Origin of the sequence: Leifsonia sp. 563 (assembly GCF_040545055.1) — a bacterium.
Classification (GTDB): Bacteria; Actinomycetota; Actinomycetes; order Actinomycetales; family Microbacteriaceae; genus Leifsonia.
This window is the reverse complement of record NZ_JBEPLE010000007.1, coordinates 115,343-170,970: the sequence shown is the minus strand read 5'-3', so window position 1 is coordinate 170,970 and position 55,628 is coordinate 115,343. Positions and strand designations below refer to the sequence as shown.

General features: G+C 66.7%; 57 protein-coding genes (2 of these 57 running past the window's edge). 20 read left to right on the top strand and 37 right to left on the bottom strand.

What is annotated here, in order from left to right:
- The 4 genes from cls to ABIC47_RS17470 all read right to left on the bottom strand — a co-directional run.
- Positions 1-346: the start of a cardiolipin synthase gene (gene cls, locus ABIC47_RS17485; protein WP_354482436.1), read on the bottom strand. The gene continues 1,127 nt to the left of window position 1, outside the view; 346 of the gene's 1,473 nt are visible here — the first part of the coding sequence; its start codon is at positions 344-346; the stop codon falls past the left edge of the window.
- Positions 347-430: 84 nt separating this feature from the next.
- Complete coding sequence (locus ABIC47_RS17480; protein WP_354482434.1) at positions 431-2,773, bottom strand: HelD family protein; 2,343 nt, start codon at positions 2,771-2,773, stop codon at positions 431-433.
- 45 nt (positions 2,774-2,818) lie between these two features.
- Positions 2,819-3,391, bottom strand: coding sequence for a dihydrofolate reductase family protein (locus ABIC47_RS17475; protein ID WP_354482431.1), 573 nt, complete (start codon positions 3,389-3,391; stop codon positions 2,819-2,821).
- Entirely contained in the window at positions 3,391-4,020 is a 630-nt protein-coding gene (locus ABIC47_RS17470; RefSeq protein ID WP_354482428.1) for a dihydrofolate reductase family protein, read from the bottom strand. Before ABIC47_RS17470 ends, ABIC47_RS17475 begins: the two co-directional genes overlap by 1 nt.
- Before the next feature lie 148 nt (positions 4,021-4,168).
- On the opposite strand from ABIC47_RS17470, the gene ABIC47_RS17465 reads away from it, so the two are divergent.
- Entirely contained in the window at positions 4,169-4,783 is a 615-nt protein-coding gene (locus ABIC47_RS17465; RefSeq protein ID WP_354482425.1) for an N-acyl homoserine lactonase family protein, read from the top strand.
- Positions 4,784-4,840: 57 nt separating this feature from the next.
- The gene (locus tag ABIC47_RS17460) at positions 4,841-5,494 is read left to right on the top strand and encodes a hypothetical protein (protein WP_354482422.1); all 654 of its coding nucleotides are present in this window, start codon (positions 4,841-4,843) and stop codon (positions 5,492-5,494) included.
- 23 nt (positions 5,495-5,517) lie between these two features.
- Here the strand turns inward: ABIC47_RS17460 and ABIC47_RS17455 are convergent, their stop codons facing one another.
- The 5 genes from ABIC47_RS17455 to ABIC47_RS17435 are packed head-to-tail and all read right to left on the bottom strand — an operon-like array spanning position 5,518 to position 8,999.
- Positions 5,518-6,009 carry a DUF2199 domain-containing protein gene (locus ABIC47_RS17455; protein WP_354482419.1) on the bottom strand — a complete coding sequence of 164 codons (492 nt, stop codon included), beginning with the start codon at positions 6,007-6,009 and terminating at the stop codon, positions 5,518-5,520.
- 29 nt (positions 6,010-6,038) lie between these two features.
- The gene (locus tag ABIC47_RS17450; protein ID WP_354482416.1) at positions 6,039-6,974 is read right to left on the bottom strand and encodes a S1C family serine protease; all 936 of its coding nucleotides are present in this window, start codon (positions 6,972-6,974) and stop codon (positions 6,039-6,041) included.
- Between the two features lie 53 nt (positions 6,975-7,027).
- Positions 7,028-7,948 carry an arginase family protein gene (locus tag ABIC47_RS17445; protein WP_354482413.1) on the bottom strand — a complete coding sequence of 307 codons (921 nt, stop codon included), beginning with the start codon at positions 7,946-7,948 and terminating at the stop codon, positions 7,028-7,030.
- Positions 7,949-7,983: 35 nt separating this feature from the next.
- A complete protein-coding gene (locus tag ABIC47_RS17440) occupies positions 7,984-8,571 on the bottom strand; it encodes a TetR/AcrR family transcriptional regulator (RefSeq protein WP_354482410.1) in 588 nt (195 codons plus the stop codon).
- Between the two features lie 17 nt (positions 8,572-8,588).
- A complete protein-coding gene (locus tag ABIC47_RS17435) occupies positions 8,589-8,999 on the bottom strand; it encodes a VOC family protein (RefSeq protein WP_354482407.1) in 411 nt (136 codons plus the stop codon).
- A gap of 209 nt (positions 9,000-9,208) precedes the next feature.
- Between ABIC47_RS17435 and ABIC47_RS17430 the strand changes: the two genes are divergently transcribed.
- Positions 9,209-9,550 (top strand): EthD family reductase, encoded by a 342-nt coding sequence (locus ABIC47_RS17430; protein WP_354482404.1) that lies wholly within the window; start codon positions 9,209-9,211, stop codon positions 9,548-9,550.
- A gap of 63 nt (positions 9,551-9,613) precedes the next feature.
- Here the strand turns inward: ABIC47_RS17430 and ABIC47_RS17425 are convergent, their stop codons facing one another.
- Positions 9,614-10,390: an SDR family NAD(P)-dependent oxidoreductase gene (locus ABIC47_RS17425; RefSeq protein WP_354482401.1), complete on the bottom strand. Its 777-nt coding sequence runs from the start codon at positions 10,388-10,390 to the stop codon at positions 9,614-9,616.
- A 76-nt stretch (positions 10,391-10,466) separates the two neighbouring features.
- Between ABIC47_RS17425 and ABIC47_RS17420 the strand changes: the two genes are divergently transcribed.
- Positions 10,467-11,045, top strand: coding sequence for a TetR/AcrR family transcriptional regulator (locus ABIC47_RS17420; protein WP_354482398.1), 579 nt, complete (start codon positions 10,467-10,469; stop codon positions 11,043-11,045).
- Between the two features lie 29 nt (positions 11,046-11,074).
- Here ABIC47_RS17420 and ABIC47_RS17415 read toward each other — a convergent pair whose 3' ends face one another.
- On the bottom strand, positions 11,075-11,563 hold the full coding sequence (locus ABIC47_RS17415; protein ID WP_089875937.1) for a nuclear transport factor 2 family protein: 489 nt from the start codon (positions 11,561-11,563) through the stop codon (positions 11,075-11,077).
- A gap of 13 nt (positions 11,564-11,576) precedes the next feature.
- A complete protein-coding gene (locus ABIC47_RS17410) occupies positions 11,577-12,785 on the bottom strand; it encodes an MFS transporter (RefSeq protein ID WP_354482395.1) in 1,209 nt (402 codons plus the stop codon).
- Between the two features lie 57 nt (positions 12,786-12,842).
- On the opposite strand from ABIC47_RS17410, the gene ABIC47_RS17405 reads away from it, so the two are divergent.
- On the top strand, positions 12,843-13,733 hold the full coding sequence (locus tag ABIC47_RS17405; RefSeq protein WP_354482392.1) for a helix-turn-helix transcriptional regulator: 891 nt from the start codon (positions 12,843-12,845) through the stop codon (positions 13,731-13,733).
- 28 nt (positions 13,734-13,761) lie between these two features.
- Here the strand turns inward: ABIC47_RS17405 and ABIC47_RS17400 are convergent, their stop codons facing one another.
- Entirely contained in the window at positions 13,762-14,118 is a 357-nt protein-coding gene (locus ABIC47_RS17400; protein WP_354482390.1) for a glyoxalase/bleomycin resistance/dioxygenase family protein, read from the bottom strand.
- A gap of 216 nt (positions 14,119-14,334) precedes the next feature.
- Here ABIC47_RS17400 and ABIC47_RS17395 point away from each other — a divergent pair, with 216 nt between their 5' ends.
- From ABIC47_RS17395 to ABIC47_RS17375, 5 genes are all read left to right on the top strand, one after another.
- Positions 14,335-14,646, top strand: coding sequence for a putative quinol monooxygenase (locus tag ABIC47_RS17395; protein ID WP_354482388.1), 312 nt, complete (start codon positions 14,335-14,337; stop codon positions 14,644-14,646).
- 259 nt (positions 14,647-14,905) lie between these two features.
- Positions 14,906-15,346, top strand: coding sequence for a hypothetical protein (locus tag ABIC47_RS17390; protein ID WP_354482385.1), 441 nt, complete (start codon positions 14,906-14,908; stop codon positions 15,344-15,346).
- 148 nt (positions 15,347-15,494) lie between these two features.
- Positions 15,495-16,220, top strand: coding sequence for an alpha/beta fold hydrolase (locus ABIC47_RS17385; RefSeq protein WP_354482383.1), 726 nt, complete (start codon positions 15,495-15,497; stop codon positions 16,218-16,220).
- A 227-nt stretch (positions 16,221-16,447) separates the two neighbouring features.
- Entirely contained in the window at positions 16,448-16,903 is a 456-nt protein-coding gene (locus ABIC47_RS17380) for a hypothetical protein (RefSeq protein WP_354482380.1), read from the top strand.
- Positions 16,896-17,495 (top strand): HK97 family phage prohead protease, encoded by a 600-nt coding sequence (locus ABIC47_RS17375; RefSeq protein ID WP_354482377.1) that lies wholly within the window; start codon positions 16,896-16,898, stop codon positions 17,493-17,495. Before ABIC47_RS17380 ends, ABIC47_RS17375 begins: the two co-directional genes overlap by 8 nt.
- A gap of 87 nt (positions 17,496-17,582) precedes the next feature.
- Here ABIC47_RS17375 and ABIC47_RS17370 read toward each other — a convergent pair whose 3' ends face one another.
- A complete protein-coding gene (locus ABIC47_RS17370) occupies positions 17,583-18,620 on the bottom strand; it encodes a DUF4062 domain-containing protein (protein WP_354482374.1) in 1,038 nt (345 codons plus the stop codon).
- A 213-nt stretch (positions 18,621-18,833) separates the two neighbouring features.
- Here ABIC47_RS17370 and ABIC47_RS17365 point away from each other — a divergent pair, with 213 nt between their 5' ends.
- Complete coding sequence (locus tag ABIC47_RS17365) at positions 18,834-23,981, top strand: NACHT domain-containing protein (protein ID WP_354482371.1); 5,148 nt, start codon at positions 18,834-18,836, stop codon at positions 23,979-23,981.
- A gap of 484 nt (positions 23,982-24,465) precedes the next feature.
- On the opposite strand, the gene ABIC47_RS17360 is transcribed toward ABIC47_RS17365, so the two are convergent.
- Together ABIC47_RS17360 and ABIC47_RS17355 are read right to left on the bottom strand one after the other, a co-directional pair.
- Positions 24,466-25,143, bottom strand: a complete 678-nt coding sequence (locus ABIC47_RS17360) for a hypothetical protein (protein ID WP_354482369.1) — start codon at positions 25,141-25,143, stop codon at positions 24,466-24,468.
- Positions 25,140-26,027 (bottom strand): hypothetical protein, encoded by an 888-nt coding sequence (locus ABIC47_RS17355; protein ID WP_354482366.1) that lies wholly within the window; start codon positions 26,025-26,027, stop codon positions 25,140-25,142. Before ABIC47_RS17355 ends, ABIC47_RS17360 begins: the two co-directional genes overlap by 4 nt.
- Positions 26,028-26,214: 187 nt before the next feature.
- Between ABIC47_RS17355 and ABIC47_RS17350 the strand changes: the two genes are divergently transcribed.
- Together ABIC47_RS17350 and ABIC47_RS17345 are read left to right on the top strand one after the other, a co-directional pair.
- Entirely contained in the window at positions 26,215-26,499 is a 285-nt protein-coding gene (locus ABIC47_RS17350) for a helix-turn-helix transcriptional regulator (RefSeq protein ID WP_354482363.1), read from the top strand.
- A 201-nt stretch (positions 26,500-26,700) separates the two neighbouring features.
- Entirely contained in the window at positions 26,701-27,318 is a 618-nt protein-coding gene (locus ABIC47_RS17345; RefSeq protein WP_354482360.1) for a hypothetical protein, read from the top strand.
- On the opposite strand, the gene ABIC47_RS17340 is transcribed toward ABIC47_RS17345, so the two are convergent.
- The 7 genes from ABIC47_RS17340 to ABIC47_RS17310 form a co-directional block, all read right to left on the bottom strand.
- Positions 27,315-27,716 (bottom strand): HNH endonuclease signature motif containing protein, encoded by a 402-nt coding sequence (locus ABIC47_RS17340; protein ID WP_354482357.1) that lies wholly within the window; start codon positions 27,714-27,716, stop codon positions 27,315-27,317. The genes ABIC47_RS17345 and ABIC47_RS17340 overlap by 4 nt on opposite strands.
- Before the next feature lie 9 nt (positions 27,717-27,725).
- Positions 27,726-28,889, bottom strand: coding sequence for a competence protein CoiA (locus ABIC47_RS17335; protein WP_354482355.1), 1,164 nt, complete (start codon positions 28,887-28,889; stop codon positions 27,726-27,728).
- A gap of 648 nt (positions 28,890-29,537) precedes the next feature.
- The gene (locus tag ABIC47_RS17330; RefSeq protein WP_354482352.1) at positions 29,538-29,840 is read right to left on the bottom strand and encodes a Rossmann-fold NAD(P)-binding domain-containing protein; all 303 of its coding nucleotides are present in this window, start codon (positions 29,838-29,840) and stop codon (positions 29,538-29,540) included.
- 64 nt (positions 29,841-29,904) lie between these two features.
- Positions 29,905-30,111: a hypothetical protein gene (locus ABIC47_RS17325; protein WP_354482349.1), complete on the bottom strand. Its 207-nt coding sequence runs from the start codon at positions 30,109-30,111 to the stop codon at positions 29,905-29,907.
- Between the two features lie 171 nt (positions 30,112-30,282).
- A complete protein-coding gene (locus tag ABIC47_RS17320; protein WP_354482346.1) occupies positions 30,283-30,681 on the bottom strand; it encodes a hypothetical protein in 399 nt (132 codons plus the stop codon).
- A gap of 1,080 nt (positions 30,682-31,761) precedes the next feature.
- Positions 31,762-32,043, bottom strand: a complete 282-nt coding sequence (locus ABIC47_RS17315) for a helix-turn-helix domain-containing protein (protein WP_354482659.1) — start codon at positions 32,041-32,043, stop codon at positions 31,762-31,764.
- A 58-nt stretch (positions 32,044-32,101) separates the two neighbouring features.
- Positions 32,102-33,202, bottom strand: coding sequence for a tyrosine-type recombinase/integrase (locus tag ABIC47_RS17310; RefSeq protein WP_354482343.1), 1,101 nt, complete (start codon positions 33,200-33,202; stop codon positions 32,102-32,104).
- A gap of 381 nt (positions 33,203-33,583) precedes the next feature.
- On the opposite strand from ABIC47_RS17310, the gene ABIC47_RS17305 reads away from it, so the two are divergent.
- Both ABIC47_RS17305 and ABIC47_RS17300 read left to right on the top strand, forming a co-directional pair.
- Complete coding sequence (locus ABIC47_RS17305) at positions 33,584-34,225, top strand: HdeD family acid-resistance protein (protein WP_020074706.1); 642 nt, start codon at positions 33,584-33,586, stop codon at positions 34,223-34,225.
- Between the two features lie 410 nt (positions 34,226-34,635).
- Complete coding sequence (locus ABIC47_RS17300) at positions 34,636-36,915, top strand: ricin-type beta-trefoil lectin domain protein (RefSeq protein WP_354482656.1); 2,280 nt, start codon at positions 34,636-34,638, stop codon at positions 36,913-36,915.
- Positions 36,916-36,953: 38 nt separating this feature from the next.
- On the opposite strand, the gene ABIC47_RS17295 is transcribed toward ABIC47_RS17300, so the two are convergent.
- Positions 36,954-38,960 carry a S9 family peptidase gene (locus ABIC47_RS17295; protein ID WP_354482340.1) on the bottom strand — a complete coding sequence of 669 codons (2,007 nt, stop codon included), beginning with the start codon at positions 38,958-38,960 and terminating at the stop codon, positions 36,954-36,956.
- Positions 38,957-39,727 (bottom strand): SDR family oxidoreductase, encoded by a 771-nt coding sequence (locus ABIC47_RS17290; protein WP_354482338.1) that lies wholly within the window; start codon positions 39,725-39,727, stop codon positions 38,957-38,959. Before ABIC47_RS17290 ends, ABIC47_RS17295 begins: the two co-directional genes overlap by 4 nt.
- 106 nt (positions 39,728-39,833) lie before the next feature.
- On the opposite strand from ABIC47_RS17290, the gene ABIC47_RS17285 reads away from it, so the two are divergent.
- From ABIC47_RS17285 to ABIC47_RS17270, 4 genes are all read left to right on the top strand, one after another.
- Positions 39,834-40,343 (top strand): NfeD family protein, encoded by a 510-nt coding sequence (locus ABIC47_RS17285; RefSeq protein WP_354482335.1) that lies wholly within the window; start codon positions 39,834-39,836, stop codon positions 40,341-40,343.
- Positions 40,340-41,335 (top strand): SPFH domain-containing protein, encoded by a 996-nt coding sequence (locus ABIC47_RS17280; protein ID WP_354482332.1) that lies wholly within the window; start codon positions 40,340-40,342, stop codon positions 41,333-41,335. Before ABIC47_RS17285 ends, ABIC47_RS17280 begins: the two co-directional genes overlap by 4 nt.
- Complete coding sequence (locus ABIC47_RS17275; protein WP_354482329.1) at positions 41,332-42,081, top strand: glycerophosphodiester phosphodiesterase family protein; 750 nt, start codon at positions 41,332-41,334, stop codon at positions 42,079-42,081. The genes ABIC47_RS17280 and ABIC47_RS17275 overlap by 4 nt, the downstream gene beginning before the upstream one ends.
- Positions 42,082-42,205: 124 nt before the next feature.
- On the top strand, positions 42,206-42,577 hold the full coding sequence (locus tag ABIC47_RS17270) for an RNA polymerase-binding protein RbpA (RefSeq protein WP_026307176.1): 372 nt from the start codon (positions 42,206-42,208) through the stop codon (positions 42,575-42,577).
- 24 nt (positions 42,578-42,601) lie between these two features.
- Here ABIC47_RS17270 and lnt read toward each other — a convergent pair whose 3' ends face one another.
- The 10 genes from lnt to ABIC47_RS17220 form a co-directional block, all read right to left on the bottom strand.
- Positions 42,602-44,170: an apolipoprotein N-acyltransferase gene (lnt, locus tag ABIC47_RS17265; protein WP_354482325.1), complete on the bottom strand. Its 1,569-nt coding sequence runs from the start codon at positions 44,168-44,170 to the stop codon at positions 42,602-42,604.
- An 80-nt stretch (positions 44,171-44,250) separates the two neighbouring features.
- Positions 44,251-46,683, bottom strand: a complete 2,433-nt coding sequence (locus tag ABIC47_RS17260) for a DEAD/DEAH box helicase (protein ID WP_354482323.1) — start codon at positions 46,681-46,683, stop codon at positions 44,251-44,253.
- Positions 46,684-46,706: 23 nt separating this feature from the next.
- Positions 46,707-47,459 carry a twin-arginine translocase subunit TatC gene (tatC, locus tag ABIC47_RS17255; RefSeq protein WP_018191077.1) on the bottom strand — a complete coding sequence of 251 codons (753 nt, stop codon included), beginning with the start codon at positions 47,457-47,459 and terminating at the stop codon, positions 46,707-46,709.
- A 43-nt stretch (positions 47,460-47,502) separates the two neighbouring features.
- Positions 47,503-47,787, bottom strand: a complete 285-nt coding sequence (gene tatA, locus ABIC47_RS17250; RefSeq protein WP_018191078.1) for a Sec-independent protein translocase subunit TatA — start codon at positions 47,785-47,787, stop codon at positions 47,503-47,505.
- A gap of 4 nt (positions 47,788-47,791) precedes the next feature.
- Positions 47,792-48,151, bottom strand: a complete 360-nt coding sequence (locus ABIC47_RS17245; RefSeq protein WP_018191079.1) for a hypothetical protein — start codon at positions 48,149-48,151, stop codon at positions 47,792-47,794.
- 29 nt (positions 48,152-48,180) lie between these two features.
- The gene (locus ABIC47_RS17240) at positions 48,181-49,155 is read right to left on the bottom strand and encodes a helix-turn-helix transcriptional regulator (protein WP_018191080.1); all 975 of its coding nucleotides are present in this window, start codon (positions 49,153-49,155) and stop codon (positions 48,181-48,183) included.
- Positions 49,148-50,224 (bottom strand): helix-turn-helix transcriptional regulator, encoded by a 1,077-nt coding sequence (locus ABIC47_RS17235; RefSeq protein ID WP_354482318.1) that lies wholly within the window; start codon positions 50,222-50,224, stop codon positions 49,148-49,150. Before ABIC47_RS17235 ends, ABIC47_RS17240 begins: the two co-directional genes overlap by 8 nt.
- A 21-nt stretch (positions 50,225-50,245) precedes the next feature.
- Positions 50,246-51,193, bottom strand: coding sequence for an FKBP-type peptidyl-prolyl cis-trans isomerase (locus tag ABIC47_RS17230; RefSeq protein ID WP_354482315.1), 948 nt, complete (start codon positions 51,191-51,193; stop codon positions 50,246-50,248).
- A gap of 70 nt (positions 51,194-51,263) precedes the next feature.
- The gene (locus ABIC47_RS17225; protein ID WP_020074696.1) at positions 51,264-52,274 is read right to left on the bottom strand and encodes a tRNA (adenine-N1)-methyltransferase; all 1,011 of its coding nucleotides are present in this window, start codon (positions 52,272-52,274) and stop codon (positions 51,264-51,266) included.
- On the bottom strand, positions 52,271-52,996 hold the full coding sequence (locus tag ABIC47_RS17220; RefSeq protein WP_020074695.1) for an HAD family hydrolase: 726 nt from the start codon (positions 52,994-52,996) through the stop codon (positions 52,271-52,273). Before ABIC47_RS17220 ends, ABIC47_RS17225 begins: the two co-directional genes overlap by 4 nt.
- A gap of 88 nt (positions 52,997-53,084) precedes the next feature.
- On the opposite strand from ABIC47_RS17220, the gene ABIC47_RS17215 reads away from it, so the two are divergent.
- Positions 53,085-54,020, top strand: a complete 936-nt coding sequence (locus ABIC47_RS17215; RefSeq protein ID WP_018191085.1) for a proteasome assembly chaperone family protein — start codon at positions 53,085-53,087, stop codon at positions 54,018-54,020.
- Between the two features lie 10 nt (positions 54,021-54,030).
- On the opposite strand, the gene mshC is transcribed toward ABIC47_RS17215, so the two are convergent.
- Both mshC and ABIC47_RS17205 read right to left on the bottom strand, forming a co-directional pair.
- Entirely contained in the window at positions 54,031-55,296 is a 1,266-nt protein-coding gene (gene mshC, locus ABIC47_RS17210) for a cysteine--1-D-myo-inosityl 2-amino-2-deoxy-alpha-D-glucopyranoside ligase (protein WP_354482311.1), read from the bottom strand.
- Positions 55,297-55,327: 31 nt separating this feature from the next.
- A protein-coding gene (locus ABIC47_RS17205; protein ID WP_018191087.1) for an undecaprenyl-diphosphate phosphatase crosses the window boundary here: on the bottom strand, positions 55,328-55,628 show its 3' portion. Its footprint extends 563 nt past the window's final position; 301 of the gene's 864 nt are visible here — the last part of the coding sequence; the start codon falls outside the window, past its right edge; the stop codon is at positions 55,328-55,330.

Here is a 55,628-nt window from a genome sequence, read left to right as displayed (position 1 = left end):
CGCCCACCGCGGGGAGGGCGCCGAGCTCGTGGTTCTGCCGCACGAGCGAGGCGAACCAGTCCGGCCAGGACCCGCGCCCGTCGACGAGTTCGATGCCCTGCGCGCGGTCCGTGATGATGCGGTTCAACTCATCCTGCTTCTCCCGTCGCTTCTTCGGCAGACGCGGATTGCCGATGAGCAGGAACAGCAGGATGCCCACGAACGGGATGAGGAAGATCGCCAGAAGCCACGCCATGGCAGCGGTCGGCTTGCGGTCGCGCGGCACGATGATGAGGGCCGCGATACGGATGGCGAGGTCGGCGAGGATCAGGATGCCGCCGAGCAACGAGAGCTGATCACCGTTCATGCGGCCGCCTTCCTGATCCGTGCCGGCGCAGCGGCCGGGCGGATGGTCGTCCGAAGTATCGCAGCGGGCGAGCGAGGCGGGAAGTCAGTAGTCGGACGGGTCGAGAATCACGAGTTCGCCGGTCGTCCGGGTCATGGCCACGTAGCGGTCGACCGCCGACTCGATGCCGCCCGCGCGATCGGGCGCGTCGCCGCCCTGACGTGTGCCGGGCGCCGCGAGGAGCACGAGGTCGAACTCGAGTCCCTTGGCCTCGACGGCGCTGAGCGAGCGGACGCGCGGCATCCCCGCGAAGGCGTCGTCGCCGATGACGCAGGCGGTGCCCTCCGGATGGGCATCCAGCCAGTCACGGAGGATGCGGTCGCGGTCGGCAGCCTGCGCATGCCGCACCGGGATGCCGTTGTCGCGGATCGACGTCGGCACGTTGGCGTCGGGCAGGACGGCGCGGATCACCGGCGCGGCCTGCTCCATGACGGCGACCGGTGTCCGGTAGTTGACGGACAGCGTCGCCACCGTCGCGCCCGGCAGCCCGACATCGGCGAGCCGCTCGATCCAGATCTCCCGGAAGCCGTGCCGGGCCTGCGCGCGATCGCCGACGACCGTCAGGCTGTGCGACGGAACGCGCCGGATGACCATCGCCCACTCGGCCGGTGTCAGCTCCTGCGCCTCGTCCACGATGATGTGGGCGAACGGCCCGGCGAGCAGCTCGGTGGAGGAGGCGGGCTGGCCGGTGTACGTGTCAAGCGCTGCACGGAGGTCCTGCCCTCGCAGCATCGACATCGTCTTGAGGTCGGAGTCGTCTGTCGCGATGAGGTCGTGGATGACATCGTCCATCACGGCATTATCGGCGGCCGCTCGCGCTGCTTCCGCGCGGCGGCGGCGATCCCGCTCGGGGTCGCCCGCGCGCTGCAGAGCCGCATCGAGCAACGGGAGGTCGGACAGCGTCCACGGGTCGGACGGCGCCTGCTGGAGCAGCGCGGCCTGATCGGTGGTCAGCCACGGCGCACAGCGAAGCAGCAAGGCCGGGGAGCTCCACAGCCTGCGGACGATCGCGGCCGGGTCGAGGAGCGGCCAGACCGTGTCGAACACCGCAGGCAGGTCAGTATCGTCGGTCAGCGTGCGCCGGATCGCGTCGGCGTCCGTCCTTCCACCGGCCAGCCCGTAGGCGTCGAACTCCAGCTCGTCGTCGAACCCCCAGCGCGGGGCGTCGTCGTCACGAGAGGACGCTCCGTCATCCCATCCCGCGTCGCCCCACCCCGCGTCACCCCACCCTGCGCCGCTCCACCGGCCATGATGCACTGCGTCACTCTCGCCGTTCCGCGTCGAGACGATATCGACCAGGATGTCGAGCAGCGCCTCCCGGATCTCCGCCCGAGCGTCGTTGTGCGGCGCGGCCGGGTCTGCCGCGGCGAGCGCCTCGGCCCACTCCCTCTGGCCGACGCGGAGCTCGCCCCAGGGGGTGTCGAGCACGGTCGGACGCGACGGCGGGCGCTCAGAGAGCCGGATCGCGGCTTCGACGACCCCGGGCATCCGGCCGTCGCCCTTGAGCAGCGCGACGCGGCGGTCCGGCTCGGGCACGGCTTCTCCACCCTCCGGCACGAGGTCGGTGAGGGTGCAGGTGCGCACGCCCTCCTCGCCGAGGCCCGGCAGGATGTCGGCGACGTAGTCGGTGTAGGCGTGGGACGGTCCGACGAACAGTACGCCGCCATGCCCGCTCTGCAGCCGCGGGTCGGAGTACAGGAGGTAGGCGGCGCGGTGCAGGGCGACCACCGTCTTCCCCGTGCCCGGTCCGCCGTCGACCACCAGGGTGCCCTGGCCGTCGGCGCGGATGATCGCATCCTGGTCCGCTTGGATGGTGCCCAGCACATCCCGCATCCGCGGAGTCCGGCTCGCGCCGAGGCTGGCGATGAACGCCGACTGGTCGTCGAGCGCGGCGGGGGAGGAGGTGGCCGCCTCGGTGAAGGCCTCGTCCCAGTAGTCCGTCACGCGGCGGTCGGTCCAGCGATAGCGGCGCCGGGATGTCAGCCCCATCGGATGCGCGAGCGTGGCGCCGAAGAACGGCTCGGCCGCGGGGGTGCGCCAGTCGACCAGCAGCCGGTCGCCGTCGGCATCCGCCAATCCGGCGCGACCGATGTAGATCGTTCCCGCGTCGGCCACCGCCCGCCCGATGCAGAGGTCGGCCCCGAACCGGCCCAGCAACCGTGCCCGCCGGTTCAGCCGGACGATCTCCACCTCCCGCTCGTACGCCTCCTGCCCGTTCCCGCCGGGTGTCGCCAGCAGCACCGCGAGGCGACCATCGACCTCCTCGCGCTCGGCTGCCAGGCGCGCCTCGATCCGGGCGAAGTGGCGAACGTCGTCGTCGATCAGCTCGGGTGCGGCCTTGGCGGGATGGGCGTCGAGAGCGAACGGGGTCGGGAGGGCAAGGGTCATCGCGGTCCAATCAGTGGAGAAACGGGGGAGGGAGGCGTCAGGGGATCAGCGCAGCACCCGGTAGCGGATGTGGGTGGCGTGCGGCGTGTCGATGACCTTCACGATTTCGAGCTCGATCTCGGCGGGGAGCACGTCGAACAGGCGATGCCCGCCGCCCAGCAGCACCGGGATCAGATGGATCTGGATCTCATCCAGCACCCCTTCTTCGAGCGCCTTCTGCGCCGTGTAGCCGCCCTGGACGTAGACGTTGCGTTCACCGGCCGCGGCGACCGCCTGTTTCATCGCGCTCGCGATCCCGTCAAGCACGTACGTGACGTTCGGGTAGCCCCAGCGGGCTGCAGGGCCGGGCGGCCGATGGCTCGGGACGAAGATGGGCACGCCGTTGTGCACGTCGCCGCCCCAGTGGTCCATCAGCTCGGCGGTGCGCCGGCCGGTGACCACCGCACCGATCTGGTCGAGCTCTCCCGCGAGCGATTTCGCCTCGCCGGTCAGCGCGTCCGGGTCTCCACCGGGTTCGTACCAGTCGTGCAGGCGGTTGCCGTCGGTGCCGCCGAGGAAGTCGTCGGGCGTCGACACGTATCCGTCGAGCGAAACCGACATGTAGAGGACTGTCGCCATCACTTGCTCCTTCTCGTTGCATCCCGCCGTACCCGGTAGGTGACGTGGATGACCGTGCTCGCCGCTCGGGCGGAGACCTGTTCCAGGTTCAGCGGAGGCACACCGTCGAACAGTCGGGCACCGGCGCCGAGCGTGAACGGGACGATGTGCAGCCGCAGCTCGTCGACCAGCCCAGCCGCGAGGTACTGGTTGATCGTGTCCGCGCCGCCCTGGATGGAGATCTCGCCGTCGGCCGCCGCCGCCCGCGCCTGCGCCAATGCCGACTCGATGCCGTCGGTGACGAAGTGATACGTGGTGCCACCCTCCATCCGCTGCGGTTCGCGCGCGTGGTGGGTGAGCACGAAGACGGGACCGTGGAAGGGCGGATCGTCGCCCCACCACCCGTTCCAGTCGCGGTCCCACTCGCCGCGAACCGGGCCGAACATATTGCGCCCCATGATGTGTGCGCGGGCGCCGGTCATCTGCTCGACCTCGGCCCGGTTCTCGTCGCCCTGGTCGAACATCCACGCGTGGAGCCGGTCACCCCATCCGTCGCCGCCGTCCTCGCCGAAGGGGCGCTCCTCGGTCTGGTTGATGCCGGCGGCGTACCCGTCGGCGGTGATGGTCTGATTGGCGACGACGATGCTCACGGTGCTGTGCCTTTCTGCTGGAATCGGCCGAGAGTGCAGTCTGCCGGGGGAGGGGACTCTTGTGGCAAGCCCCCTGGCCTGATATATTCTGGAAATGCGAGGTGATATTCCTCGCATTTTTTGTGCCCACTGCCGGTACTGTGACCGCATGACAACGTCCGTCACCGTCACTCCGGTCCGCGTCGCGAGCCTTCTCGTGGGGGAGGACGAGCGGCTTCCGGTGTTCGTCCACCTCATCGATCACCCCGACGGCCGCATCCTGGTCGACACCGGGCTCACCGCGCTGCATCCTGCCGTCGCCGACATGGACCCGCAGCTGGAGCCTCTGAGCGAGCACGCGGACGTCGACCTCGACAGCATCACCGCGGTCGTCAACACGCACTTGCACTTCGACCACTGCGGCGGCAACCACCTCTTCCCGGGCCGCCCGATCTATGTGCAGCGGGCCGAACTCGACGACGCGCGCACCCAGGACGATTACACGATCCGGGAGTGGGTGGATGCGCCCGGCGTCGAGTACACGCCGGTCGACGGAGAACTCGAGCTGCTGCCCGGCATCCGGTTGGTTCCGGCGCCCGGGCACACCCGCGGCTCGCAGATCGTCGTGGTGGAGACGGGGGAGCGGCCCATCGTCATCGCCGGCGACACCGCCGTGTGGTTCGGCGAACTCGACGCGCCGGAGACTGAGGGCCAGCGCCTCATCCGCTCGCTCGACCCGCAGCAGGTGTGGCTCGCGCACGCCGCGGAGCCGTGGTCCGCCTAGCGGTGTGGCCAGGGCAGGCACGGCGGGAGGTATCGCGTCGACTGCTAGTTTCAGATCATGCGTGAGTTGCGTCGTGGGCAAGCGCGCCGCGAGCTGAAGTGGTTTGCTGCTCTGCCGAAATGGCAGGTCACCACAGGTTTCGATCAGGTCGGCTGGCCGGCGTCTCGCTGGGTACTGCACAGGATGTATCGGACAGCCGGGCTCGGCTCCCTCACGGCGCCTGACGACGCGAATCGCCTGCGATGGGTCCCGCTCCTGGCCGACCTCGGGGTGAATCCGAGCGCACAGGACCTACCGCCGAGCCTGGCGTGGTTTCCCTGGCAACCGTGGCCCACGAATATCTTGCCGCCCGAAGAAGGATCTCTCGAAGCCGAAGACCTCGACGCACTGCTGGATGTGCTCGCCACCCACTCGGCGGACGGCCCCGAGCAGGAGTGCATCGCCTATTTCGGCGGGTTGTCCACGATGGATTTCGACACGGTGAACATGTACCAGCTCCCGCTGCGCCGGGTCCCGGAGCTGTTGTCCGACAACGGCGGGAAATTCCGGGCGACACCCAGCAACCTCTGGCCGACGGATCACAGCTGGTTCGTCTGGACGGATTGGGATCTGCTGGGCACGAAGGTGAGCGGATCAGAGGGGTTGATGCTCAGTCTGGAGGCTCAGCCCGACCTGGAGGTCATCGAGTGGCGGAAGCCTGACGGGCTCTGACCACGACGCGTCGGCGCCTGCGATCAGTTGAGCGCGGAGAGGACGAGGTTGTGATCCCACTCGTCCGTGAGGACTGAGCGCATCCGGCCGTCGACGCTGTCGACACAGTACGGCGTGTGGTCCGGATCGATCACCCTCAGTTTCACCGGCGCGCCCAGAAGCCCCCACGGCTCGATGGTGTTGGCCAGGAGACCATCGACGACGAGGTCCGGGTATTCCGCCGACCACCACGTATCGAACACTCGCCCGAGGTCGTCGGGGTTGATGGCGACCCAGACGCCGTAGGTGATCGTGTGGCCGGCGGTCAGGCGGATGGGCAGCAGGGCGCGCACGAACGCCCCGATGGTGTTCACCTGCATCATGACGGAGGCGTTGGCGTCCGCGTCGGTCATCCAGACATCGGACGCGGGGATGTCTCCCGCGTCCACGACCGGATCGGGCTTCACGAAGCGCACATGACGGTCGTGGAGGTCCACGGGCTTGCCGCAGAGGTCGCACGAGTCCGCGTTCGTCATGCCAGAAGACTAAACGAGCGCCGGTCCGATCACGCGTCAGCGAGCTCGGTGGGCTCGACGACCGCGTCGACGAGGGCGCCGTTGCGCCAGACGGTCAGCTCGAGGCGACGTCCGATGGTGCTCGCGATCATCAGGCGCTGCAGGTCTGCCACGGAGTGGATCGGCGTCCGGTCGAGGGAGATCAGCACGTCGCCGGGTCGGATACCCGCGAGGTCGGCCGGGCTGCTCGGCACGACGGTCATGACCTGGATGCCGGTCCGTGCGCCGGCCTTCCGCGCGACCGCATCCTGCAACGCGATCTCTGCACCGGCGATGCCCAGCCAGCCGCGGCGCACGCGTCCCTCGCGCATGAGGGTCTCCATGATGTGTCTGCTCGTGGCGTTCACGGGCACGGCGAGCCCCAGGCCGGTGCCCGCGACGGCGGTGTTCACACCGATCATGCGGGCCGAACTGTCTGCGAGCGCTCCGCCGCTGTTGCCGGGGTTGAGGGCGGCATCGGTCTGGATGACCTCGTCGACCACCCGGCCGGCCCGGGTCGGCAGTGAGCGACCGAGCGCCGACACGATCCCGGCTGTCACGCTTCCCGCCAGACCGAACGGATTGCCGACAGCGACGACGAGCTGGCCCACCTGAAGCGCGGCGGCGTCGCCCAATTCCACAGGTGGCGGCGTGGGTTCGTCGGCTTTCAGAATGGCGAGGTCCGAGAGCGGGTCCCTGCCGACGACCCGCGCCCGCACGCGGGTTCCGTCCCCGAACGCCAGATCGACGCTCGTCGCGCTCTCCACGACGTGCGCGCTGGTCAGGAGGTGCCCATCGGCAGAGACGACCGTGGCACTGCCGAGGCCCACCCCTCGAGCGGTGCGCGCGGTCACGGCGGCGACCGACGGGCTCACGGCGGCGGCGACGCGCACGACCACAGTGGAGTATGCGTCCAGTGCATCGGCATCGGCATCGGCATTCGACATGCAACGAGTGTGCGCGCCCAGAACCTGCGCCCGGGGGAGCGTTCGCCAGCGGCTTACCGATCCCCGTTCCCGGCGCGCCTGCTGCGAGCACCGAGCGATGAGAGGCCGGACACCAGGATGTCGACGAGGAGGCGGGCATAGTCTCCGTGCGGGTCGAGATCCGGGTCGAACACGGTCACAGAGGCGCCGACGGCATCCGGCGCGAGAGCTCGCAGAAGGTCGGTGAGCTGGGATGCGGTGATCCCGCCCTCGTCCGGGCTGTCGACCGCCGGCATGATCGACGGATCGAGCACATCCACGTCGACCTGCAGCCAGTAGTCCAGGCCCGCCGCGCGCCGCAACCGCTCACTCACCGCCTCGACCCCTGAATCGGTGAGTGCTGCCGCTGGCACGACCTCGCCCAGCCGCTCGCGCGCTTCCGCAGCGTGCTCATCGTTCGCACGGTGTCCGAAGTGAGCGGCGCGGCGTGGTTCGACGTAGGGGGAGAGGGCCCCGGGGTCGGCGAGTTCGCTGTAGTGCAGGCCGACGACGGCTGCGAGGTCTTCTCCCGCCAAGCTGGCGCACGCGTCGCTGTTGCCCGGATGGCGGAAGTCGGTGTGACCATCGATGTGGATCAGTCCCGCGCGTCCGCGCCGAGCGGTCGCCACCCCGGCGGCCAGGAGCACACTGCAGTCGCCGCCGAGCACGAGGGGAGTGCGCCCGGCATCCCAGACGTCCTCGATCCGCTCCGCGAGACGCCCGGTGTGATCGACGAGCTGATCGTGATTCCGGATGCGGCCCGGTGCGCGCGTCGCGTCGTCGTCCACGTAGCGGCCGGGCAGCACCACACCGCCGTCCCGCGCACCCGTCCAGGAGAGCCGGTCGTACATCCCGGCCTCACCCAAGGCTTCCGGCGCCTTCGCCGCTCCGGGAACGCTCCCAGGCTGCGGGGGACGGAGTCCCAGGTTGGTGGGAGCAGAGACGATCGTGATCACCGCCACCACTTTACGAGTGCCCGACGGCAGCGGCGTCAGGACACATCGCTCGCTAAGTGCCGGGCAGCTACCTCCGCTGCATCGAGGGCGGAGGAAAGGTCCGGGATCACGCCCTCGAGGTGGAACACGGCGAACCCGTGGGAGCTGGCCGCGACATTCCGGACGAGGTCCAGTGAGCGTTCGGCCTCAAGGCCGAGCGCCCGGGGCTTCTCCGTGAGTGTGTGGAGCAGTCTGTCGCCTGCCTCTTGGACGTCCGGGTGGTCCTGTTTTCGGATCGATCCGCCGAAGGTGAGCTGAAACAGTGCGCTCTCGTCCGCAGCGAATCGGACGTACGCCCTGGCAAAGGCTGCGAGGGCGTCTGCGGGATCGGAGGCGGACTCCATCGCGGCGCCGAACCGTTGTTCCTGCATTCGGTAGCAGCGCAGAACGAGCGATGCCAGCAGATCCTCTCGATCGGCGTAATGACGGTAGGGCGCGGCCTTCGTGACACCGGCGCGACGACTGGCCTCGCTGAGGCTGAAACCGTTCGCTCCGCGCTCAGCAACCAGTTCGAGGGCGGCTTCCTCGAGCGCATTGCGGAGGTCTCCGTGGTGGTGCCCGACGGGGCGAGGCGTGGCGGTCATGTGAGTGACCGTATCGCTTAGGGCCGAGCGGGTTGAATGAGTTCGAGCAGGTTGCCCTCGGGGTCGCGCACGTATGCGAAGCGCTGGCCCGGCCGGACACCGTCGGCCGGAGGGCTGACGATGTCAGCGCCGGCAGAGAGCATCGCGTCGAATGCGGTCTGGAGATCGTCCACAGCGATGGCCCAGTGGAAGTATCCCTGAATTCCGGCTCCGTCGTACGGGTCGGCGAATCGCTGGGGGATTGAGTCGACTCGCTCGGTGAGCTCGAGCTTGAGCCCTTGCGGGGAGCGGATGATCGTCGACCGGACTCCGGCCTCGGGCATCGAGAATTCTTCCTCGACCTCACTGAGGCCGAGGGCCGCCGCATAGAAGGCGCTCTGCGCATCGAGGTCCGCTACGGAAAGACCGACGTGGTCGTGCTGGGTCATGAGACTCCTTGGTAAACGCGGTTGATCAGGTAAACGTCGTTAACCTAACTCGTGGACCCCACCCGGTCAACGTGCGATACGCCGTCAGCGTGGTGCAACCGGCACCAGGATGACGTGTCGGAACGCTGCGAACATCAGTCAGGTGACCACAGCACCCCATGACAACTCATCCATCGCCGACGACCTCACCTCCCGGAAGGCGGACGCTCATGTCTGAACAGCTGCGCTTGATCACCCTGATCCGAAAGCTGCCTACAGTCAGCACCGAGGAGTTCCGTCACTTCATGGAGCTCGAGTACGGGCCCACGTACACACGGATGCCGCAGGTGCAGTCATATCGGCAGCATTACGTCGTCGATCAGTACAACGACGGATCCGAGGACCCGATCGATGCGGTCGTCGAGATCACCTTCGATTCCGCCGAGGCGATGGCACAGGCCCTCGACACCGAGGCATATCGACGCGCGCATCGGGCGCGGGAGAACTTCATGCGCCCGACCACGGTAGGGATCCACTCGGTCCGGGTGGAACGCACGGTGACGCCATCATGACACCGACCCATCGGTGACAGCGCGGCCTGCCCGGCGACGCTGCCGGGCAGGTCACCCGACCCATCAGGCCGCGGGGGCGGCTCCGCGGACGGCGACACCGGTCCGTCCACCGTCGATGTCCAGGACCGAGCCGTGGACGAAATCCGACTCGTCGCTTGCCAGGTACACGGCAGCAGCCGCGATCACGTCCGGACGGCCGCTCGCACCGACAGGCGTGCCCCACATGAGCGTCTCACCGCGCTCTCCCGGCTCGGGTTCCGTCTCGCGGATCACCCCGGGGGAGATGGCGTTCACGTTGACACCCGCCGGCCCGAACTCCGCGGCCCACGCGCGGGTCAGCGACTCGATCGCCCCCTTGGAGGAGGTGTAGAGCGCCGAGCCGGCGATACCCAGCCGCGCGCCCCAGGAACCCATGTTGATGATCTTCCCCGTTCCGCGTTCGACCATTGCCGGAGCCAAGGCGGCAACGAGGAAGAACGGTGCTTTGACGTTGACGGCGTAGACCAGGTCGGCCGCCTCCTCGGTGATGGCGGGAGTGGGACCGCCGGGGAAGACGCCCGCGTTGTTCACGAGGATGTCGACGCGGCCGCCGAGCGCTTCCCGCGCCTGGTCGGCGAGGAGCTCCGATGCATGCTTGGTCCCGTCGAGGTCGGCGGCGACGAAGCTGCCGCGCCCGCCCGCTGCGATGATGCGGTCGACCACCGCTTGGCCACGCTCGGCGGAACGCCCCGAAACGACGACCGTGGCTCCCTCCGCGGCGAATCGTTCGGCGATCGCGGCGCCGATGTTGCTCGTCGCACCCGTGACGAGGGCGGTCTTTCCCGTGAGGCGGTCTGCCATGTTCTCTCCTATGCGTAAAATGGACGCTACGTCCGATTAACGATATGGACGGCGCGTCCGTTTTGCAAGGAGGGTCATGACGACGACGGAGAGACCGCGACGAGCCGACGCCGAACGGAACGTCAAACGCCTTCTGGAGGCTGGTGCTCAGGTGTTCGCGTCGACCGGCACGGCGCTGCCTCTCGAAGAGGTGGCCCGCGTCGCCGGGGTCGGGAAGGGCACGTTGTACCGGCACTTTCCCACGCGGGAGCATCTGCTCGCTGCACTGCTCGCCTCGACATTCGCAGACCTGGCCGACCGAGCTGCGCAGCTCCGTGCTGAGCTGGAACCGATGCAGGCCTACGAAGCATGGTTGGCCGAGTTCGATCGCATGCCCGCGGGCTACCGCGGCCTGAGGAGCGTGCTCGTCGAGGCCCTCGGCGACGACGCGTCGGTGATCGCCACCGCATGCGGTCCCATGAAGGAGGAGACGGAAAGGATCCTCGAGGATGCCCAAGTGGCCGGCATGGTTCGCGAGGACATCACGGCGAACGATCTCCTGGCCGTCGTTGCCGGCCTTCCCGAAGGGCTGCGCCGCGGGGCGCAGGCGCATCCGTGGCTGGGTGTGCTGATCGACGGGACCCGCACGCCCGTCTCGGCGCGATCAACGCTCTGAGGACGGGCGTGCGAGCCGGCGTCGGTCGGCTAGAGAGCGGGAAAGGTCTGCATCCACAGGATCTCGAGGGTCCGGTGGACGATCCGCCACCCTTCGGGGCGGCGCTCGAGGCGGTCGACGAAGAATCCCGTCTGCATGAGGTTCCATCCCGCGCCGTCCGTCATTCCGGAGTGGGTGTGCAGGTGCTGGGTGCGAGCGGTGGCGGTGTCGCCGTCGATGTCGACGGCGGCGAAGCCCTGGAAGTGCTGCCAGTTCTCGAGCCCCGACATCGTGCCTCCCGGCCCGCGCATCGTGGCGATCAGTGTGCGGTAGTCGATGTCTGCGGCTGCGCCGCCCGCGCGGTAGTCGAGGACAGCGTCGGGGGAGAAGACGACATCCCACTGCTGCTGGACCTCGTTATCCCCGTTTTCGTGAAGGTCCTGGCCGAAGGCGTATTGGACGATCAGATCCTGAATCGCGAGACGGTCGAGGACGTATTGAAGGGCGGCGGGGTCTGCCGCGTCCGTGATGCGTGCCATATCGTCCACCCCCTCAGCCGCGTACCCGGGTAGCGCGCCACGCTGCAAGCGCGAGGATGGCGGCGACGACCAGTCCGGCGACCGCGATGAGCACGGTGGGCGTGGCGCCGAGGCCGCTCACGAGCAGAACGCCGCCCACCGCAGCACCAGCAGCTTGACCGACGTACGTGCCCGTCGAGTTGAAGGAGATCACGACGCTCGCCATGGTCGGGTGCAGGCCGGTGAGCATGTGGTTGTTCGGGGCCACGAACGCCCAGCTGCCCACTCCACCGAAGAACATCGCGATCAGCACCACGACAGGTGAGCCGGCGAACGCGATGACGGCCAGCGCCGCCGCGAGCACGGCGATGCCGAGGGCGGAGGTCGGCCCCGCGCCGATCCGGTCGGTGAACCATCCGCATCCGAAGGCGCCGACGGCGCCTCCGACGCCCCAGATCAGCAAGGCGATCGCGAGTGTTCCACCGGAGATCCCGGCGATGGTGTGCACGATCGGAGCGATATAGGTGTACACGAGGATGCCGGATCCGGTGGCGACCGCCGTCACCAGGACGACCAGGACGACTCGCGGGTCTCCCATCACGCCGAAGCGCCGGCGGAGGGGAACGACCGCCTCGCCGGCGAGGTGGGGGAGGACGACGGACAGGGCGATGAGCGCTACCAGGCCGACTGCGGCGACGAACAGCAGGCTGGCCTGCCAGCCGAGCTGCTGTCCGATGGCTGTTCCCACAGGCACACCGAACACCGTGCCCAGGGCGATACCGCCGAGAGTGATCGAGAGGGCGCGACCGCGGGCCGCCGATCCGGCGAGAACCGTCGAGACCGCGTTCGCAGTGGGCGTGAAGCTGGCCGCCCCCAGTGCGCACAGGACGCGCGTGACGAGAAGGACCGCGAAGGTGGGCGCGAACGCGCCGGCGGCGTTCATCACGACGAACACGGCGAGGCCGATCGCTATCAAGGCTTTCCGTGGTACCCGGTGAGTGAGCACCGAAAGGAACGGCGCGGCGATGGCGTAGGTGATCGCGAAAGCGGTGACGACCTGGCCGGCCGCGCCTTCGGAGATGTGAAGCCCGCTGGCCAGCTGGGGCAGGATCCCGGCCAAGACGAAGGAGTCGGTTCCGATCGCGAAGGTGCCGACGGCCAACAGGACGACGGGAAAGACCCAGTGATCCGGCCGCAGGCTCTGCTCGGGGGAGCGGATCTGAGAGGTGGTGTGAATGGTCATGCCATCATGGTGCTGCCGCTATTTATCCTGGTACAGATTGTGATTATGCTGGTATGAATGCCACCAGGCTTCCCGCCGTCAGGAGTGATGACATTGTCCGATGTGATCCAACGCCATGAACTCGCATCCTTTCTCCGCGCCCACAGGGAAGCCACCGACCCCGTCTCGGTGGGCCTTCCTCGAGGCCCTCGACGGCGGACGCCCGGATTGCGGCGCGAGGAGCTCGCGCAGCTCTCCGGTGTGAGCGTGACCTGGTACACCTGGTTGGAGCAGGCGCGGGAGATCGGGGTGAGTCGGCAGGTCATCGAAGCGCTCGCCCGCGCGCTCCGCCTCGGCCGAGACGACCGGGACATGCTGTTCACTCTCGCCGGCCTGGCATTGCCGACGGCGGCGCCGGAGCCTCCCCAGGTGAATGACGCACTGCGACGGCTCGTGCAGACCATGCAACCGAATCCGGCCTACGTCACGAACGTGTGGTGGGACGTCCTGGCCTGCAACGACATGTACGCGGAGCTCCTCGGCGGGTACGACGAACGTCCCGTCGCTGAGCGCAACATCCTCTGGCTCACCTTCACCCAGAAGCGGTCGTGGAACCTGTTCGTGGATTGGGAGGCCGAGGCGCGCCAACTGGTGGGTCAGTTCCGGATCAACCTCGCCCAGCACCCCCAAGACCCACGCGGGGGAGAACTGCGTGATGTCCTGATCGGGGCGAGCCCCCGGTTCGCGGAACTCTGGCGCGAACAGCAGGCGCGGCGGTTCGAACCCGCCCGCAAACAGCTGCGCCACGATCGTCTCGGAGTCCTGCACCTCGACTACGTCAAGCTCGACGTCGCCGAGCAGAACGATCTCGCCATGCTGGTGTTCCTCCCGGCCGACGAGGAGACGGCGGAGAAGCTCGGGAGCCGCTTCATTCCGTATGGTGGCGTCCACGAGCTCGACGCCGGCTGAACCTGATGCCGTTGCGACTGGCGCGTGCTCAGGACGACGCGGGCGTGAACACCTCGAACGGGTTCCCATCCCGGTCTGCGACGATGGTGCGCATTCCGCCGGCCGACGGTGTCGGACCATCCAGAACGCGACCGCCTGCGCCCGTGAATGCGGCGACGGCCGCCTCGTGGTCGGCGGCCATGATCGTCGCAGCTCGGCGGTAGGGAGCGAGCTGCTCCGGCGTCCCCTCGATGAGCATGAAGGGGCCGACGATCGCCATGCGGAACTGAGGAAACTCCAGTCGGCGAACGTCGCCGGGGCCGGCGAGCGTCTCGTAGGCGGGCAGCGCCGCATCGAGGTCGGTGACCTCGATGCGGGACATCACGGTGTCGATGATTGCGGTCATGGCAACGAGGCTAAGAGGGGCATCACCCGCAGGGAAGATCAGAGTCCAGTACCGCTGATACCAGTGTGAGCAGCACCACCACCAGGAAATAGCGGGGGAGTGGCGCGTTGCGTCGCGACGAGCGAGCAATGGCCGCCGCACCCGCCGAGGGGTACCGTCCGGCTTGACGCCTCCGATTTCGGATGTCGGGACGTCCCGACCCGATAGGAGAATCTCATGGAACTCACGCTCGGTGTACTGGCGCTGCTCGAAGCGAAGCCCGACAAGGCGGCGGAAATGAGGGAATTCTTGATCGGGGGCAAAGCCGTGGTGGACCAGGAGCCGGGAACCCGCACCTGGTACGCCTTCCAGATCGACGACACCCATTTCGGCATCTTCGACACCTTCGCCGATGAGGATGCGCGGCAAGCGCACCTGAACGGCGCGATCCCACAGGCACTCGGCGAAGTGGGTCCGAATCTGCTGGCGAAGGACCCTGAGCTGAACACCGTCGACCTCCTCGCCGTCAAGCATGAGGGAGGCGACTGAGTCGTATCGAGCAGTGAGGGTGCGTGACCCCGAGCGCGCATTCCGCCCTGTTCGACGTGAGCCAGAGTCGGCAGGGGAGTTTGTGGTGGGTGATAGCTTCTGAGCGGACGGATGCGGCACATCCCTCCGCCGAGGACGTGCCCGGTCGACCCGGGCTCTCAGTGCACGCAGCAAAAGGGGGAGATGGTCTGCCATGGCGACATTCGGTGACGAGCTTCAGGTCAGGTCCAGAAGCGAGCTCCCGGTTCCGTCTGTAGACATGGCTGACGCATCGAGCCTCGAGGAGTTCCTTCTGTTCGATGTTCGCCTCGTCGTGCACCGCGGTCGACTGGGCGTCATTCTGGGCCAGGGGAGCATTCCTTCGTACGATGCTGCACTCATTGTGGCATCGGACGTATCGAGCGTTGATCTGGGTGCGACCACTCCGAAGGGGGCCTGGTACAACTGGACGCTCGGGGGAGCCACGGCGTCCACCTTCGGTGACAAGACCACCGTCACGCTTCATCCGCTGTTCAGGCAGCAGGGTGCGCTCCGCTTCACGGCGTCCGACGTGGAGCTCCGGCTTGGTACCAGCCCCGCCACACGGGGAGCCCCGGCCGATTACATCGCGGACACGGAGGAGACCATCTGGTCACAGAACCCCGGCTGGGGCTCGGAGTTCGTCGCGCTCGCAGCCACGCGGCTTCACACCATCAACTGAGGAGCCGCTCTCCAAGGTCCACTGCACGGCCATGCTCAACGACGTGGTTCAGCAAGAATTCGCTTGCCGCCCAGGATTGGCCGAGGCTACCCTGCCGACCAATCGCAGGCCAACCTGCTGACCAATTACAGAGCGATAGGAGAATGTCATGCCGTCACCAACGATCGTCCTCGTCCACGGAGCGTTCGCCGACGCCGCCAGCTGGGCGCCCGTCACCCGCCTTCTGCTCGATCGAGGCCACACCGTGATCGCACCACCTTTGTACATGCGGAGCCTCGCTGCCGACGCCGCATCCCTCCGGGCTCTCGTCGAGCACATCGACGGACCCGTCCTGCTCGCGGGGCATTCGTACGGGGGAGCGGTCATCACGATCGCGGGTGAGGCGGCCAACGTCGTCGGGCTCGTCTACGTCTCCGGCTACGCCCTCGATACCGGGGAGACGATCTCGAAGCTGCAGGGAGGATTCCCCGATTCAGAGCTCATCGCAAACCTCGTCTTCACGCCGTTCCCCATTCCGGGCCAAGAGGACGGCTCCGACGTCTCCGTGAAGATCGACGCGTTCCCGCACATCTTCGCCGCGGGCCTCGACGCGCGGGTCAGCGAGGTCCTCGCTGTCTCCCAGCGACCGCTGGCAGCATCCGTGTTCGCCGAAGAGGCGTCCGCGGCCGCATGGAAGACCAAGCCGGCGTGGGGGATCGTCTCGGCTGATGACCACACCATCAACCCCGACGTCGAACGGTTCGGCTACACCCGGGCCGGCATCGCCGACGTCACCGAGCTGAAGGCGCCGCACCTGGTCATGCAGACCAACCCGCAGGACGTCGTGGACGTCATCGAACGCGCCGTGGCCGGCAGTGGCGGCGCGCAGGGCTGACCCGGCGCTGCGCCGTCCTCTACTGGTGACGAGCATTATCACGTTGAGTAGAAATCCCCTCGCACGGAACGATGTCCGCCCCTATTAGCATGACTCGTTACCGGAACGCCCTTCTATCTGGCCCAGAACGCGTAGCTGGGTGGCTCTCCGTGCCGGCCGTGCGCTAGTGATGCCAATGGGGACGGGTCGCGAGGGCGATCGTCAGTGCCAACGTGCAGACTGTGTCCATGACGGATAGATCAACGGACTGGGACCCAACTTGTATCGTCGTCGTTTCCGGGCTGCCGGGCGAACTCTCCACTCCAGATAGCGATGGCCCGGTCTATCCTGCGACAACTCTGCCGTTCGTGAAGATCCTTCGCAGTGCGGGATACCCGGTCCGTTTGGAGACACCGGATCGCGTGCGCGAAGTTAGTCATCATGCTGCCGATCTCTGGCTCCCCATCGTGGACTTCGGGCTTCAGGTTCTCGCTGGTGGCGCGGGGAACGTGCTAGCCGACGTCCTGATGCGTGTGTTCGGCGCGAGCACGCGCGGTAGGACGACGGCCCATATTCGTTGGAATGTGCAAGGCCCGGACGGTTCAGTACACGAATTCGCATTCGACGGCGACGGCGAGACCGCAATCGACGCGGCCCGGAGCTTTGAGCGCAGCCTCGGGTATGGGGATGGTGCCCGTGGATGACGGCGCCAGTCGGCTTGCCGGCGTGCAACGACTGCTCGCTGAATATCGAATCGACCCGAATTCCGCGTCCGACGACGATTTGGTGGCGCTTCGGCGTAGCGCCCGCGCTGCCATCGATCGCCTGGATGATGAACCGGAGTTCGATGTCGCGCATCGGACTCTAGATGAGGTTGGTCAGCACATTCGGCACACTCGGCCCGAACTCTGCTTCTTTACTGAGAACGGCGACGACTACACCCAGGACTGCCCAGTTGCTCTGGGCCACATCCGGCTCGGCCTTAGCGTCGCCGTAGAGATCGAGGAAAGTCACTGTTCGATCTGCGAGGGGGACCTTTGGGAGTGCCCGCATATCCCAGGGGAACTGTACGACGGGAAGCCGGCGGTTCGAGTGATCACCAAGGCGAAATTCTTTGAGGTCAGCGTGGTGGAGCGTCCTGACTTCCCGGATGCGCGTATCACCAGCCGACCGGTAGCTCGGGCGGACGTAGAAGCCGCGTTCGGCGGTCCGCTACCGGCAGACGCCCGCCCGATTTGCGATCGCTGCCTGACAGCATGCCCAGGAATCCGCGAATCGCCTCTCCGGACCACTTAGCGAACCGATATTTGGTGGGAGAACTAGCGCTCGCGACAAAGTCACAGCGCGTGGGCTGCTGCCTGAGCGAGGAACGACCTGCGAGCCCTAGTGAACGTTGATGACTGCGCTCGGAATGGCCCGCAGCGACACCAAATATTGATCGCCGGCCGGAGTGAGCTTCCAGTAGACGGATTTGTCAGCTGCTGTCCGCTTCTTGGTTCCGATCGTCATCATTCCGAGGGCTCTGAGCTGGACGATGATTGCTCCCCATGACTTGTCGGAAATTTCCACGGATTGATCGTTCCATTCCCTGCTCCAGTCGCCGTCAGTGCCATTTTGAATCTCCAGAAGCATGTGGTTGTTGAACGTGTTTCGCAGCAACGGCTCAGGCGCTTCATCGATCATGAACGGGCCGAGCACTTCGAGAATGTCATCCCAGGTATAGGTGAGCGACCCGTCCTCAGAAGCCGACTTGAAGAAGAAGCCCTTGTGGACGACATGCAGTTCAATCTGGTCATCGCCGTAGGCGAAGCGTTCGTCAATCGGAATTAGCTGCGACGTGGAGTTCTCTGCTTCCTTTTTCTCAAACTGGGCGACTCTGGCTTTTAGCTCTGCGATTTCGGCTCGGGTTTCCGGAGTGAGGGCTTGGTCACCGCGTACCCATCCAGGTCGCGGGTTGGTCTTGATTAGGTGCATCAGGCCACGGGTGACCTTGGAACCGAGATCTTCAGCGTTGTCCCATTCCTTCGTCATTTTGCGCTGAACCTTTTTACGGAATTCGCCAAGCTTTTTGGCAGCGGCGTCGTTCTTGTCGGTTTTGCCCCAAGCGATCGCGTCGGGTTCCGAAACCACAAAGCCCATCACGGGGATGCCGAGCTGAACGGCGTAGTCGTACTCCATCTCCGTGTAGCTAATGCCTTCCTCGGTGGTAGATCCGTACCGACCGCCAAGGATCACTAGGTAATAGTCGCTCTGTTCAATGACGCCCTTGATGAGAGTCCACTGGTCGGTGTCGGCAGCGGGAAAAAGCTCCATGCCAGCCGGGAGACAGTCCATCTCAAGAAGAGCCTGCATCACTTCGCGGCGCTCGTCGACGAGGTCTGTGAAGGTTGAACTGATGAAGACTTGGTAGCGCCGATCCATGCGATCGATGCTATCGACGTTGATACCAGTGCGTCCTTCACCCGGACCTAGTCGGACCCGCGCGGAATCGTCACGCGACGAGGGCTGTCTTTTGGAATACTGAGGGTCGCGCACGCACCTAGCCAGGCGAGAAGCGCCTCGCCGGGTGCGCCAGGCAATAATGTGCGCTGAGGTGGATCGGCGCTCCGCCTGTCACGTGTGGGAAGGGATGCCATGGGGGCTGCGAAGGACGGGGGCGCGCCAAGTAGTGGGAAATCTGCTGCGGTCAGCAGCCCCTACTCGACAGGGGGCGGGGGAGTTACCTTCGAACGACGGGTTGCGGCTTCCTACCTAGCCGCGCTACTGAATGACGAAACGGGTCCAGGCCTCGGTGGGCGCCGGGTCGTTCAGGTCGCCTTTCAACAAGCCCCGACCGAGGCTGTCGATGACCTCGTCATCCGCGCACAGGATGCGGATGACGCCTCGCCGTCGTTCACTGTTGCGGTCGGCATTCGTCGACACCCGCGAATCACCACTAGCGATGAAGACACGCGGAAGCTTCTCGCCGATTACATTCGCTCGCTCGTCCAAGCGGAGAAGATTGGCTCCGACCAAGAGTATTTTTTGGTCGTTGCTGGACCGCAGACTGCGGCGGGTCAGCTTGCAGCGCTCTGCTCCTTAGCGCGAACGTCCTCTGAGGACGCTTACTTTCAGTTGGTCGCCGAGAGGGGAAGGTTCGAGCGAGCCGTTCGCATAAGGCTCGATCACGTTGTCAACTTGGTCACGGCGGCGCTCACCTCCCTCGGCCTTCCGAACGATCCAGGCGAATCCAGGTCGATGGTCTGGCGGCTGTTGCGCCGGCTGACAATTTTCCAGCCCCGGTACGAGGCGCCCGACCTCACCGATTGGGAGCAGCTAGTCAACGCGCTGCAGGATCGATCACGCGGTGGCAACCTCGAGGGGGCTCGCGCTCTGCGAGACCGGTTGGAGGCCCTGTCTGCAAGCTATGGGCCGCAGGCGGGAACGGTGGACCGGATGACCCTTCTTCGCGATGTCCGCGATTTGGTGAGCACTGATCTCACTCGATTCCACCGAGGGTGGACAACTCTCGTTGCGCAAGAGCAATTCGCGCGCGACTCCATTCGGTCAACGATCGGACAGACTTCCGAGTCGCCCGGCGTGCACCTCGAGCGCCAAGTGGCTCGAGATGCAATCCGAGCACTTCTTCGGACTGAAGAGACCGTTCTCGTCCACGGCGAGTCGGGAGCCGGCAAGAGCTCCCTCATCCTGAGCGCAATCGATGCCGAAAGGACGGTGAACCCCGACGCGTTCGACGCTATTTACTTGAATCTGCGGCAACTGCCGGATCTCGGTAGCCTCCTTGACATCTCACTTGGTGCCCCTCTGGCCGATCTCCTCTCGGTAATGAACGCGTCGACTCGCGTCATCATCATCGATGGGGCCGACTACGTTGCAGAAGCCTCTTCCACCTCGTTTGCTTGGGTGGTCCAGGCGGCGCGGGCAGCCAAGGTGAAGTTGGTCGCTGTTACCACTACCGATTCCATGGGTGCGGTTGAAGCGGAACTCGGCAACGCCGCCGAGGTAGTCGAGCACAGGGTTCATCCCCTCGACGATGCTGAACTTGAGGTAGTCGTTTCGGTAGCTAGAAGTCTTCGCGGTTTGCGCGCCTCCGAGCGATCGACCGAGCTTTTGCGGCGTCCCGTAATCGCTGACCTGCTTGCTCGTGCGAATGTAGGCTCTGGCGTCACGACGGAGACGGATGCGATGGCGCAAGTCTGGAAAGTCCTCGTGCGACGCAACGAGCGAAGTGACCATGGAGCACCAGAAGCTCGCGACCGAGTGCTGAAGCTACTGGCCCAGCACGCTCTCGGGGGACTGAATGACGACGAGGTGCTTGATCGTCTGGATCTCGACGTCGTAGACGCTCTCCGCCGTGATGGACTGCTTGGCCCGGCCTCGACGTCACCTTGGCAGCGGGTTCCGGAGTTCTTTCATGAGCAGCTGCGGCAATACGCGGTCGCCCAGGTTCTGCTGTCAAACGCAGATCCCGTCCTTGAGCTGATTGCCGCTTCTGCCCCGAGATGGGCGTTGCCCGCGGCTCGAATGGCTGTGCAGTTTCTTCTTGCGGCCAGCGAGTCGCCCGTAAACCCGGAGGCGGGACGATTCCAACGCCTGCAGAGCCAGTTCGACAAACTGCCGGAGGCCGGCTTCGGTGAACGCTGGGCGGACCTGCCTGCAGAAGCAGCGCTCCCGCTAGAAGGGGCAAGGCAGCTACTTGCTCCGGCTTGGTCGTCCCTCGTTGAGAATAGCGGCGCGGGTCTCGCGCGAGTGCTCCGTGTAATTCAGCAACGACACCGTTCAGGCGGCGTCGTCGACGGCGCTATTGCCGAGCCACTCGTGTCCTCGCTCCTGGAGCATGGCTGGCCGCGCGAGCTCAACAGGAAAGTCGAAGAACTAATCCGCGACTGGCTTAGGTCGCTTGTGATCCTGAAGGTGCCCGCAGGTAATGCGGTTCGCATAACCGTGCGGGAGCGGATCGCTGCGCGCGTCGTCAAGGCGGATGCCGAGGCCGAGGAGGTGGCGCAAGCGGCCCGGGAGGCACTGGCCGCTAGATCACCCGAGCAGATCGCTGAGCGCGACGCGCGAACGCGACGGATTCCAGCCATCAGCTCCGGCTCGCGCGAACGCCGGCGCAGAGCAGGTCGGCTACATCTTCCACGAGAGTTGACTGACGACGCGATCGTAGAACAGCTGGGATTGTTAGGCCCGGACCTCGGGGACACTGGTGAGACTCTTCTTCGGCGCATCGCCAAGAACGCGCCCGCGGATCTCCAGCCGGCAGTGGATGCACTGTTCGCGGGACGCTCTCTCGCGTCGTACAACCCCGCACTGCTCGTGGAGCTGGCAGAGGCGTATTACGTCGACGATGTCCATCCTGAGGACGATGAATTCGGCTGGGGGGGCAGAGAAGAAGGCGTCCGACCTCACGAATACTCAAACGGCGTCGTCCCCTTTAGTTCTGCTTTCCACGGCCCGTTCCTTGCCATGCTGCAGAGCGATTTTCTTGGAGGAATTGCCTTCGTCACCAGACTGCTGAACCATGCCGCCCTTTGTCGGATCAAGGGGTTCCGGCGTTGGCAAGCAGATGGTGACCCCCTTACGGATAACTCTGCGACATTGTCCATTACGGGCGAGGCGAGGTCCTACGTCGGCGATGCCAATGTCTGGTTCTGGTACCGCGGGGGTGGGGTCGGCCCGTATCCCTGCATGAGCGCACTTCAGGCGCTTGAAATAGTCGCCGACCAGCTGATCGCTGCCGGCATAACCCTTCCGCGACTTGTCGAACTGCTCATGGCGAACTGCGCCAACCTGGCCATGCCTGGCCTTGTGGTCGGCATGCTGGTTAGACACCTAGACTCCGTCGGCTCCCTTCTTGACCCGTACCTCGAAGAACCGAAGATTTGGGGGCTCGAGTTTTCACGGGTGGTACAAGAAAGCACCGGGCTCACCTTCGGGAGGTCGGACCATGTGGTTGCGCCAGAGCGGCGCCAATGGTCCTTCAGGGAAGTGTCAATGATGATGGCGGTGAACGCTGACACAGCGCGAGAGAAGGAACTCGACGCCGTCGCGGACCGGCTTACGGAGAATGCGCGGATTCAGCTGGACCTCAATCCCGATGAAGAACAGGAAGAGTGGGCTCGGCGCGAACTGGCATCTGTGCTCGGGTGGGCTTCAACGCTACGTCGATCATCTCTGCGAGTGACGCAAGCCGATGAGGGCGTGCTCATTGAGGGAACCGTTCCGGACATGGTCGCTGAAATCCTCGGGCCCAGCCAGACCCAGGCCCAACGCATGTCCGAAGCCTATGGACTCGTCAACAGATACGACTATGCACGACACTCTCTCTCTGGCCCGCCCGCTGTGGACTTGACGGATCTGCACAGCGATGTCACCACTGCGCGCGGGCTTGTTCGAACAGAAGAGTTCGACGGCGAAGTGATCGCCGAGGCGTGCTCAGCACTCGCCTGCTCCGTCCTTGAGAGGCGGTTCATTCGGGGTGACCTTGTGGACGATGGCGACTTGCTGTGGGCAGCCGAGCTCCTGCTCGACGTCGCATCAGATTTCGCTGCAGGGCCCGAGCACCCGGCCGACGAATTCGCGTACTTCAGCCACACTCCAGACATTGCAGCGAGTAGGGCCGTCGCGCTGCTCTTGCTACCCGAAGCAGATCAGTTGCGCCAGATGCTAAGCGGAAATCAAGGCGAAGCAGTCGAACGCGTCGTAGACGCTAATAGGTGGGCGGCCACCCGCGGCTCCCTTGATGGACGACTGGTCTGGTCGCGATCGCTTGATCATCTCTGGCGCTCGGAGCCCATCGACCTGCCGAACGGCGAGTCGACGCACACCCTGGCGTTTTCGCTCATTGAAGAGTCTCTAAGAGGTGCTGTGCTTGGCCCGTGGGACAGGGAGAGCCAAACCCGAGCGACCGGGCGTCTTGATGGTCCTCTTAATTTGGCACTCGCGGAGGCTTCACCCGGGGAGGTAATCGCTGAACGTCTCATCCCGGGAATACGCGGGCTTCAGCGACTTGCAATCCGCAACGACGCCATCGGTCGTCAAGGACTTCAACTCTTGACAGCACTGGTCACCAGCTACTGCGCAACGCGACGGATTGACGAGTTCGGACCTCAACACAGCCAAACGGACATGCTAACGATTGCCCGCGCTTTGCTGCTCCTCTCGGCCAACGGCAACCCAGGCCTGCTTTTTCGTATGCTTGAAGGCTTCATTGACCGCACTGACCTACTCGATGAGTTCATGGATTCGATCGCAGCCGCCGCGGAAGAGAACCAGAGTGCGGCAGATATAGCGATCGAGGTATGGCCGCGACTCATGAAGCACGCGATGGACCTCATGGACCTAGGCCACGTTCCAGTGGGTAGCGGCTTTCTGGCAGCGCGTGGCATCGCCTCGTTGATACCAAATATTGCCCACGACAACAGCTACTTGTTACGCGAATTGGACGCCACTCCAATCGTCTGGATCGACTACGACAAGATCGCGCCCCAGATACCCCGATGGGTACCTTATGGCGCCGGGCACCGAGAGAGCGTCGACCAACTTATCGCGTTCCTCCGGCTTGCCAGCATGGAATGCCAGGTCAGCGATGGACTTCCCTGGGTAGAAGAACTGGTTCGCGTCGACACCCCAGCGATCGCGGGCCACTCGTACTTCCTACCCGAGTGGCTAAGCGAAACGCGTTCCGCGGCGCGCGCAACGCCACAAGGCCAGAGTTGGCAGAGAATTGTTGACCATCTTGTGGTCGCCGGTGAGGAACGCATCTCGGGCCTAACGGACTGACGACCGTCTTTGATGTCGCGTGAAATCGGCCTTCCGGCTGGTAGTCGAGAGATGGCGCCGTGGATGTTCTGTCATCGCGCACCGTCGATCGCTCTACTCGAGCAGCATCGATCTCGCTGCCACGAGAGCATCTCTAGCGGCGACCGGCTCGCTGTTCCGGATGAATCGGGCTGGCGACTCATCGCCCAGAAGAGGATTCATGCCCTGGAACCACGTACCGATGGTCACGGGGTCGAGTCCCTGCTCGAGCGTAATGAGCGCCTCAACGGCTGTTCGAAGTCGCTCCTCGCTGTCCGGCCCCGGAGATTCGTTTCCCTCCGCCCAAGCGCGCAAGACTTTAGTGGCACTAACGTTCGCGATGTACGCGACGAGCTTGGCGCCCAAGACCGCCCGAAGTCTTATAACGACAGCGGCAATCGGCAGTGCCGCTGCAGTCTCGTGAGCGCGAAGCCACGGGCGCTCTCCACCGCTCTCTAATCTCACATCAACCCTCTTCCCCGCGTTCTGAACTGAGGACACTCGCAACGACGGCGGGTTCGCCGCCAGAGACGAGCCACTGCACCGGAGAGGTCGAACCACCCGGACCTTGCAAAAGCGGGTGGGCGGTGGTCATGAATGCGTGCACGACTTCGGGTGGCCAGTAGCGTGGAACTGCTGGTCCAATGGATCGTAGGCCTGGCAGCACGAGGCGTTCGCCCACGAACTGCCAGCAGGGGAAGCGCCTTCTCCGTCCCACTCGAAAGAAGTACAGACTGCCGGCGACAGCACGTCGACGTACTTGACGGGTGCCGATGCCGAGGTTGCGGGCAGCTTCGTCGTCGCTCAACGATGCGATGACTGCTTGTACCCGCGCTCTCAAAGCTGGAGACATCGACATGCCGGTGTTGCGACCAATGGTGCCGTCCTTCGCCTGGTCAGCGGAATCGGAGGTGGCGCTGGTGTTTGTTGATGTGCTGATAGCCGCGTCGGCGCCCTGCTCCTGCAGGAATTCGGCCATCGCACGAAGCAGAGCGCTCACCAACTTGGGATCTCGAGAACGAGTGCGCGCAGCACGGATGAGCTGCGTGAGCGCGTCAGCAACGGCTGCTGTGTCGTCCTCTCTGATGGTGTGTCCGGGGGACACCGAGTCCCGTGCATTCGGGAGCGACTTATCGATGGTCATGACGCCTGGGTCTCGTGCAGGAGCGTCGCTACCCTGACGGGATCCCCGCCTAGATCCAGCCAGCGTGCCGGCGTCTGCGGCTTACCGTCCATCGACAGGGCAGCGTGGGGCGAGAGCATGAACGCATTGATCTTGGGCAGCGGCCAGTCCCGCGGAATGGCAATCGACACAACATCGATGCCGGGCACAACGGGGCGATTCGACTGGTGGGAAAACTGCCAGGCTGGGAATCGCAACCCATCGTCCTGGTCGATTGCATGGAGGTAATGAGCTTTGAGCAGCCGTGCCAGGTAGGCAGGAGTGACGCGTAGTCGAGCGATTACCTCGTCGCTCGTCAGGGTCGCATCGAATCCTTCTTGGAAGGTAATTTTGGTGTCGCCACCGCGCCGGGCATCCTTTGGGCGCTCGATTGACGGCGTGGTCGCCGCACGCAGAGACGATTGTTCAACTGCATACCCCTCACCGACGCCTCCTCGATTCAATTTCTTGGCGGCCTGCAACCTACGGGAGCGCTCACGAAAATGTGGTCCTACTCGAAGGCTGCGGGTGACGTGTCTGTCGAACCCGATGAAGCCTCGTCGACGCCAATCCAGCATCACCTGCCCTCGGAACCCACCGGTGGCGCGGCGACGCTCACTTTGGTCCCATTCCCTCGGCAGGGGGCCGGGAAGGCCGCGCGTGTCCTCTAGAAGGTGCTCGAACACTTCGCGAAATGTCGGGCCGCAGGAGTTGCGGCGGCGATACTGCGCGATGAAGATCGCGGCAGCGAGGGCCCACTCGTCCGCCGTCTCATCGTTGGTGAACAACTCGAAGGTGTACTTCCATGTCGCGGGCGGCAAGTGAGGCTCACCGCGCCACCACGCCGGAAACGCCTCGTTCGCCACTCTCACCATCACAATCGCGGTCGCACGCGTCGAGTCCGCCACGCGGTGCGACCGGCGTCCGAGAGGCGGGCAGCACACGTGCAAAGTGGAAGAGTTCCGGCGGAAAGGCGATTGTTTCGTATGGCCAACGGAATTATGCCATACCGAATAGGCCATGCGGGTACCGCGGACTCGCAACGCTTGAGGTGTGGCACGAGGACGCAAGGAACCTAGCGCGGATTGGAGCGAATATGCTCAGCGGTTCGCGACGTCCCTTCGTGCAACTCGCGAGCGCCTGAATCTGAGCCAAGAGGATGTCGCGTACCGCGCCGGGCTCACTAGATTCACCTATCAGAAGTACGAGAAGGGGGAGTCGAGGCCTGGGGCTCCCGTGAATCCGTCTCTCCGTTCTTTACTCGGGATTGCCCAGGCACTCGAGGTCGACCTCACTGATTTGCTTCCTCAACCTGCTCCAGATTTGCGCCGTCGCTAGCGGAAGCGCTTTGCCAGGGGGTGTCGGAGGGACGCAGAAGGATCTCGTCGATTACGGGGTGTCGGGGCCCACCTGTCCATAGGTGGTCTCCAAGACCTGGCCACCGGCCTCGTAAAGTATGAGCCGCGCTGGTCTGACCCGACCGCCGGCTTCTGTGTGTCCTATCGCTCGACTGACAGTCTCGCTGGTTAGGTTGGTGCGGTGAACAACATCGACCTGGACAGGTTCGAGTCCGAGATGTGGAGCGCGGTCGACGAGCTCGAGCAAGCCCGTCGCGCGGTCGATGAAGCCACCCGCAGGCTCGCCGAGCAACGTGAGCGGACCAACACCGTCATGCAACGCTACGGCGGGGCTCTCGCCATCGAAGATCGCCAAGTCCCGCAGCAGGTTGTCCGCTCCCTCTACTGGGAGCACCGCGACATCCACGCCCAAGCGATCGCCGACGCCTTCGCCTTGAAAGGCGGTGGCGGCCGCGTCCACGAGTACGCAGGTTCAGAGCCGTTCGAGACCCCGTGCGCCGGCGGCTGCGGGCGGCCTGTGAGGCTCGTTGCGCGCACGTCGAGCGTACCGACCTGCCCGGAGTGCGCGGCGCGGATCGAAGCCGAGCGCCAGGCCCACTTCCGCGAGGTCGCTCTGCATCACCAAAAAGAGCGCCAGGAACGAGAGGAGTGGGCTCGTCGGCAGATGCTCGAAGGTCGCACTCCCGAGGAGCTCTACGTGGAGATGACCGAGCGCTGGGTGACCGGTGGCCCGCTGCCGTGGCTGAAGGACCTGGCCGCGGAGCTGGAGACCGAGGAGCGCGGCGCGAACCTGTTCTAGGCGCGCTGGGCCGCCCGGTACCGCTTACGTGCGTCGACGAGATTCGCGCCGAACTCAGCGATGGGATTGGTCCGCTTCTGCACCAGCATCCGCGCCTTCTTGGTGGCGAACCACAGCCCCTCACGCTCCCAGTAGGGCCTGTTCGAGTTGAAGATCGCGTGGATCAGCTCGTGGCATCCCGGACACACCGGAACGAGGTCCATCAGCCGCTCGGCGCCGAGGTTCTTGTACGTCCGGTGGTGCAGATGCATGCCGGGCTTCCTCGGCGTTCCGCAGACGTAGCACTCCTGCGGCATCCCTGAGGCGAAGTAGCGCTGTCGGACTGCGCGCCACTCCGGAGACTGGATGTAGGCGCTGTAGCCGGCCCGTGACACCGTCCGCTTTCCGGGCACTCCCATGCCTCGACCCTATCGGCGACGCTCGGGGAGAGGTTCGAAGTCGTCCGCCCAGAACGCGTCGAAGTGCACCAACCCGTTCTCGGCCGGCCCGGGGAACGTCGGCCGCCGCGGCGGCATCGGCGCGCAGCGGCCGCGCCCGACGTCGTCGCACTGATGATGTACGGCTGTCAGAGATCGGTCCAGGTCGACGCCGGGGGAGACGGGCAGGTAGTAGACCGCGGCTCGGTGTTTGGTCGTGGTGAGGTGGAAGTCGCCCTGAACTCGGCCGCAGCGTGGGCAGACCTGCCCGATGTACTCGCCACCCTCCGGTGTCTTCACTGTCTTGTGCGTCGTAGGAGGTGCGAAGCTCGCCGCGAGCTCTCGCAGGAGCTCCGCGCTCAGCGACGGCTCCAGCGCCTTCTTCCGCAACGGCAGCGGACTCATGAACATCGCGGCTTGCCCGGGCTTTCCGCACCGGGTGTCGACGATGACTCCGTGGAGCCACCAGTGCGTGATCCACTGATTGCAGGCGTAGCAGCGGTTCATCTTGGCGAGCACGAGCGTGCCGGTCGGTCGCACCTCCAGGCGCTTGCGGAAGCGGCCGGTGAAGAGCGCGAGCACGCCCTCCTGCAGTGACCATGTCGCCTCGGCCTCGAACACGCGACCGGGCAGGTCGATCGTGAGCGACTCCGGGGAGCCGGAGATCCGGTAGACGTCTTCGACCTCGGCTCGGTCATGGTTGCGCGGGCCGACGAACCAGATGGTGCGCATCCCCGCGCCGGCGTAGCGCTGGCTGCGGCGAATGAAGTCCTCGGCCGCTTGCGGTGACCACTGCGCCTCCAGAGCGATCCGGGCCCCGCCGCGCTCGATGATGACGTCGGCGATCCACTCTCGATCCGGTCCAACGAACTCGATGGTGGCATCCCACCCCGCTTCCCGCGCAGCGGCGGCGAGGGCGGCCTTGCTTGCCAGGTGCTCGGCACTCTCCGGACCGGAGGCGGCGTGCAGGTCGCAGCTGGCTGCCTTGTGCACGAAGTGCCTCATGCCTCGCTTGCTGGTGCGCAGGTACCCCGCCTGCCCGCATACGAGCTCGAGAGGGTGCTGCTGCACCTCGGCTCGGAGTTTCGCCCAGTCGTCATCGTTGAGCGACGGCGCTTCGATGCGCCGACCGTTCATGATTGCGACGAGAGGCATGCATCCTGCCTACATGAGATCCCGCCCCCTCCGCGATCACCCGAAGTGGTGGCCGGTGAGTGCGCCGCAGCCCGCCGGCAGCCTTGAAGAGGGGGAGGGGCGCCGTTTTCTGGAATAGTGTTCCCAGGAAACGCTAAGCTTACGGTGTGGTACTTCACAGCTTCAGTCGCGCGGCACTCGTTCAGCGAGACTCCGACGCGCTGCGGCCGATAGTACTGAGTGGAACGGCACGTGAGCCACGTGATGCCGGCGGATCGAACAACGAAGCCGGGCCTGCTCTAACAGGTCCCGGCTTCAAGTTCGGACCGCGGGATGCCCGCCGTCCTGGTCGCTTGGACGAGCACCAGCATACGACGGAGCTCCCGGTGTGGATACACCGACACCGAAAGGAGACCGCACCGTGAGCGACTTGCGCACCCCGCGGCCGCGCTTCCGGCTGAGGACTGACGTGCCTGTTCTGGCCGTCACCGTCCTCGGTCTGATCGTGTCCATCATCAACGCCCACTGAGATCGCGCGCGGGTCGAGTGCTTCGTGCTCTCGGCCCGCGCCGCCTGGGCTGAGTCTCAATGTTTGTATCTATGTGTACACCCGTCTCACCAACTGGCAGGAGCGGGTGTTCTACAGGAGGGAGTTGGCGCTCGACAAGGTCAGGCTTGAGTGGATCGTCGTAGCAGGATCTCGTTGATGGCGAGAGGTCGTGGCCGCCAGAGGGCGAAGACAATGACCTCGGCAGTGTCGTCCGCCGTGACGGTTGCCTGGCCGTATGCCTCGTTGACCGCTGCGTGTGTCGGAAGCTCGGTCGCGACGTCACCACGCTCGATCAACGTCACCCTGACATCGGGGAGGAGTTCCTTGCGCAGCGACTCGTACCAGCCGTTCAGTCCCCACTTTGTGGCCGCGCGGACGCCGTCGCCGGCGCGGGCTGCCGAGAAACCGTGGATTGTGCCCATTCCCTGGACAACTAAGATCCACCGGTTGGACGACTGAGGTCTGATCGCCGCGCATCGCCTGGCATCAGCGATGACTGGACCAATAGGCGCCTGCCACCTTGTTGGCGAGCCGAAGCAGCTTCCGGCGGCCCATGGTGACCAAAATCATCAGAACAAGAGGGCCGAACCACCAGATTGTGCGGACGTCCGTCCACACGGCGTTGCCGATCAGCACGAAGGCTTCCCACCGGCCCGCGTGCATCGCGTGTAGTAGCGCACTCCAATCGATCATGCCTGCAGACAAGCACCAACCGCTGACATTCCGAGCCTCCGCCAGGACCGTTACGAGCACCTGGCTCGCGTAGGCCTCTAGCCAGCCGGATCCGGGGTCGGTGGCCCGTTCCGGTATCCCTCCTGATAGCCGACGGCTCGCGGTCGCATCTAAGCGAATCAAGCGTTGGTGTCAGTCGGGCATCCGGCCGCTGACGTAGCTGCGGTAGCGGACTCCTCTGTATTGTTCGTGCTGCCCGAGTGCGGTGTAGCTATAGCCAAGTGCGTCGGCGACCATTGGCGCGGGCATCGCGGCCACGAGCTCGTCGAGGCTGGTGTTCTTTGCTGCGAGCACATCGATGCCGAGGGCATTCAGTTCTGTCTTCAGTTGCGAGCGCGTGATGTGGGAGCCTGCCCGCAGCCCTGGGAACACGTAAGGGTTGTTGGCGGCCGAGTTCGTCCGCGTCCGTGCTCTGGATGCGAGATGGCCGCGGATGATGTCATCGAACAGTGGTGGAACAGGTACTGGATCATCGGTGAAGCGGATGGTCAGGCCGGTTACGCGGTCGTCGCGAACGGCGTCGACACGCATTGACGCGATGCGCGTTAGTGGTTGGCCGAAGACGAGGAGGAGTAGCGCGGCTGTTCGGGTAGCGAGTGGGATGGAATCTTCGGTGAGGTAGTAGCCGATCCATCCCAGCCGTTCTTCGTCGGTGATACGTCTGGTGCGGGCGCGACTGTGTCTAGTCGGCACCTCAAGCGCGGGGGAGAGGCGGCTTTCAGTTGTGAATTGAAGGAAGCCACGAACGGTGAACCGGCTGGTTGTGCCGGTGGTGAGCCAGATGTCGACGTCGGATTGGGAACACGTTCAAGGGGGGTTCCTCGCTCCTGGAGCCATGCCACGAAGTTGACTGCCGCAGTGATCTGCTGCTTCGCATTGTGGGCCGCGCGATGTGTGTCTGTCCCGCTTTCGTGGAGTCGGCGGATTCGACGGAGGTGGTGCCAGACGGCGTAGCGTTCGATCGCTTGCCGGTATTCACGAGGGCTCCGCTCAACCTTTGTCGTGACCCATGATTGGAATCGTTGGAAGTCTTCGTCGCGCGGGCTCAGCAAGCCCGTCTCGACCAATAGCGCGCGAAGGTGGTTCACGGCGCCGCTTGTTGGTAGGGCGTCGAGTGCGTCGTGGGTGACAGGGATCTTGTCGGTGGCGAGGCTGCGGAGGAGGAGCCTCACTTTGGGGGAGCGCATCCAGGTGAGGACGCTCGTCGGGCGGTCGGCGCCAAGGAGGTGAGACCTTAGGGGGGCAAGCATCGTCGCACGGTCGGCCGGCCCAGCTAAGAGTTCGTCCAAATCGTCGGAGAGTGCGCAGCGCTCACAGAGCCCTTTACGGAAGGGAGCGCGCTCTTGGCCGCAGCGTACGCAGTGGAAGTCGCGCTGGATGTGTGCGCACGCTACGCAGATGGGTTCGCCCTCCGCGGTTACGCCGGGGAGGAGGCGGTCGGCCTGGCAAGTGCTGCATGACCCGTGGGTGTGCACGGCCTTGTCGTAACATCTGCCGCAGACGAGGCCCTCGGGAAACCGATACTTCGTCGTCGTGGAAGGGGCCTGCTCTTTGCATCTGGCGCAGGTCGTGTCGCCGGCTGAACGCGGCCGACCTCTCGGCCGGCGCTGGCTACTCGGCGTCATCGCGGATGATCCGGGCACGGCGAGGACGGGCATGGCTAGCGGTGGTGTTCATGTCTACGACCTGGTTGACGACTTTCCTGGCCGCGGCATCGTGTGCTGTGACGGTAACAAGCTCGGCTGCGGTGCAGTGGAATATGTCGCAGAGCGCCGCAAGCAGGGGGAGTGAGAGCCGTTCGGGCCGTTGGGTGACCAAGCGCCAGATCTGCGCGGATGAGAGCGTTATGCCTCGGTTAGCCAGATGGGGTGCTAGGTCTGTGGAGTTGTGCATCCCATTCCGTGCCATCAGCTCGGCAAGATTCCAGGTGTAGTCGGCCGTGCGTTGCATCTCAGTCCTTCAATCCGTGTTTGAGGGCGTCGGCGATAGTGCTGTCCAGTGTTCGCCTCAGCGTGCGGACGCGGAAGTCGCTGGAGACGCCGGTGTAGAGCGCAGTGGTGGAGGCGTATTCGTGTCCGACCTGTTGCTGCACGAACAGGGATTCGAACCCTGCCTCGATCAAGTGGGTGATGTAGGAGTGGCGGAGCGAGTGGAATGTGATTTCGCGTCCCAGGCCGAGCTCGTCACGGTAGAGCCGAAAACGTGTGTTCAGCGCCGACTCGGAAACGAGGGTTCCGCGCTCGGTGGCGAAAAGGCTAGTCCCTCCGCCCAGGAGCGGTTTGCCACGCTCCAGCCACTCCTCGAGGATGTCCGATCCCCAGGGGAAGACGGCTAGAACATTGCGCTGCTTGTAGTCCGAGCCCTTCATTGCCTTCCCGAAGCGAACGTTAAGGTGGCCGAACTTGCCGAACTCGGCAGCGTACGGGTTGCGACTGAAGTCGAACGTCTCGAGGTGTCGGACCTCGTTGCGACGTAGCCCAAAACAGTAGGTGAGCTTGAACAGCGTGCTGTCCCGAAACGCAGCCGCCCACCCTTTTCGGTTGAGCCTAGCTATGCGATCGACTTCGTCGTCTGCGCGGTCGAAGAACATCTGCAGTTCGGCATGACGGAAGGGCCGGCGACGACCGCCGTGTTCGGCCTCCTGAATGTGCCGGGCGGTGTTCCACTGGTGAAGAACACGAACAGGGTGGGTGCCGAACAGCTCGGAGCACAGGTCCGTCCATCCGTACGCGGGAGAGCAGATGTAGTCGGTAAACAGGCCGAGTGCGTCCTGATAACTCCTGATCGTCGTGCGTTTGTTGTGGTGGATCTCGCGGCGGTCGGCGAAGAACTCGTCGACCAGCTCGACGGTCCATAACCACGGGTATTCATTGGTTGCGGCCATGAATCGGCGCACCACGCCCTCGCGCGCCTCGATAGTCCCGACCGATAAATTGCGCGCTAGTTGCTGCCGCCGAAAGCCAGTGAGCATCTCCTCAAAAGTTTGCTCCTCCGGATGCAGGAGAGCGACGCCTCTGCGCCGCTCGACTCGGCCGCTGTTGTCGATAGGCATCGCAGTGACCCCTTTCATCCGATGCGACTATCATTCATTAAATGCAACTTCCTTGCAAGCGGGAGGTTTTCGCAGGCAGATTGATAAGCAGTCCAAAACTGATGGACCCCCAAGAAGTCTCTTCGGCGTGCTCGAGCCGGCAACGAGATTGGCCGGTCAGCTAGGCTTTCCGTTGTTGTGAGTTGGTTGATCGAGGGAAGAGTGGCCGCGATTTCATCCACTGCAATAATGCACGGTCTATCTGACATAATGTGCATTATCAGCGTAACGATATCCCACGGCGACACGGCACATCCCGACTCCTGACAGCACGCATGCGGCGCGCTAGTGTCAGCAACGAACCGCCTGTGAAGCGGCCGCCGCTCTCGAAGGGATGACGTCATGAGCGCTACAGATCCGACCGACCCGATGCTGCACGAGTTCTCGCTGGATGCCCGGAACATGACCCGTGGGGCCATCAACGCCATCCGCACGGCGCTGGGCGTCAGCGGCGCCGTCGCGCTGATCCTCGGCATCGTCCTGCTGTTCTGGCCCGAGAAGACGCTGTCGGTGCTGGCGATCTTCCTCGGGATCTACTTCCTGGTCGCCGGGATCATGCGCCTCGGGATCGGCATCTTCAGCCGCGGGATGCGCGGCGGCTCTCGAGCGCTCAACATCATTCTCGGAGTCCTGCTCATTTTCGCCGGCATCGTCGCACTGAAGAACGTCTCGGCCGCAGCGGTCACGCTGGTGATCTTCGCCATCGCCTTCATCGGCGTCGGCTGGATCATCGACGGCGTCATGGCGCTGGCCGAAGCCGGACGCGCCGCATCGTCCGGCTGGGCCATCGCGTTCGGCATTCTCAGCATCATCGCCGGCATCGTCGTGCTGGTGCTGCCGGCGTCGTCCGCGGTGTTCCTGCTGTTCTTCGCGGCGTTCTCGCTGATCGTCCTGGGCGTGATCGGGATCGTCCGAGCGTTCACCTTCGGACGCGAGGTGCTGAAGGCGACCGACTCCCCTGCCGCTACGCCGCGCGTCGCCTGATCGTATACGATCTAGCGCGGCAGATTCGTGCCGAATGTGCGGGAAGGCAGGCCCAAAACGCACATTCGGCGCGAATGTGGCGCCAGCGGGGTCCCTAGGCGCGAGCACGCTACAAATGACGGCGTTGCACTGGTATATATACTGCTGTCCCGTTATTCCTATCCCCGTTATCGTCGAGAACGACTCGTCCACTCGATCTCAGGGGAGCAATGCACTCTCGCACCCGTCGGCACAGCTCGGATTCTCGTTCTCGGCGTAAACGCCGAATCACCCTCGCCCTCGCGACGGCGGCGGCCGTCGTCGGGTCGTTCCTCGTCTCAACGGGCACCACGGCGGCCCCCGCCGACGCCTGGGAAGGCAAGGCACACGACTGCTCCCCGTACCCGTCCACCGCGACGATCGCCGTGGAGATGGACGACGTGCCGGCCGCGTACGGACCGTCTCTGCGCGCCTCGATCGCTGCCTGGAACGCGTGGGCGGGAGTGACGGGCATCGGCTTCCGCGCCGTCAATCGTCCGGTGCCGGCGGGAACGATTCCCGTCAACGTCATCGCCGTTCAGGATGAGCCTGAGACACCGGATGTGCTCGCCGCTATGTCGACAGTGTGCTCATCGGACCGGGGCCTGACCAACGGAACCCTCACGATCGTGAGAGGAAAGCTCGCCGGCTCCACCGAGCGGCTCCGTCAGAACGTGTTCACGCATGAATTCGGCCATCTTCTCGGTCTTGCGCACAACTCCTACCAGTTCGCCTGCTCGACGGTCATGACGGCGGATATCTCGGAGTTCTGGCAATGCTCGAATCAGTTCGGACCGTATCCGGATGACATCGCCGGCGTGCTCGCCCGATGGAAGCCGAACGCCACACCGGGGTTTCCGGCACAATCCCGCATCGGACGCTTCGGTTACGACTCCAACACAAGCCTCGTCTCGTCCACCGCCTACGGCTCGGGGTGGGCAAGACCCGTGGACTTCGGGACCACCGACACGCAGGGCTATTCCGACTGGACCTTCGTACCGGATCGAGACAACTGGGGCTGGGTCGTGAACAGCGGATCCGGCCTGTGTCTGAAGCGGCGGGGCACTAAGGTCCACATGGCCTACTGCACCGGCGACGAGACAAAGTGGGCGATCGGCTCTATGGACTTCCCCGGCTGGGAGGGCAGGCAGCTCATCAACAAGGTGAGCGGGACCTGCCTCGGCGGCATCTCACAACTCTCGCTGGACTGGCCCTGGGCCGCACGCATGATGACCTGCGGCACCTGGGGGCACGACACGACGAGCCTCACCATCGCGCCGTCCACGGCGACCAGGACGAAGCGTTCCCTACCGGACGCGACCGCGCCGGGCGATCGCATCGTGGGGTGGGGGTCGCAGCGGTGCGTGACGGTGACCGGCGGATCGAGGGCCATCGGAGCGGGACTGTCCCTGCGCGGTTGCGACGCCTCCGCTGAGCAGAAGTGGGATCTGCGTCCGGTGAGCGGCGGCTACGCACTCGGCGTGTACCGATCCACCACCGATCAGACCGTCGATGACAAGCAACTCGAATCGCATGAACTCTGCGCCCAGGGCTCCGGAGGCACGGTATCAATCGCGACCTGCTCGGCTTCTGCGGCGCAGACCTGGACGCTGCCGGCCAACGGCACCATTCGCAACACGGCCACGGGCACGTGCCTGAACGTCGCGGGAGGGGCGACTGGCGACGGTTCACCCCTCATCCTGTACTCGTGCGGGACGTCCTCCAACGAGGCCTGGGCCGTACCGGACCAGCTCCGGAAGGGTGTGATGTCGCTCCTGTCGGTCGCCGACACGAAGGGCGCTGGAATCGGAACAACCGCTGCACCAGCGGGCGATAGCGACCCCCGCGTGCGAAGCGCCATCACCAGGGACTTTTCAGCCACGAAGGCGAGATGGGCGTTCGCGGACGTCCCGGGCACCGGTGGCGGCCTGCTGCGGAACCTCGACACCGGGACCTGCCTTCGGTGGAAGGCCAAGACGCAGCAGGCGGTTCTGGACGAAGCTTGCAACGGAGCCGACTCCAGTTACCGCTGGGGGCCGACCGTGACGCCGACGGGCGCCTGGACGATACAGAGTCAGTACACCGGCGAGTGTCTGGATGCGGCGAACGTCTCCGCTGGAGAAGGCACGGCCGTGATCACGTACCCCTGCAACGGCGGCACCAATCAGCAGTGGCGCGCGGTACCCAACCCGCCGGCGCCCGAGCCCGACGTGACGGTGACCCGGGTCCCGGCCAACGCGGCGATGTTCGGGATCGCGTCCCAGTCATCGACCTTCGACACTGCGGTTGCCGCGAAGGCGATCGATGGAAATCCGGACGGCGTCTACGGCAACGGCTCGGTAACGCACACGCAGTCGCAGCAGGGCGCCTGGTGGCAGGTCGACCTCGGGACGGCAGTCCCGGTGGATACGGTCACTCTGCATAACCGCACCGACTGCTGCGGCGACCGGTTGGCCGACTTCTGGATCATGGCCTCCCCCACTCCCTTTCCGACCACGGGGACTCCGTCCGAGATCGCAGCTTCGCCCGGTGTCGTCTCTACCCGCGTCACCGCCACCAACGGGCAGAATGTCGCGTGGGCGCCGGGCGGCACGCACCGGTACGTCCGCGTCCAACTGAACGGCACCAACCCCCTCTCACTGAGTGAGGTGAGTGTCACCACGCGTCGATGACACGCTGATGGCCCCGACCGAAATCTCGGTCGGGGCCATCAGCGTGATGCTCCGCGGTGGTTGCTCCGGCTCGGGAGGTGCTGCGCCCACCAGTCGAGGATGATGTCGAAGCGTTCCTGGCGGTGGCGCGGCCGCCCGCTGCGGCTCAACTCATGGTCTTCGCCCGGGAAGATGACGAGTTCCGTCTCCACTCCCCTGCGCTTGAGCGCCGCGTAGTAGCGCTCGGCCTGCCCGAGCGGGCAGCGCAGGTCATGGGACGAGTGCAGCACGAGCGTCGGCGTGCGCACCTGGTCCACGACGGCCTGCGGGCTCTGCGACCGCATCAGCTCCGGGTCCGTCCCGGTGTACTCGTCGCCGAAGAAGCTGCCGATGTCGCTGGTTCCGACGAACGCGTCCGGGTCGAGGAATCCGCGCTCCACGATCGACGCGGCGAAGCGGTGATCGTGCGCGATCGTCCAGGCCGTGAGGTAGCCGCCGTACGAGCCGCCCATGATCCCGACGCGTTCGGCGTCGAGGCCCGGGACCTCGGCGATGGCGCCGTCGAGGAAGTCGAGCACGTCCGTGAGGTCGACCGTGCCCATCCGCTGACGGATGACCCGGCCGTGCTCCTGGCCGTACCCCGCCGAACCGCGCGGGTTCGACATGACGACCGCGTAGCCCGCGGCGGCATACACCTGAGCCTCGTCGAAGAGCGCGTGCGTGTACGAGGCGAACGGCCCGCCGTGGATGTTGAGCAGCACGGGATGCGGCCCTTCGCCCTCGGGGACCAGCACCCAGCCGTGCACGGGATAGCCGTCGCGGCCGGTGACCGTGAGCTCGCGCGGCTCGATGATGCCCGTCGAGCGCAGCGGAGCCGAGAAGTCGGTCAGGCGGCGCAGACCGGCACTCTCGACGACGGCGACGTCTCCGGTCGTCCGCGCGTCGGCGAAGGAGACGACGATCGTCTCGCCCGCCGCAGCCGCACCGCTCACGACCGTGTGGTCGTCGGTGAGGCGACGGCTCTCCTCCGCCGCGTTCACCTCGGTCAGGACGAGCGCCCCGCGGCTGCGGTCGACGAGGAGCACCGAGTCGTCGGCTCGCGGCGCGATGTCGGACTCGGTGAAGTCGACCGACTCCGGGTCGGTGAGCCGGCGCGGCGCCGAGCCCGCGGCGTCGATCACGTAGAGCGCAGCGTTCTTGGCGACGAAGTCGCGCCCGGTCTGGCCGACGTCCTGCGCGGTGAAGAACAGGGGGCCACCGCCGGCGTAGTGCACGGCGATCACGCTGTACGACCCGTGCGAGCCGGTCAGATCGCGCGCCTCTCCCCCGTCGACCGGAACGAGGAACACGTTCGACCGGAGGTCGAGGTCGCGGCTGGCGTGCCGTTCGGAGATGAAGGCGATGCTCCGGCCGTCCGGCGAGAACGAGATCGCGCCGTCGTCCCACGGACCGTCGGTCAGCTGGCGCGGCTCGGTGACCGACGGCGCCGGGTCGGTCGACCCGTCCGGTTTCGGCGCGGGGTCCGGGATGGGCGCAGCCCACACGTCCGGCACCGGCACGGTGAAGACGTGGGCCCGCCGGTCGGTGATGTAGCCGAGCCCGTTCGCCTGATATTTCAGAGTGTCGATTCGGCGGGCGGGCTCCCCGTTCGGGTCGATGCCCTCGACCGTGCCGTAGCGGCCCTGTTCGGGCACACGGCTGACGAAGGCGAGCGTCCGCGCGTCGGGCGACCAGGCGAATTCCGAGACGCCGAGGGTGCGGTCGGTGACAGCGACGGGCTCGGCGCCGGCGGCGTCGACGACGAACAGCTGCGGCGCCTTCTTCGGCTCGGCACGGAGGAAGGCCAGCAGGCGTCCGTCGGGCGAGAATCGCGGCGCCGTGTCGCGGAACCCGCGCGTCAGCAGGCGCGGAGCGGCGTGACCGGTGAGCGGGATGCTCCACAGCTGCCCCACCGTGGCGTCCGCCTCCAGGGATGGCCGGGTCACCGACACGACGGCCTTCGCACCGCCGGGGTGGACCGTCGGCGTCGAGACGCCGGTCAGCAGACCGAGGTCGGCGGGCTTCACTCGACGACCGGCGTGAAGCTGGACACGTCGCCGACGAGGCGCGTGTGGTCGGCGGGAATGGGGTCGACGACGGCCGCGGCGACCTCGGCCGCGAACTCGCTGACGTTGTAGAGGCGGCCGGCCGCCTCCTTGCGCGCGTCGATGGCGCCCGGGTTGAGACGGTTGAGCAGGGTCGCCGTGATGGTGCCCTCGATCATGTCGCCGGAGACGACGACGAACTCGACGCCCTTCTCGGTGAGCGACGGGAGCAGCGCGCGCAGCGCATCCTCTCCCGCCCGCTTGCTCAGCGCCACGGCCTCGTACTCGGGCATGGTCGGCGTCGTCCGGATGAAGTGCGCCTGGTGGCTCGTGACGAACACGACGCGCGCACCCTCGCCGAGCAGCGGGAGGGCCGCGGTGAGCGTGTTCACCTGCGCGTCGCGGTTGAGCTGCATGGCGTAGTCCTCGGCCATGCCGGACTCCATGCCGCCGGAGGCGTTGAGCACCAGGATGTCGAGGCCGCCCCACGCGTCGGCGACTGTCCGGAACATGGCCTCGACGGAGTCCGGGTCGGTCAGGTCGGCGCCGACTGCGATGGCCGTCCCGCCCTGCTCCACGATCGAGTCGACGAGCTTCTGAGCCCGCGCCTCCTTGTTGCGGTAGTTGATGACGACACTCGCGCCCGCGTCGGCGAGGTACTGCGCGGTGTCGGCGCCGATCCCGCGCGACGAGCCGGTGACGAGGGCACGCTTGCCCGTCAGCGAACCAGGTGAAAGGGGGTTTGCCACGAAAACTCCTCGGCGTCGATGTCTGCATCCTGAGACTACCAAGAGGGGTGGAATCGGCGTGGGCCGCACCTGATACGGTCGGAGAAAGCAGTGAAAGGGGGACGTCATGGACATCACGTCCTTCGCCTGGATCGTCTGGCTCGTCCTCATCCTGATCTTCGTGATCATCGAGATGCTGACGCTCGACTTCGTCTTCCTGATGATCGCCATCGGCAGCCTCGGCGGCCTCGTCTCCGGCCTGTTCGGAGCGCCCTGGTGGCTCCAGCTGATCATCGCGGCGATCCTCTCCGTCGTCCTCATCTTCTTCATCCGGCCGCCGCTGCTCCGCGCGCTGAAGCGCGGAGGCGACCCCGCGAAGAGCAACATCGACCGGCTGATCGGGATGGGCGGCGTCGTCGTCTCGACCGTCACGCCCACGACGGGCCTGGTGAAGTTGCAGGTCGGCGAGACCTGGACCTCGCGCCTCGCCGACAGCGGTTTCACCGGCGGCGGTCGCGGGGAGCTCGTGCCCGGGGAGCACGTGATCGTGGTCTCGATCGAGGGTGCGACCGCCGTCGTCGCGCCCGCACCGATTTCCGCAGGCAGCGACGGCCTCACCGAGAGGATCACTCCGTGAACGATCCGAGCCAGCTGGTCCTGACCATCGTGGTCAGCGTCATCGTCCTGATCATCGCGATCTTCGTGCTGGTCACGCTGTTCCGCGCGATCCGCATCATCCCGCAGGCGAGGGCGGGCGTCGTCGAGAGGCTCGGCCGGTACCACAAGACACTCATGCCGGGGCTCAACGTCGTCGTCCCGTTCATCGACAAGGTGCGACCGTTGATCGACATGCGCGAGCAGGTGGTCTCCTTCCCGCCGCAGCCGGTCATCACCGAAGACAACCTGGTCGTCTCGATCGACACGGTCGTCTACTTCCAGGTGAACGATGCGCGCGCCGCGACCTACGAGATCGCCAACTACCTGGGCGCGGTGGAGCAGCTCACCACAACGACGCTCCGTAACGTCGTCGGCGGCCTCAACCTCGAAGAGGCGCTGACCAGCCGCGACAACATCAACGGACAGCTGCGCGTGGTGCTCGACGAGGCCACCGGCAAGTGGGGCATCCGTGTGGCGCGCGTGGAGCTCAAGGCGATCGAGCCGCCCCTCTCCATTCAGGACTCGATGGAGAAGCAGATGCGCGCGGAACGTGACCGGCGCGCTGTCATCCTGACGGCCGAGGGCACGAAGCAGTCCGAGATCCTCAACGCCGAGGGATTGCGGCAGGCCGCGATCCTCAAGGCGGAGGGCGACGCGAAGGCGGCGGTCCTCCGCGCCGAGGGCGAGGCGCAGGCGATCACGACGGTGTTCGGTGCGATCCACCAGGGCAACCCGGACAACCTCCTGCTCGCCTACCAGTACCTCCAGACGCTGCCGAAGCTCGCCGAGGGTCCCGCGAACAAGCTCTGGATCATCCCGAGCGAGTTGACCGAGGCGCTGAAGGGCATCGGTCAGGCCTTCGGGCCGGCGACCGGCGCGCCGCGGCCACCGGCGACGGGAGCCGCGGCCGGGTCGGTGCCGCCGGTCGCTCCGGCAGCCGAGACCGGGCCGGCGGCGCCGACCGCGCCGTGACGTTCCTCGACGGAGCCGCGACGCGCATCGTCGCGCATCGCGGCCTCGCCCTCGACGCGCCGGAGAACACGCTCCTGGCGTTCCTCCGCGCCCTCTCGGCGGGCGCGACGCACCTCGAGACCGACATCCACGCCTCGGCGGACGGCGTCGCCGTGATCGCCCACGACCCGGACCTCGCCCGGGTCGCCGGGCGCAACGTGAAGGTCGGGCAGCTGACGATGACCGAACTGCGCCGCATCGAGCTGGGTCACGGCCAGGGCTTCTGCTCTCTCGCCGAGGCCCTCGACACGTTCCCGCAGGCGCGCTTCAACATCGACGTGAAGGATGCGCGCGCAGCTGCACCGGCGGTAGCGGCCATCCGCGATGCCCGGGCGACCGGGCGCGTGCTCATCACCAGCTTCTCGAGCGAGCGGAGACGCGCCGTCGCCGACGCGCTCCCCGGTGTCGCCTCCTCCCCCGCCGTGTCTGAGTTCTTCCCCGCCCTGATCGGCGCCCGGTTCGGGATCGTGCCTCTGGTCCGCCGGGCTCTGCGCGGTTTCGTCGCCGTCCAAGTCCCCGAGCGGCGTGGTCCGCTGCGGATCGTCACGCGGCGAGCCGTGGAGCGCATCCACGCGGCCGGTGCCGAAGTGCACGTGTGGACGGTCAACGATCCCGTCGACATGGTCCGGCTGCTCGACCTCGGGGTCGACGGCATCGTCACGGACCGCTGCGACATCCTGAAGTCCGTGGTGGCGTCAAGAACCTGACGACCGGCGACCTCGCGCTGCCGACTCTGAGAGGGCACTGGGAGAAACGCTCTCCTGGAAAGAGAATCCCCAGCTTGACCGTTTATAACTGTGAGGATTCGCGCGCACTAGAGGAGACCACACAATGGCAGATCGAAGCTTGCGCGGCATGAGAATCGGCGCCCAAAGCCTACAGAGTGAAGAAGGCGTCGTCTACTCTCCGCGTTCCCGTTACAACTATCTTTGCCTCACCTGCGGCAAGGAGACCGACGTCGTGTTCTCGGCCGAGGCCGAGGCCCCCGAGACCTGGGAGTGCAAGCACTGCGGCCAGGAGGCGCGCCTGCTGATCGGCGACACCCCCGTCGAGGTCGACCACTCCGACGTCAAGACCCCCCGCAGCCACTGGGACATGCTGCTGGAGCGCCGCACCCGCGCCGAGCTCGAGGAACTCCTCGAGGAGCGCCTGCAGTACCTGCGGTCGCGTCGCGGAACGAGCGAGCACAAGCACACCGCCTGACCACGTCGGGCCACCGGGCCGTTCTCACCCTCGCGGTGGGAGCGGCCTTTTCATCGTCGGCAGGGGCCCGCGCCGCGCGGTGAACGCCACGATCAAGCCGAACAGCCCGAGGCCGGCGACCAGGAATTCGATCCCGCGGCTGAGCAGCGTCGCAGGCGTCGTCGTGGTCCCGAGCGGGACGTCCGCGACCATGTGCCCTGGCTTGAACGGCGGGATGGAGCTGATCGTGCGACCGTCGGGCCCGATGATCTGGCTGCTGCCCACCGTCGAGATGTTCACCAGCGACCGCCCCGCCTCGATCGCGCGCAGTCGGGCGATCGCGAGCTGCTGCTGGTTCTCGTCCGTTTCGCCGAAGTCCGCGTTGTTGGTCTGAGCGAGGATCACCTGCGCTCCCCCGCGCATCATGTCCGTCAGCAGCTGGTCGTCGACGATGTCGAAGCAGATGGAGATGCCGGCGCGGACGCCGCCGACGTCGAAGACGTTGTCCCGCGTCCCTGGCGTGTAGTCGCGACCGATCAGGTCGATGAGCTGCGGAGCGAAGGGACGCCAGAACGCGCGGTCGGGAACGTACTCCCCGAACGGCACGGGGTGCTTCTTGTCGTAGTAGTCGACGGCGCCTTTCCCAGCCTCCCACTGCAGCGAGGTGTTGTAGAGACGGTCGTCACGCGAGGTGATCGTCCCGACGACGAATGGGGCTCCGAACTTGCGGCTCAGCGCATCCAGGATCGCCGCATTGTCGGGGTCCCGCGTCGGGTCCGGCAGGGCGGACCCCTCCGGCCAGACCACCATGTCGACCTTCTTCACGCCGGACACCTGCGACGACGGGATGCGCAACGTCTCCGCCACCTGCGAGTTGAACACCGCGCCGACGGGGGCGTTGTCGAAGTAGCCCGCCGGTCCGTTGCCCTGCACGGCGGCGATCCGCGTCGATCCGCTGGTCGTCGCGGGCCAGGCAGGGATCGCGAACACGAGGGCGACCGCCGCTCCGGCCAGGAGCCAGCGCTGCACCGTTCGCACATCCAGCGCGCCGGGTAGCTCCAGCAGGAACGCCACCAGCCACACCATCACGAAGCTCACACCCGAGATACCGATCCACGCGACCATCAGGGCGAGCGGGCTGAGGGACTGCGACTCGGCGACGCGCCCCCAGGAGAAGCCGCCGTACGGCCAGGTGCCGGTCACGAACTCCCGCAGCACCCAGAGGCCGCTCACGATCACCGGCAGCAGTCCGAGCCGCCCGAGCAGGGTCGGGAAAGCCCGCGGCACCCACCGGTACGCGAGCGTGATCAGGATGCCGCCGACACCCCAGAACAGGGCCTCTAATGTCGAGAGGGCCACCCAGGGCACCGGGCCCAGGTACAGCGCCGTCCACGACACATGGACGAGGTAGAACGCCTCCCCCGCGACCCACCCGACCAGGAATGCCGAGCCTGCGCGGCGGCCGCGCTGCGCGAGCAGCACCATCGCGATGCCGACGAACGTCAGCGGCCACCAGTCCTTGTCCGGGAACCCCGCATCGAGCACCGGGCCGGCGGCCGCGGCGACCAGCACCGCGAGCCAGAGCGGAAGGGGGGCTCGCGGGACGGTCTGCACGAAGGGAGAGCCTAAAGCATCCGCGTGTGGGGGCCGCTCAGGATGCGCGACGCGGTCGCGCGGGCCGCTCTCGAGCCGCGTCAAGCGACCGAGGAGTAGGCGACGATCCCGCGCCGGATGGACTCCAGCGCCTGCCGGGCGACCCGCCCGACGTTGCCCTGCGCGACGAGCGACAGCTGATCGAGGAGGTCGATCGTCTGCTTGGCCCAGCGGACGAAGTCGCCCGCCGCCATGTCGGCCTCCCTCAGCACGGCATCGAGCCCGGAGCCGCGTGACCACATCCACATCGCGAGGGACAACGCCGTGGACGGCGGCTCGCTGCCCGGGAGCCGATTGTCCTGCTCCAGGTCGTCGAGGGTGCTCCACAACGCCGTCGTCTTCTCGAGCGCCGGGCGGAACGCACCGCGCGGCAGCGTGCGGTCGTTGGCCAGGCCGTCGTCGCGTCGCGGCTCGAAGACCAGGGCGCACGCCATGGCGGCGAGGCCCGGCGCATCCAGATCCTTCCAGGCGTTGCGACGAAGGCATTCGGCGACCAGGAGGTCCCGCTCGCCGTAGATGCGCTTGAGGGTGCGGCCGTGGACGGTCAGCACGGTCTCGCCCTCCTCCTTCGCCAGGTAGCCGAGCTCCAGGAGCACGTCGGACACCCGGTCGAAGACCTTGGCGACGGCGCCCGTGCGCGACTGGATCTGCGACCGGAGCCGGTCGGTGTCGCGCTTCAGCTTCCACCAGCGCTCCGCCCACCGCGCGTGCTGCTCACGCTCGGGGCAGCGGTGGCAGGGGTGGTCCTTCATCCGCTTGCGCAGCGCTGCCAGCTGGCGCTGCCGCTTCTCACGGTCGCTGTTGGATGCCGACTCGATGCGGGAACCGGACCGCTCCAGGTCCGTCAGCTCTCGACGGATGGCGAAGTACTCCCGGAAGTCGCCGAGGTGGCACGTCATCGCCTCCTCGTAGCCGGCGAGCGACTGCTCCTGCTGCATGGCCTTGCGGGCGAGGTCGACCACGGCCCGGTCGGCCTGGAACTGGGCGAACGACGACTCGAGGATCTCGCGCGTGCGCGGTCGGCCGAACTGGTCGATCAGGTTCACCGCCATGTTGTACGTCGGGCGGAAGCTGGAGTTCAGCGGGTAGCTGCGACGGGAGGCGAGGGAGGCGACCGACTGCGGGTCCAACCCGTCCTCCCATTGGATGACGGAGTGCCCCTCCACGTCGATGCCGCGGCGACCGGCTCGACCGGTCAGCTGGGTGTACTCCCCCGGTGTGATCGGGACGCGGGCCTCGCCGTTGAACTTCTCCAGCTTCTCCAGGACCACGGTCCGGGCGGGCATGTTGATCCCGAGCGCGAGCGTCTCTGTCGCGAAGACGACCTTGACGAGCTTCCGGCGGAACAGCTCCTCGACGACCTCCTTGAAGGCGGGCAGCAGGCCGGCGTGGTGGGCGGCCACACCGCGCTCCAACCCCTCCAGCCACTCCCAGTAGCCGAGCACCGCCAGATCCTCGTCGAGCAGCGTGCGGCACCGCTCCTCCACGATCGCGCGGATCTCGTCCCGCTCGTGCTTCTCGGTCAGGCGCACCCCGGCCCGGAGCACCTGGCGCACCGCCTGGTCGCAGCCGTTACGGCTGAAGATGAAGAAGATCGCAGGCAGCAGATTGCGGTCGTCGAGCAGCGCGACAAGATCCGACCGGCTCATCCGGAACGTGTCCGGACGACCGCCCTTGGAGTGATAACGGCCCACATCCCGCATCTGCCGGCTGCTCAGCACCCGGCCGCCGTAGCGGGCCATCTGCACGAGCTCCGGGTTGACCCGGTTGGTGGCGGCGAGCCCCGACGAGTCGAACAGGTCGATGAGCTTGGACCGCATCAGGATGTGCTGCTCCAGCGGCACCGGTCGCTCCTCGGAAACGACGACATCGGTGTCGCCGCGGACGGCCTGAAGCCAGTCGCCGAACTCCTCGGCGTTCGACACGGTGGCGCTGAGCGACACCATCCGCACCTCCGACGGCAGGTGGATGATGACCTCCTCCCACACGGCGCCCCGGAACCGGTCGGCGAGGTAGTGCACCTCGTCCATGACCACGTAGGCGAGGTCGGTGAGCAGGTCGGAGTCCGCGTAGAGCATGTTGCGGAGCACCTCGGTCGTCATGACGACGATGCGGGCGTGCGAGTTGATGTTCGTGTCGCCGGTGAGGAGCCCGACGGATTCGGGGCCGTACGCCTCCACGAACTCCTGGAACTTCTGGTTACTGAGCGCCTTCATCGGCGTCGTGTAGAAGACCTTCGCGTTGGCCTCGCGCATCGCGAGGAAGACGGCGAACTCGGCCACGATGGTCTTTCCGGCGCCGGTCGGGGCGGCGACGAGGACGCTGCGCCCGCGCTCCAAAGCGCCGCATGCCTCCCGCTGGAACGGGTCGAGGTCGAACCGGAGACTCGCGCGGAAGGTCTCGAGCAGCGGCTGGCGGGCCCGGTCGCGCGAGGCGGCGAACCGCTCCGCCGGTGAGAGCGTCTGGTCGGTCACCCCACCAGCCTATGCCCGCGCGGTCAGGCGGCGAGCTCGGCCTCGAGTCTCAGCTCGCGCTTGGCTGCCCGGCGGTCGTGCAGCCAGGCGACGCCGTACGCGGCGAAGTACAGGGCGACCATCGGGATGGCCAGGAGGAACATCGAGAGCACGTCGGCGGCCGGCGTGGCGATGGCGGTGAACAGGGCGATCAGGATGAGCGCCCAGCGCCACGACGCGATGATCGACTTCGCGCTCAGCACGCCGACGAAGTTCAGCAGCACCAGGAAGACCGGGAGGACGAACGCGATGCCGACGGCGATGACCAGTTTGAGGATGAAATCGAAGTAGGTCTTCGCCTGGATGATCGCCGAGTCGGGCTCCGGCGCGAAGCTCGTCAGCAGGCTCACGATGTGCGGGACGAGCAGCCACCCGGTCACACCGCCCGCGATGAACAACGGGACGGCGGTGAAGAAGAAGCCGAAGCCGTAGCGGAGCTCCTTGCGCGTCATCGCCGGGACGAAGAACGCCCAGATCTGGTAGAGCCAGACCGGGCTGGAGATGATCGCGCCGATGGTGATCGCGACCTGCATCTTCAGGTCGAACGCGCCCGTGATGCTGTCGTAGTTGAGCATCGCCTCGCGGCCCTGCTGCTTCGCGATGTCCGTGATCGGACCGCGCAGCGCATCCATCACGTAGCCGCTGAGAAACCAGCCGATGACGGCGCCACCCACCAGAGCGAGGGCGGAACGGAAGAGGCGTTTGCGAAGCTCGATGAAGTGCTCGGCGAGCGTCATCCGTCCTTCGCGGCTCTTGCCTCGCTTCGTGGAGGCCACCGGACTACGGCTTCGGGTTCGACTCGGTCGAGGGGTCGACGGGAGCCGGGGCGGGCGTCACCGTCGGCGCTGCGGTGCTCTGCGCGGTGGGGGTGGTGGCGGTGCCGTCGGAGGCCTGGTCGGACTTGCCGTCCTTGCCGTCCTTCTTCAGCTCGTCGACCTCACCCTTGAAGATCCGCATCGACTGGCCGATGCTCTTGGCGAGCGCCGGAAGCTTGGGCGCACCGAAGAGCAGCAGGATCACGGCGAGGATGATGAGCAGATGCCATCCGGTCAGTCCTGCGAACATGAGATCAGGTCCTTCTCAAAAGGTGGGCGAAGCGAGCGGGCACCGTTGCGGGGTCCACATCGACCAGTAGTCTACCGCGCCGGACGCGGGCGTCCCTGCGAGCTTGCCGGGCGAACGCCCGCTCGGTGAGGTGATCCTGCCGCTGCGCACGGAGCTCGTCGGCATCCGCCAGCACGGCCGGCTCGAAGGTGTCGTGGAGCTCCTCGGCTCGGCGCGACAGCACCTCCGCCTTCTCCATCAGCGCCGCGGCCTCGCGACCGGCGGCAACCACCTTCCGGAACAGCCACCAGGCGAAGAACGCGAGCATGCCGAGGAGACCGAGCACGAGCACGATCCAGATCACCAGCCACGACCACCAGGGCATGGGCTCAGCCTACCCGGCCCGCCGCCGGGTCAGAGGTAGCGTTCGACGCCCGCGCGGGCCCAGCCGGCGACCACCTGGCGCGCCTCGGGCGGGTCGAGCACCGTCAGCACGCCCGACAGCCCGGCGACCAGCCGCTTGAGACCGTGGAAGTGCGCGACGCGGACGCTCGTGCGGATGACGCCGTCCCGCTCCTCGCGCTCTGCACCCTCGGGGATGTAGTCCTCGATCAGCGGGATCGCCGACGCCGACACCTCCACCGTCACCAGTTGGTCCTCCGGCGTGCCGGTGAACAGCGTCTCCGGCAGCTTCACGTCGCCCGGCCGATAGGTGATCGCCTCCTGCGTCGCGACCAGGTCATCGATCCGGTCGAGACGGAAGGTGCGGATGGCCGTGCGGAGGTGATCCCAGCCGCGCAGATACCAGTCCTGGTCGACGGATTCGATGCGCAGCGGGTCGACGCGGCGCCGTTCGCGCTCCCCACGGGAGCTGAGGTAGTCGAACTCGACCTGCACTCCCGCGATGACCGCATCCCGGATCGTCGCCAGGGCCTCGTCGGTCTCGGACCGCGCGACCGCGAGCTGGCTCGGCGCCGCCGATGCGCCGCGGGCGAGCTTGGCCATGAGCGAGCCGATCGCATCCCGGTCGGCGTTCTCCGGCAGAGCGGTGAGGTACTGCAGCCCGGCGATGAGGGCTGCCGCCTCACGTGCCGAGAACCGCGGCGAGTCGTCGATGGCGACCTGGTGGGTGAGGACGATCTGGTCGTTCTCCTCGAAGTCGTCCCAGGCGATGTCGAACAGGTCGCCCGGCTGGTACGCGTTGGTCTCGCCGGGGATGCCGGAGACGGCGATGAGCCGCACGGCGTCACGCAACTGGTCCTGGTCGACGCCGAAGTGCTCAGCCGCCTCCGCGACGCTCACGCGGTCGCGATCCATGAGGTAGGGCACGAGGGCGAGCAGGAAGGCGAGTTTGTCCTGCGCCTGCATCGGCTTGCGGCGCTCAGCCATCGCTGGCCTCCCCCGTCTCCGCGCCCGCCGAGCCGCCGGGCGCGGTGTGCGCGGCGACCGTCGCCTGGAGGCGCTGGAGCACCTGGTCGCGCAGTTCCGGCGGCGCGAGGACCAGGACCTCCGGGCCGAAGGACGCCAGCTGGTCGGCGAGGATGTTGATGTCCGAGAAGTTGACGGTGAGCCGGACGGACTCGCCCTCGGCGCCGACCGGCACGGCGTCGCCGTACCGCTTGCCCAGGCGCGTCGCCGCATCCGTGCCGGCGGTCACCTCGATCTCGGCGACGTTCGACTCCCAGATGCGCTCGAGTTCGAGCAGTGCCCTTTCGGCGAAGGCCTCGCCGTCGACGCGATACTGCTCCGGGTCGAAGACGCGGGACGTCAGCTTGACCGGCCCGACGATGCGGGAGAGAAGGAAGGTCCGCGAGCCGCGGGCGTCCTGGTCGATCCCCTGCAGGTGCCACCGGCCCTGGTGCTGCACGAGCGAGAGGGGTGCGACGGTGCGCTGACGCGACGCGCTCTCGCCGGGCTTGAGGTACGGGAACTGCACCATGGCGTGACGCTCCAGCGCTTGACTGAGCGGCTCGAAGGCACTCTCGCGGACGCGGAGCCGCGGTGCATAGCCGACGACCGGGTCGTCCGCCTCGACGCCGAGCGATCGCAGCTTCATCAGCGCCCGGCGAGACTCCCCCGACAGCGACCCCTCGCGCCAGACGGCGGCCGCGAGCCCGAGCAGGGTCAGCTCCTCGGGCGAGAAGCTGACATCGGCCGGAAGGTCGTATGCCCCTTTGGGAATGCGGTAGCGCAGCAGCTGATTGTTGCCGGACGCCTCGGGCGCCTCCACCGTCTCCAGCGGGACGCCGAGTTCGCGGATGTCGTCCTTGTCGCGCTCGAACTGCCGCTCCAGGCTGCTGTTGTCGCCGTGCGGCTCATACCGCTGGCGGTACCCCTGGACGGTCGACAGGATCTCGCTCTTGGTCAGGCCGCTCTCGGTCGCGAGCAGTGCCAGCACGAGGCTGAACAGGCGCTCCTCGACCGGGACGCGCGCGGGCGAAGAGGGGGAACGGGACACCCGTCCATCCTAGTCCGCGCGCTAGTGGATACCGAGGATGTCAACCACCCAGGCGGAGGCCGGGAACTGCCCCTGGGACGGCGTCTCGATCACCAGCTGCGAGCCGACCTTCTGCCCCACGAGCTCCTTGAGCATCGCCTGCGGAAGGACGGAGCCGTTCGAATTCTGGATCTGGCTCTGGCCGCTGGCCATGTCGACCCGATCGGGCCCTCCGCTGGTCCAGCTGCTGGTCACGACCTGCTTGCCGTCCCATCCGACCGCGGTGTACTGCAAAACCGCGGTGCTGTCCTTCTTCACGACCGGGCCGTCACCCTGCTTGAGGACCTCGCTGCGGACCTTCGTCGGTGCCGAGCCCGACGACGGGATGGTGATGCCCGGCTGGCCCGTGGGCGCGAGCACGACAGTCGGGAACCCCGCGGCCGCAGGACGGACCGCACCGTTGGCGGCGTTCAAGGAGGTCTTAAGCACGTCGAGGACGTAGATCTGCGTGCCGGGGGCGGAATCCGCCTGCTGGGGCGCATCCTTAGGCGCCACCACGATCGCCACCCGCGACCCGACGGGTGCGCAGATCAATCCGCGGCTGATCACATCCGATCCGACCGGGACGACCGCACCCTGATCGCCGTAACCGCTGCCGAGGACGCTTCCGGTCGCCGCGTCGATGACCGTGAAACCCACCTCGACCTGTTGCCCCTTGTGCACGACAGTGCTGTCACTACCCTCGCTGAGCACAGTACGCTGCGACTTCGTCGCATCGACGGGCGTCGGCACCGTCACCTTCGGTCGAGACCCGATCTTCCCCGTCGCCTCGACCAGCTGCGACGCCTTGCCCGAAGACAATGCCGAGCTGCAGTCGTTGTTCGGGTTCGTCGAGCATGCCGACAGAGCCACTGCCACGAGGCCGGCGGCTCCGATGACGGCGGCGGTTCGTCCGAGTGCAGACGCGCGGCGAGCAGTTGCGTTGGGCACGGGTCCTCTTTCGATCCGATCAGTGGGGTTCGGGACAGCAGCGGGCGAGCCCGGCGTTCCCGCATTCATGCTAGCCGACGCCCGGAGCGTCCTCGTCCGCCTCACGGCCCTTCGCGAGCTCTGCGCTGGCGGCCGCCTCGCGCATCCGCTTGCGGAGGCTCTTCGGGCTGGACTGCCGCTCGCCGAGAGCGCCGGGCGTCCAGGCCTCGACATCCTCGTCGGAGTAGTCGGACTTCGACGGACGGCGCTTCAGCTCGGGCAGGACGGTCCCCGGGGCGAGCCGGCGGGCGGTGATCAGGAAGCCGGTGTGGGCGATCATCCGGTGGTCGGGACGGACGGCCAGCCCCTCCACGTGCCAGCCGCGGACCATCGTCTCGTTCGACTGCGGGTGCGTGTAGTCGCCGGAGGCGCGGATGGCCTCGGCGACGCGGGACAGCTGGGTCACGGTGGCGACGTAGCAGATCACGACGCCGCCGGGCTTGAGCGCGCTGGTGACCGCATCGAGCGTCTCCCACGGCGCCAGCATGTCCAGCACCACGCGGTCGACGGTTCCCGGTTCGACAGCGGCGGGCAGCGCATCCTGCAGATCGCCGACGGTCAGCGTCCAGTTGGCGGGCTCGCTGCCGAGGAACGTCGCAGCGTTGTCGCGCGCGACGTCGGCGAACTCCTCGCGGCGCTCGAACGACAGCAGCCGGCCCTCCGGACCGATCGCACGCAGCAACCAGAGCGAGAGCGCACCGGAGCCGACCCCCGCCTCGACGACGGTCGCGCCGGGGAAGATGTCCGCAAGCGCGAGGATCTGCGCAGCGTCCTTCGGGTAGACGATGGCCGCGCCTCGCGGCATCGACATGACGAAGTCGGTGAGCAGCGGACGCAGCGCGAGGTGCTCGACGCCCGCGTTGTTGGTGACGACCGAACCATCCGGCAAGCCGATGATGGCGTCGTGCTGCAGGACACCGCGGTGGCTGTGGAACTCTTTTCCCGGCTGCAGCGTGATGGTGTTCATCCGGCCCTTCGGACCGGTGAGCTGCACGCGGTCGCCCGCGCGGAACGGGCCGGCGCTGCGCGGAGTCTCGTTCATCGGTTCGCCGCCTCACGGTGTGCGCGGGCGACGGCGAAGACGTCCTCCGCGGTGCGGCCGTCCAGCGACGACCACAGCGTGTGCTCCTCCGACTCCGGCAGCGGCACGATGTGCGGCACGCCGATCGTCGTCGCGCCGGACGCCACGGCGGACGCGAGGCCCACCAGGGAGTCCTCCAGGGCGACGGTGTGGCGGATGTCCACACCGAGCAGCTCGGCGGCGCGCAGGTACGGCTCCGGCGCGGGCTTCGGCTCGTCGACCTCGTCACCGCTCACGATCACATCGAACGCGTCGAACGGGATGTGCGCGACGATCTGCTCCGCCATCCTCCGCACCGACATGGTCACCAGCGCCGTCGGGATGCCGCGCTCGCGCAGCGACTCGAGCAGCTCGCGCGCGCCAGGGCGCCACGGCACGCCGTCCGCATCCAGCTTCTGCTGCACCCGGTCGGTCAGCCAGTGCACGATCTCGTCCGGCTCCATCGCCACACCGCGCGAGCGGAGGATCTCCGCCGAGTTCCAGAGGCCGAGGCCGACGAGCAGAAGACCGTCGTCGTGCGTCCAGGTACCGCCGAACGAGTGGACGAGCTCCACCTCCGACGCCATCCAGTACGGCTCGGTGTCGACGAGGGTGCCGTCCATGTCCCACAGCACGGCGGCGGGCAGGTCGGCAGAGCCGGTGTCGCTACGGGTATGTTCGCTGCGGGGGGAAGACGCGGTCACAACGGGCAAGTCTATCGGGAGAGCCGCGGGCCTATCCTGGATGGATGGCGTCCCGACCGGACGCCAGGAAGGGACGAGGGACAGCTTCGTGACAGACGGACAGAACATCCTCGGCGGGCGCATCCTCGTGGTGGCCTTCGAGGGATGGAACGACGCGGGCGAGGCGGCCAGCGGCGCGGTCAAGACGCTCAAGGAGCAGCTCGACGTGGTTCCCATCGCCGAGGTCGACCCCGAGCTCTATTTCGACTTCCAGTTCAACCGGCCGGTGGTGACGGACGACGACGGCCGCAGGCGGCTGATCTGGCCATCCGCGGTCATGTACGGCCCGTCGCTTCCCGGGCGCGTCGGGGAGGACCTGGCCGGCGACGCCGAACTCACGGTCACCGGCGACAACGCCGGCAACATCTTCCTGCTGCTCGGCACCGAGCCGTCGCGCAGCTGGCGCAGTTTCACCGCCGAGATCATGGATGTGGCGCTCGCCGCCGACATCGGAGCCGTCGTCTTCCTCGGCGCGATGCTCGCGGACGTTCCGCACACGCGGCCGATCTCGGTGTTCGCCTCCAGTGACAACGCGGCCGTCCGGGCCGAACTCGGCCTCGAGCGCTCCACGTACGAGGGGCCGGTCGGCATCCTCAGCGCGCTCGCCGAAGGCGCAGAGGACGTCGGCATCCCGACCCTCATGATCTGGGCGTCGGTGCCGCACTACGTGCACAACGCGCCCAGCCCGAAGGCCGTTCTCGCGCTCATCGACAAGCTCGAAGAGCTCGTCGACGTGACGATCCCCCGCGGCACCCTCGTCGACGAGGCGGCCGCCTGGGAGTCCGGGATCGACGCTCTCGCGGCCGACGACGAGGAGATGGCCTCCTACATCCAGCAGCTCGAGCAGGCGCGCGACACCGTCGACTCGCCCGAGGCGAGCGGCGAAGCGATCGCGCAGGAGTTCGAGCGCTACCTGCGCCGCCGCGGTGACGGCCGCGACGGCGGAACCGCCGGGCGCGCGCCGGACGACCCGCGCCGCGGCTGACAGCGGCTCCCTACCGGGCGGTCGCGAGCGGGATGCCGAGCAGCGCGTCGATCGCGCGCGGCACCAGGTCGGTAACCACGGCGGGGCGGGTGGCCGCCCACTGGTCGACTGCTCGCAGGGCAGACGGCGTGTCGAGGTCGTTCCGCAATGCCGCCCGGATGCGGGCGACGAGGGCCGCCTCCTCGAGCGCTGCCTCGGCATCCACCTCGTCTGCGCGCCGGCTGATCGCCGACTGCCAGGCCGTCAGCCGGAGTCGGGCTTCGTCGAGCGCGGAGTCGAACCACTCCCAGTCGCTGCGGTAGTGGTGCGCAAGGAGCGCCAAGCGGATCGTGCGCGGGTCCGCGCCCTGCTCCCGGAGGCCGGACACGAGCACCAGGTTGCCCAGGGACTTGCTCATCTTCTTGCCGTCGTAAGCCACCATCCCAGCGTGACTGTAGACCCGGGCCAGCGGATGGCCGCTCAGCGCCGCTGCGTGGCCCGCGCTCAGCTCGTGGTGCGGGAAGACGAGATCGGAGCCGCCGCCCTGCACGGTGAAGTCGCGGCCGAGGTGCATGAGCGCGATGACCGAGCACTCGATGTGCCAGCCGGGTCGGCCCTCCCCCGCCTCCGACGGCCAGCTCGGCTCCCCCGGTCGCGGACCGCGCCAGAGCAGCGGGTCGAGCGGGTCGCGTTTCCCGGCGCGGTCGGGGTCACCGCCGCGCTCGGCGGAGAGGGCGAGCATGGTGGCGCGGTCGAGCCCGCTCTCCTCGCCGAGCACCCACGGCGCCGCGTCCTGGGCGGCCTGGATGTCGAAGTAGACGTCATCGCCGAGCCGGTACGCCATCCCGCGGTCGAGCAGGATGCTCGTTGCCCGTCCGATCTGCTCGATCACCTCGGTGACCGCGACGTAGTCGTCCGGCGGAAGGATGCGGAGAGCCTCCATGTCGCGGCGGAACAGGTCGATCTGCTCGTCCGCCAGCGCGCGCCAGTCGACACCGGTCTGGGCGGCGCGTTCCAGCAACGGATCGTCGACGTCGGTGATGTTCTGCGCGTAGTGCACGCGGTAGCCGGCGTCGCGCCACACCCGCTGGAGCGTGTCGAACGCCAGGTAGGTGGCTGCGTGGCCGAGGTGGGTGGCGTCGTAGGGCGTGATGCCGCAGACGTACAGGCGGGCGACGTCGTCGGGACGGGCCTCCACGAGCTGGCCGGAGGCGGTGTCGTACAGCAACGGGACGTCGACTGCCGTGCCATCCGGTCGCGGCACCGCCGGGACCTCCGGGGCGTTCCAGACGCGCACGGTCAGCGGTTCGTCGTCGCGGGCATGCGGGTCACGCCTGGAGGACGCCGGTGGCGAGCAGGATCATCAGCAGCACGCCGAGCGCGATCCGGTAGATCACGAACGGCAGGAAGCTGCGGCGCGAGATGTAGCCCATGAAGAACGCGATCACCAGCAGGCCCACCACGAACGCGACGACGGTCGCAGCCGCTGTCTCCACCGGTCCGAACACCTCGGGCGTGCACGTTCCTGCCTTCGCGAGCGCCTCGGTGCACGGCTCCTTGACCGCTTTGTACAGCTGGTAGAAACCGCTGCCGAAGACAGCGGGCAGCGCGAGGAGGAACGAGTAGCGG

Coding starts and splice junctions, on each gene's coding strand:
- ABIC47_RS17480 (WP_354482434.1), bottom strand. CDS start 2,773: ATGACCCTTGCCCTCCCGACCCCGTTCGCTCTCGACGCCCATCCCGCC.
- ABIC47_RS17475 (WP_354482431.1), bottom strand. CDS start 3,391: ATGGCGACAGTCCTCTACATGTCGGTTTCGCTCGACGGATACGTGTCG.
- ABIC47_RS17465 (WP_354482425.1), top strand. CDS start 4,169: ATGACAACGTCCGTCACCGTCACTCCGGTCCGCGTCGCGAGCCTTCTC.
- ABIC47_RS17460 (WP_354482422.1), top strand. CDS start 4,841: ATGCGTGAGTTGCGTCGTGGGCAAGCGCGCCGCGAGCTGAAGTGGTTT.
- ABIC47_RS17455 (WP_354482419.1), bottom strand. CDS start 6,009: ATGACGAACGCGGACTCGTGCGACCTCTGCGGCAAGCCCGTGGACCTC.
- ABIC47_RS17450 (WP_354482416.1), bottom strand. CDS start 6,974: ATGTCGAATGCCGATGCCGATGCCGATGCACTGGACGCATACTCCACT.
- ABIC47_RS17440 (WP_354482410.1), bottom strand. CDS start 8,571: ATGACCGCCACGCCTCGCCCCGTCGGGCACCACCACGGAGACCTCCGC.
- ABIC47_RS17435 (WP_354482407.1), bottom strand. CDS start 8,999: ATGACCCAGCACGACCACGTCGGTCTTTCCGTAGCGGACCTCGATGCG.
- ABIC47_RS17430 (WP_354482404.1), top strand. CDS start 9,209: ATGTCTGAACAGCTGCGCTTGATCACCCTGATCCGAAAGCTGCCTACA.
- ABIC47_RS17425 (WP_354482401.1), bottom strand. CDS start 10,390: ATGGCAGACCGCCTCACGGGAAAGACCGCCCTCGTCACGGGTGCGACG.
- ABIC47_RS17420 (WP_354482398.1), top strand. CDS start 10,467: ATGACGACGACGGAGAGACCGCGACGAGCCGACGCCGAACGGAACGTC.
- ABIC47_RS17415 (WP_089875937.1), bottom strand. CDS start 11,563: ATGGCACGCATCACGGACGCGGCAGACCCCGCCGCCCTTCAATACGTC.
- ABIC47_RS17410 (WP_354482395.1), bottom strand. CDS start 12,785: ATGACCATTCACACCACCTCTCAGATCCGCTCCCCCGAGCAGAGCCTG.
- ABIC47_RS17405 (WP_354482392.1), top strand. CDS start 12,843: ATGCCACCAGGCTTCCCGCCGTCAGGAGTGATGACATTGTCCGATGTG.
- ABIC47_RS17400 (WP_354482390.1), bottom strand. CDS start 14,118: ATGACCGCAATCATCGACACCGTGATGTCCCGCATCGAGGTCACCGAC.
- ABIC47_RS17395 (WP_354482388.1), top strand. CDS start 14,335: ATGGAACTCACGCTCGGTGTACTGGCGCTGCTCGAAGCGAAGCCCGAC.
- ABIC47_RS17390 (WP_354482385.1), top strand. CDS start 14,906: ATGGCTGACGCATCGAGCCTCGAGGAGTTCCTTCTGTTCGATGTTCGC.
- ABIC47_RS17385 (WP_354482383.1), top strand. CDS start 15,495: ATGCCGTCACCAACGATCGTCCTCGTCCACGGAGCGTTCGCCGACGCC.
- ABIC47_RS17380 (WP_354482380.1), top strand. CDS start 16,448: ATGACGGATAGATCAACGGACTGGGACCCAACTTGTATCGTCGTCGTT.
- ABIC47_RS17370 (WP_354482374.1), bottom strand. CDS start 18,620: ATGGATCGGCGCTACCAAGTCTTCATCAGTTCAACCTTCACAGACCTC.
- ABIC47_RS17365 (WP_354482371.1), top strand. CDS start 18,834: ATGGGGGCTGCGAAGGACGGGGGCGCGCCAAGTAGTGGGAAATCTGCT.
- ABIC47_RS17360 (WP_354482369.1), bottom strand. CDS start 25,143: ATGACCATCGATAAGTCGCTCCCGAATGCACGGGACTCGGTGTCCCCC.
- ABIC47_RS17340 (WP_354482357.1), bottom strand. CDS start 27,716: ATGGGAGTGCCCGGAAAGCGGACGGTGTCACGGGCCGGCTACAGCGCC.
- ABIC47_RS17335 (WP_354482355.1), bottom strand. CDS start 28,889: ATGCCTCTCGTCGCAATCATGAACGGTCGGCGCATCGAAGCGCCGTCG.
- ABIC47_RS17330 (WP_354482352.1), bottom strand. CDS start 29,840: ATGGGCACAATCCACGGTTTCTCGGCAGCCCGCGCCGGCGACGGCGTC.
- ABIC47_RS17325 (WP_354482349.1), bottom strand. CDS start 30,111: ATGATCGATTGGAGTGCGCTACTACACGCGATGCACGCGGGCCGGTGG.
- ABIC47_RS17320 (WP_354482346.1), bottom strand. CDS start 30,681: ATGCGTGTCGACGCCGTTCGCGACGACCGCGTAACCGGCCTGACCATC.
- ABIC47_RS17315 (WP_354482659.1), bottom strand. CDS start 32,043: ATGCACAACTCCACAGACCTAGCACCCCATCTGGCTAACCGAGGCATA.
- ABIC47_RS17310 (WP_354482343.1), bottom strand. CDS start 33,202: ATGCCTATCGACAACAGCGGCCGAGTCGAGCGGCGCAGAGGCGTCGCT.
- ABIC47_RS17305 (WP_020074706.1), top strand. CDS start 33,584: ATGAGCGCTACAGATCCGACCGACCCGATGCTGCACGAGTTCTCGCTG.
- ABIC47_RS17300 (WP_354482656.1), top strand. CDS start 34,636: ATGGACGACGTGCCGGCCGCGTACGGACCGTCTCTGCGCGCCTCGATC.
- ABIC47_RS17285 (WP_354482335.1), top strand. CDS start 39,834: ATGGACATCACGTCCTTCGCCTGGATCGTCTGGCTCGTCCTCATCCTG.
- ABIC47_RS17270 (WP_026307176.1), top strand. CDS start 42,206: ATGGCAGATCGAAGCTTGCGCGGCATGAGAATCGGCGCCCAAAGCCTA.
- tatC (WP_018191077.1), bottom strand. CDS start 47,459: ATGACGCTCGCCGAGCACTTCATCGAGCTTCGCAAACGCCTCTTCCGT.
- tatA (WP_018191078.1), bottom strand. CDS start 47,787: ATGTTCGCAGGACTGACCGGATGGCATCTGCTCATCATCCTCGCCGTG.
- ABIC47_RS17245 (WP_018191079.1), bottom strand. CDS start 48,151: ATGCCCTGGTGGTCGTGGCTGGTGATCTGGATCGTGCTCGTGCTCGGT.
- ABIC47_RS17240 (WP_018191080.1), bottom strand. CDS start 49,155: ATGGCTGAGCGCCGCAAGCCGATGCAGGCGCAGGACAAACTCGCCTTC.
- ABIC47_RS17225 (WP_020074696.1), bottom strand. CDS start 52,274: ATGAACGAGACTCCGCGCAGCGCCGGCCCGTTCCGCGCGGGCGACCGC.